Annotated in this window: 42 protein-coding genes and 1 tRNA gene (1 of these 43 cut by a window edge); 25 read left to right on the top strand and 18 right to left on the bottom strand. The window is 44.2% G+C overall.

The window, feature by feature from the left end:
- The 4 genes in view from U1F02_RS10015 to U1F02_RS10030 are tightly spaced (at most 42 nt apart) and all read left to right on the top strand, a layout consistent with a single transcriptional unit that may run on beyond the window.
- A protein-coding gene (locus U1F02_RS10015) for an Hpt domain-containing protein (protein WP_409990243.1) crosses the window boundary here: on the top strand, positions 1–5,062 show its 3' portion. Its footprint begins 2,102 nt before the window's first position; the window shows 5,062 of its 7,164 coding nt (coding positions 2,103–7,164); its start codon lies beyond the left edge, outside the window; it ends in the stop codon at positions 5,060–5,062.
- A 13-nt stretch (positions 5,063–5,075) separates the two neighbouring features.
- Positions 5,076–6,038 (top strand): chemotaxis protein CheB, encoded by a 963-nt coding sequence (locus tag U1F02_RS10020; protein ID WP_409990244.1) that lies wholly within the window; start codon positions 5,076–5,078, stop codon positions 6,036–6,038.
- Positions 6,039–6,080: 42 nt separating this feature from the next.
- The gene (locus U1F02_RS10025; protein ID WP_409990245.1) at positions 6,081–6,569 is read left to right on the top strand and encodes a chemotaxis protein CheW; all 489 of its coding nucleotides are present in this window, start codon (positions 6,081–6,083) and stop codon (positions 6,567–6,569) included.
- Positions 6,562–7,248: a hypothetical protein gene (locus U1F02_RS10030; protein WP_409990246.1), complete on the top strand. Its 687-nt coding sequence runs from the start codon at positions 6,562–6,564 to the stop codon at positions 7,246–7,248. The genes U1F02_RS10025 and U1F02_RS10030 overlap by 8 nt, the downstream gene beginning before the upstream one ends.
- Positions 7,249–7,349: 101 nt before the next feature.
- On the opposite strand, the gene U1F02_RS10035 is transcribed toward U1F02_RS10030, so the two are convergent.
- The 6 genes from U1F02_RS10035 to U1F02_RS10060 all read right to left on the bottom strand — a co-directional run bounded on the left by U1F02_RS10035 (position 7,350) and on the right by U1F02_RS10060 (position 13,244).
- Entirely contained in the window at positions 7,350–8,075 is a 726-nt protein-coding gene (locus U1F02_RS10035; RefSeq protein ID WP_409990247.1) for a 16S rRNA (uracil(1498)-N(3))-methyltransferase, read from the bottom strand.
- A gap of 231 nt (positions 8,076–8,306) precedes the next feature.
- The gene (gene ispA / locus U1F02_RS10040) at positions 8,307–9,212 is read right to left on the bottom strand and encodes a (2E,6E)-farnesyl diphosphate synthase (protein ID WP_409990248.1); all 906 of its coding nucleotides are present in this window, start codon (positions 9,210–9,212) and stop codon (positions 8,307–8,309) included.
- Positions 9,209–9,451, bottom strand: a complete 243-nt coding sequence (locus tag U1F02_RS10045) for an exodeoxyribonuclease VII small subunit (RefSeq protein ID WP_409990249.1) — start codon at positions 9,449–9,451, stop codon at positions 9,209–9,211. Before U1F02_RS10045 ends, ispA begins: the two co-directional genes overlap by 4 nt.
- A 702-nt stretch (positions 9,452–10,153) precedes the next feature.
- Positions 10,154–10,414, bottom strand: a complete 261-nt coding sequence (locus U1F02_RS10050; protein ID WP_409990250.1) for a hypothetical protein — start codon at positions 10,412–10,414, stop codon at positions 10,154–10,156.
- 118 nt (positions 10,415–10,532) lie between these two features.
- Complete coding sequence (locus U1F02_RS10055) at positions 10,533–11,594, bottom strand: hypothetical protein (protein ID WP_409990251.1); 1,062 nt, start codon at positions 11,592–11,594, stop codon at positions 10,533–10,535.
- Positions 11,595–11,723: 129 nt separating this feature from the next.
- On the bottom strand, positions 11,724–13,244 hold the full coding sequence (locus U1F02_RS10060; protein WP_409990252.1) for a Fic family protein: 1,521 nt from the start codon (positions 13,242–13,244) through the stop codon (positions 11,724–11,726).
- Positions 13,245–13,269: 25 nt separating this feature from the next.
- On the opposite strand from U1F02_RS10060, the gene U1F02_RS10065 reads away from it, so the two are divergent.
- Together U1F02_RS10065 and U1F02_RS10070 are read left to right on the top strand one after the other, a co-directional pair.
- Positions 13,270–13,401, top strand: a complete 132-nt coding sequence (locus U1F02_RS10065; protein ID WP_409990253.1) for a hypothetical protein — start codon at positions 13,270–13,272, stop codon at positions 13,399–13,401.
- Positions 13,398–14,036: an HAD family hydrolase gene (locus U1F02_RS10070; protein ID WP_409990254.1), complete on the top strand. Its 639-nt coding sequence runs from the start codon at positions 13,398–13,400 to the stop codon at positions 14,034–14,036. Before U1F02_RS10065 ends, U1F02_RS10070 begins: the two co-directional genes overlap by 4 nt.
- Before the next feature lie 7 nt (positions 14,037–14,043).
- On the opposite strand, the gene U1F02_RS10075 is transcribed toward U1F02_RS10070, so the two are convergent.
- Positions 14,044–14,601, bottom strand: a complete 558-nt coding sequence (locus tag U1F02_RS10075; RefSeq protein ID WP_409990255.1) for a cyclin-dependent kinase inhibitor 3 family protein — start codon at positions 14,599–14,601, stop codon at positions 14,044–14,046.
- 116 nt (positions 14,602–14,717) lie between these two features.
- The gene (locus tag U1F02_RS10080; protein WP_409990256.1) at positions 14,718–15,455 is read right to left on the bottom strand and encodes an NUDIX hydrolase; all 738 of its coding nucleotides are present in this window, start codon (positions 15,453–15,455) and stop codon (positions 14,718–14,720) included.
- A 177-nt stretch (positions 15,456–15,632) separates the two neighbouring features.
- Here U1F02_RS10080 and U1F02_RS10085 point away from each other — a divergent pair, with 177 nt between their 5' ends.
- From U1F02_RS10085 to U1F02_RS10100, 4 genes are all read left to right on the top strand, one after another.
- Positions 15,633–16,691, top strand: a complete 1,059-nt coding sequence (locus U1F02_RS10085) for a bifunctional nicotinamide-nucleotide adenylyltransferase/Nudix hydroxylase (protein ID WP_409990257.1) — start codon at positions 15,633–15,635, stop codon at positions 16,689–16,691.
- Between the two features lie 3 nt (positions 16,692–16,694).
- Positions 16,695–16,901: a hypothetical protein gene (locus tag U1F02_RS10090; RefSeq protein ID WP_409990258.1), complete on the top strand. Its 207-nt coding sequence runs from the start codon at positions 16,695–16,697 to the stop codon at positions 16,899–16,901.
- 299 nt (positions 16,902–17,200) lie between these two features.
- On the top strand, positions 17,201–20,260 hold the full coding sequence (locus U1F02_RS10095; protein ID WP_409990259.1) for a UvrD-helicase domain-containing protein: 3,060 nt from the start codon (positions 17,201–17,203) through the stop codon (positions 20,258–20,260).
- A 161-nt stretch (positions 20,261–20,421) separates the two neighbouring features.
- Positions 20,422–20,868 (top strand): hypothetical protein, encoded by a 447-nt coding sequence (locus tag U1F02_RS10100; protein WP_409990260.1) that lies wholly within the window; start codon positions 20,422–20,424, stop codon positions 20,866–20,868.
- Positions 20,869–21,340: 472 nt separating this feature from the next.
- Here the strand turns inward: U1F02_RS10100 and U1F02_RS10105 are convergent, their stop codons facing one another.
- Together U1F02_RS10105 and U1F02_RS10110 are read right to left on the bottom strand one after the other, a co-directional pair.
- Entirely contained in the window at positions 21,341–21,640 is a 300-nt protein-coding gene (locus U1F02_RS10105; protein WP_409990261.1) for a hypothetical protein, read from the bottom strand.
- A 9-nt stretch (positions 21,641–21,649) separates the two neighbouring features.
- Entirely contained in the window at positions 21,650–21,838 is a 189-nt protein-coding gene (locus U1F02_RS10110) for an antitoxin Xre/MbcA/ParS toxin-binding domain-containing protein (protein ID WP_409990291.1), read from the bottom strand.
- Positions 21,839–22,604: 766 nt separating this feature from the next.
- On the opposite strand from U1F02_RS10110, the gene U1F02_RS10115 reads away from it, so the two are divergent.
- The 6 genes from U1F02_RS10115 (at position 22,605) to U1F02_RS10140 (ending at position 32,223) form a co-directional block, all read left to right on the top strand.
- Positions 22,605–23,981: a nicotinate phosphoribosyltransferase gene (locus U1F02_RS10115; RefSeq protein WP_409990262.1), complete on the top strand. Its 1,377-nt coding sequence runs from the start codon at positions 22,605–22,607 to the stop codon at positions 23,979–23,981.
- A gap of 20 nt (positions 23,982–24,001) precedes the next feature.
- A complete protein-coding gene (locus U1F02_RS10120) occupies positions 24,002–25,015 on the top strand; it encodes an SPFH domain-containing protein (RefSeq protein ID WP_409990263.1) in 1,014 nt (337 codons plus the stop codon).
- Between the two features lie 2 nt (positions 25,016–25,017).
- On the top strand, positions 25,018–25,941 hold the full coding sequence (locus U1F02_RS10125) for a sugar kinase (RefSeq protein ID WP_409990264.1): 924 nt from the start codon (positions 25,018–25,020) through the stop codon (positions 25,939–25,941).
- A 460-nt stretch (positions 25,942–26,401) separates the two neighbouring features.
- Entirely contained in the window at positions 26,402–26,941 is a 540-nt protein-coding gene (locus U1F02_RS10130) for a hypothetical protein (protein ID WP_409990265.1), read from the top strand.
- Entirely contained in the window at positions 26,928–29,147 is a 2,220-nt protein-coding gene (locus tag U1F02_RS10135; protein WP_409990266.1) for a hypothetical protein, read from the top strand. The genes U1F02_RS10130 and U1F02_RS10135 overlap by 14 nt, the downstream gene beginning before the upstream one ends.
- Before the next feature lies 1 nt (position 29,148).
- On the top strand, positions 29,149–32,223 hold the full coding sequence (locus U1F02_RS10140) for a tyrosine-type recombinase/integrase (RefSeq protein ID WP_409990267.1): 3,075 nt from the start codon (positions 29,149–29,151) through the stop codon (positions 32,221–32,223).
- Here the strand turns inward: U1F02_RS10140 and U1F02_RS10145 are convergent.
- The 4 genes from U1F02_RS10145 to U1F02_RS10160 form a co-directional block, all read right to left on the bottom strand.
- Positions 32,191–32,553 (bottom strand): helix-turn-helix transcriptional regulator, encoded by a 363-nt coding sequence (locus tag U1F02_RS10145; RefSeq protein WP_409990268.1) that lies wholly within the window; start codon positions 32,551–32,553, stop codon positions 32,191–32,193. The two genes, U1F02_RS10140 and U1F02_RS10145, sit on opposite strands and share 33 nt — an antisense overlap.
- A gap of 97 nt (positions 32,554–32,650) precedes the next feature.
- On the bottom strand, positions 32,651–32,932 hold the full coding sequence (locus U1F02_RS10150) for a hypothetical protein (protein WP_409990269.1): 282 nt from the start codon (positions 32,930–32,932) through the stop codon (positions 32,651–32,653).
- Positions 32,933–32,935: 3 nt separating this feature from the next.
- Positions 32,936–34,117, bottom strand: coding sequence for an Arm DNA-binding domain-containing protein (locus tag U1F02_RS10155; RefSeq protein WP_409990270.1), 1,182 nt, complete (start codon positions 34,115–34,117; stop codon positions 32,936–32,938).
- An 8-nt stretch (positions 34,118–34,125) separates the two neighbouring features.
- Complete coding sequence (locus U1F02_RS10160) at positions 34,126–34,341, bottom strand: hypothetical protein (protein ID WP_409990271.1); 216 nt, start codon at positions 34,339–34,341, stop codon at positions 34,126–34,128.
- A gap of 130 nt (positions 34,342–34,471) precedes the next feature.
- On the opposite strand from U1F02_RS10160, the gene U1F02_RS10165 reads away from it, so the two are divergent.
- Positions 34,472–34,690, top strand: a complete 219-nt coding sequence (locus U1F02_RS10165) for a helix-turn-helix domain-containing protein (protein ID WP_409990272.1) — start codon at positions 34,472–34,474, stop codon at positions 34,688–34,690.
- A 313-nt stretch (positions 34,691–35,003) separates the two neighbouring features.
- On the opposite strand, the gene U1F02_RS10170 is transcribed toward U1F02_RS10165, so the two are convergent.
- The 4 genes from U1F02_RS10170 to tviB all read right to left on the bottom strand — a co-directional run bounded on the left by U1F02_RS10170 (position 35,004) and on the right by tviB (position 38,362).
- Positions 35,004–35,080: transfer RNA gene (locus tag U1F02_RS10170), tRNA-Arg, on the bottom strand.
- Between the two features lie 63 nt (positions 35,081–35,143).
- Entirely contained in the window at positions 35,144–36,040 is an 897-nt protein-coding gene (locus U1F02_RS10175) for an XrtA system polysaccharide deacetylase (RefSeq protein WP_409990273.1), read from the bottom strand.
- A 24-nt stretch (positions 36,041–36,064) separates the two neighbouring features.
- Positions 36,065–37,072 carry an NAD-dependent epimerase gene (locus U1F02_RS10180; RefSeq protein WP_409990274.1) on the bottom strand — a complete coding sequence of 336 codons (1,008 nt, stop codon included), beginning with the start codon at positions 37,070–37,072 and terminating at the stop codon, positions 36,065–36,067.
- Between the two features lie 15 nt (positions 37,073–37,087).
- Entirely contained in the window at positions 37,088–38,362 is a 1,275-nt protein-coding gene (tviB, locus tag U1F02_RS10185) for a Vi polysaccharide biosynthesis UDP-N-acetylglucosamine C-6 dehydrogenase TviB (RefSeq protein ID WP_409990275.1), read from the bottom strand.
- Positions 38,363–38,598: 236 nt separating this feature from the next.
- On the opposite strand from tviB, the gene U1F02_RS10190 reads away from it, so the two are divergent.
- From U1F02_RS10190 to U1F02_RS10225, 8 genes are all read left to right on the top strand, one after another.
- Positions 38,599–40,032, top strand: a complete 1,434-nt coding sequence (locus U1F02_RS10190; protein WP_409990276.1) for a TIGR03013 family XrtA/PEP-CTERM system glycosyltransferase — start codon at positions 38,599–38,601, stop codon at positions 40,030–40,032.
- A 24-nt stretch (positions 40,033–40,056) separates the two neighbouring features.
- The gene (locus tag U1F02_RS10195) at positions 40,057–40,671 is read left to right on the top strand and encodes an XrtA/PEP-CTERM system exopolysaccharide export protein (RefSeq protein WP_409990277.1); all 615 of its coding nucleotides are present in this window, start codon (positions 40,057–40,059) and stop codon (positions 40,669–40,671) included.
- A 14-nt stretch (positions 40,672–40,685) separates the two neighbouring features.
- Positions 40,686–42,200: an XrtA system polysaccharide chain length determinant gene (locus tag U1F02_RS10200; RefSeq protein ID WP_409990278.1), complete on the top strand. Its 1,515-nt coding sequence runs from the start codon at positions 40,686–40,688 to the stop codon at positions 42,198–42,200.
- Between the two features lie 9 nt (positions 42,201–42,209).
- Positions 42,210–42,995: a CpsD/CapB family tyrosine-protein kinase gene (locus U1F02_RS10205; RefSeq protein ID WP_409990279.1), complete on the top strand. Its 786-nt coding sequence runs from the start codon at positions 42,210–42,212 to the stop codon at positions 42,993–42,995.
- A gap of 30 nt (positions 42,996–43,025) precedes the next feature.
- The gene (locus U1F02_RS10210; RefSeq protein WP_409990280.1) at positions 43,026–44,339 is read left to right on the top strand and encodes a hypothetical protein; all 1,314 of its coding nucleotides are present in this window, start codon (positions 43,026–43,028) and stop codon (positions 44,337–44,339) included.
- Positions 44,340–44,362: 23 nt separating this feature from the next.
- Complete coding sequence (locus tag U1F02_RS10215; RefSeq protein WP_409990281.1) at positions 44,363–47,047, top strand: tetratricopeptide repeat protein; 2,685 nt, start codon at positions 44,363–44,365, stop codon at positions 47,045–47,047.
- Positions 47,048–47,060: 13 nt separating this feature from the next.
- Positions 47,061–48,140 (top strand): GNAT family N-acetyltransferase, encoded by a 1,080-nt coding sequence (locus U1F02_RS10220; protein ID WP_409990282.1) that lies wholly within the window; start codon positions 47,061–47,063, stop codon positions 48,138–48,140.
- 48 nt (positions 48,141–48,188) lie between these two features.
- The coding region (locus U1F02_RS10225) for an oligosaccharide flippase family protein (protein ID WP_409990283.1) at positions 48,189–48,878 on the top strand (690 nt) is incomplete at its 3' end.

Genomic DNA, 48,878 nt, shown 5'->3' on the forward strand with positions numbered 1-48,878 from the left:
TGCTTCTGCTGTTGAAATCAACGAACCACAAGAAATCGTTGCGGATCTTGATTTCGTTTCGGCCGCAGATGCCTCTAGCGAGAAAGCCGTTGAAGAGCCGCAGCAAGAACGGGTAGATAGTTCTGTATCTGCAGAAAACGTCTCGGATACTGTTGCAGAAGATGCAACGGAAAGTATCGAGGAATCGTCTGAAACTACAGCAGAAGATGACGACGACAACTATATCGATGACGAAATTATTGAAATTTTTGTTGAAGAAGCAGGCGAAGTTTTAGAAGCAATTGCTGAGTATTTCCCGCGCTGGGCAAAAAATTTCGAAGACGAAAATTCATTAACCGAGTTCCGTCGCGCATTCCACACCTTGAAAGGAAGCGGTCGTATGGTCGGCGCCAACGAAGTTGGCGAGCTCTCTTGGTCGATCGAAAACATGCTTAATCGTGTGATCGACAAGACGATTGAAGCGGGTGAGCCGCACGTTACCATCATTGAAAAAGTGCGCGCTATTTTGCCGGCAATGGTCGAAGCCTTTAGCCAAAAACTACCTAATCCTCATCCGCAATTGAGTGAACATTACCGCGGCCTTGCAGAGTCTTTGGCAAAAGGCATAGTGCCGGATGAATTAGCGTCCGACGCGCAACCCCTTCAAATCGAATCCACCGCAACAGTTGACGATCAACCGGCTGCTATGGCTGCAGATTTTGCTGTGCCGGCAGCGGAATTCGCAGAAGAAATTACTGAAGCTCCGGATGTTGCAGAGCAAATTCTCGATGAACAGTTTACCACCGAGCCCTCTGAGCAGCATTCGGTTGAATTGGCTACAGATTATCTCACCGAAGATGGTTCAGATGATCAAGATGCACAGCTGTGGGATATTTTTGGTGCGGAAGCAGTTACTCATTTGCAAACCTTGCGCGAATTTATCACGCGTATGGAAGAAGAAGCGCCTTGCTATGAACCGCCAAGCGACAGCATTCAGCGCGCATTGCATACGCTGAAAGGTAGTGCGCACATGGCGGAGATTACGCCTATTGCTGAACTCGCGGCACCGCTGGAGAAATTTGTAAAAGAGTTGCGTTCCTATCACGTTGTTCTCAACGACGACATTTTGCAATTGTTGCGTGACGCGGTGACTTATACCGAAACTGGCTTAGCGCAAATTGAAAATGGCGAAGCTGTTGATATTCCGCGCCTGCATCAATTCACCGCGCGCGTTGCTGAGCTGCGTGAAATTCATGTGGCACCTTTGGTGCGTCAACAAGAGTTGGATGAAAACGGTAAGCGTCCGGTAGATCCGGAATTGTTGTCCATCTTTATGGCAGAGGAAATGAATCTGCTGCTAGACGCTGACAAAATCATTGCACAGTGGCAATCGGCGCCCGAAGATGTATCTGTATTGCAGCCCGTATTAGGTGAGCTGCGTAATTTAAATCGCGGTGCCCATCACGCCTATTTGCCTGCTATGGCAAACCTTGGCGAAAAACTTGCGCAAGTTTACACGCAGATTATTGATAAGCGTTTGACCTGCTCTGAACCGCTGTGTCGCGATATTAATTCCGCGCACCTTGCGCTTTTGGACATGGTTGATGCAATTGCTGCAGGTCAAAATTTAACAAATGCGCCAGAATCTATTTTGCAATCCTTGGATGATTTGATCGCAGAAGCGCAATCCTACCCTGATGCCTCGACAGAGGAACCTATTGCTGAACAACTTGCAACGGCAGGTTTTGAAGCGGTTGCGAGCTTGGATGAGCAAGTGGCAGTAGATGCGGAACCTGCCTTGCCGCTAATTGAAGAAGTTGATTACGAAGCGATTGCGGATGATCAGATTGCAACGCTCGAGCTTGCGGAAGACGAGGCGCTCGACGCTGCGGAAAATGCCTTAGCTGATACCCTTGTGGTAGAGCGCATCGCCGCAGATGTTGCAGAGAATGAAGAAGATGCTTCGCTAGATTTGGGCGATCTTGTTGAATTGGATATTGAAGATGTATCCATTTCAGATGACGAGATCATTGCGGCTCTCCCTGTAGCAGAACTCGACGAAGACCAACAACTGCACTCTGAAGCACTCGATTTACAAGAAGCTGATGACGACAGCGAAGAAATAACGCTTGAGTTACCGGCCGCAGAAGCTCACGCAGATGAGACTGACGATTTGGAATTTATTGCGGACGAATCCGCAATGGAATTGCCAATTGAAGAAACCTCTGAAATGGCATCTTCTGGTGACCGGGAAGATCTTGTTGAACCGGAAGAAGTTGCGAAACTTGGCGGTAACGCAGAAGACGATGAAACTTTCGAATACGAAAGTGCGCTGGATAAAATTGTTGAAGAAGAGTCTTTGGCGGACGTTGCCTCTGAGAGTGATATTTCTGAAAGCACTTCTTTGGAAGAAGCATTAGAGCGTGAAGATGCGTTAGAAAATGAAGGTACGTTAGAAAGTTCAGGCGAGCTTGAAGATATTCAGCGTGACGCTATTGCCCCGGTATCTGTACCGCCAGTTGTTACGGCGCAAAAACCACAGGTACCTCAAGCAACAAGAACACCTATATCCAGTTTTGAAGACGATGAAGATTTCGATCCGGAAATCATCGAAATCTTTATTGAAGAAGCGGCTGAATTGTTGGAAGACATAGAGCGCGCCCTCCACGATTGGCAAGAAGATTGGAACAATACTGATTGTGTTGAAGAACTGAAACGTTGCTTGCACACCTTCAAAGGTGGTGCCCGTTTGGCGGGACTGACAGATCTCGGCGATTTGTCGCACGATTTCGAAACCACCTTGATTGAGATGGATGCGGACGCCGAAGTTGATCAAAACTTCTTCAAAACACTCAATAGCTATCAAGACCAGCTCCACAGCGGCGTTAACGATGTTCGTGCGCGCTTGAATGGTGAAATTCCTGACGGCGCTGTTGAGGATTACCTTGAAACAGCGGTTCAATCTGAAGAGGTTCTCGATCAAATTGCCGATGAGCCTGTCTTTGAACCAGTTTCTGAAGATAACCCGCCAGAACCACAGATTGAGTACACCAGACCAAGCTTGGTGGTAGATAACGATCGCCCGAATCTCGGGCTCGGTTCAGAGAAGCCCAATGTACTTACCTTTGCGCCTAAACCAAAACCACCTGCAGCGCCTTTGCCCAAAATTCCCGGTGCGGAATTTGGTGGCGCTCGCCAAGGTTCGGGTGGCCCTGCGCAAGTGCAGCACTTGGCAGCTCGTCGTGCAGGCCCGCAAGAGGTTGTAAAAGTCTCCGCAGAATTGCTTGAAGAATTGGTAAACCTTGCGGGTGAAACTTCCATCAGCCGTGGTCGTATGGAACAGCAGGTCAGTGACTTGGGCGCGTCCATCGAAGAGATGGATGCCACCATCCACCGCTTGCAAGAACAGCTGCGCCGCTTGGATATCGAAACCGAAGCGCAGGTGTTGTTCCGCCAGGAGCAAATGGCTCAGCATGAGCAATTTGACCCGCTGGAAATGGACCGTTATTCGCAATTGCAGCAGCTCTCGCGCTCGCTCATCGAATCCGCGTCTGACTTGATGGACTTGAAATACACTCTCGCGGATAAAACCCGCGATACCGAAACCTTGTTGCTGCAACAATCGCGTATTAACACCGACTTGCAGGAAGGCCTGATGCGTTCGCGCATGGTGCCCTTCTCACGTTTGGTACCGCGCTTGCGCCGTATCGTTCGCCAAGCGGCCGACGAGCTGGGTAAAGAAGTTAATTTCGAATTGGACAATGTGGAAGGTGAACTTGACCGTACTGTGTTGGAACGTATGGTGGCTCCGCTTGAGCACATGCTGCGTAACGCGGTAGACCACGGTATTGAGTCACCCGAGGATCGCTTGGCTTCGGGTAAAGATTCGGTAGGGCGGATCACCTTGAGCTTGGGGCGCGAGGGTGGCGACGTAATGCTCCGCCTCGCGGACGATGGTCGCGGTATTAATCTACAACGCGTGCGCGAAAAAGCGATCGAGCGCGGCTTGATGGCAGCCGATGCACCGCTGAGCGAGCAGGACTTGATGCAATTCATCCTGCACGCCGGTTTCTCTACCGCCGACAAAGTGACTCAAATTTCCGGCCGTGGTGTGGGCATGGACGTGGTGCACTCCGAGATCAAGCAACTCGGCGGCGCCATGTTTATTGACTCCCGTTGGGGCGAGGGCACCGAGTTCACTATTCGCTTGCCATTTACCGTATCGGTAAACCGCGCTTTGATGGTTCAGATTGGCGACGATTTTTACGCCGTTCCGCTCAACACCATCGAAGGTATTGTGCGCGTCAGCCCATTCGAGCTTGAGCACTATTATCAAGATCCAGATGCGCGTTTTGACTACGCCGGTGAAAACTATTTAGTGCGTTACTTGGGTGCCATGTTGGACAGCACTGCGTCGCCCAAGCTGGATGGTCAGTCCTTGCCCTTGCCCGTTATTCTTGTGCGCAGTACAGAAAACACTGTAGCGCTGCAAGTAGATCGCCTGCTGGGCTCGCGCGAGATCGTGGTAAAAACCTTGGGTGCGCAATTCGCATCTGTGCGCGGCGTGTCCGGTGCAACCGTAACGGGTGATGGTAGCGTGGTGGTGATTCTGGATTTGCACGCACTTATCCGCGAACAACTGGCACTTGGCCTCGGTCACGCCATCCTTCTCGACCCAAGTGCGGTCAGCGCTCCAGCGCCTGTGGTTGAAGAAGCCGAGAAGACCATCATGGTGGTGGACGATTCTGTAACCGTACGTAAGGTAACCGGTCGCTTCCTGGAGCGCGAAGGTTTCCGCGTGATCACCGCCAAAGACGGTGTGGAAGCCTTGCAACTCTTGCAAGACCACATCCCGGATGTAATGTTGCTCGATATCGAAATGCCTCGTATGGACGGCTTTGAGGTGGCGAAGAATATTCGTACCAGTTCCCGTTTACGCAATATTCCGATCATTATGATTACGTCGCGCACCGGTGAAAAACACCGTGAGCACGCGTTTGAATTGGGCGTGAACAAGTACATGGGCAAGCCTTATCAGGAAGATTTGTTGTTATCCAACATCAAAGAGCTAATTAAGCTGTAAGCCAGGAGCGGCCGTGACAGGACTTCGCATCGGGATATTGGTGGATAGCCCACTCAAGCAACAGTATCTCGGCAACATGGTCGTGCAGGCGGGTCACTCGATTGGGTTTAGCTATTCACTGGCGTCTGGCGCAACCATGCCAAACGCCGAGCAAGATGTTGATGCCTGGGTTGTGGATGTAGCGGCAGAGGCAGATGATTCGGCTAGCCCAGAGAAAACGCCGCTCCGCATTTTTACGGATGAGCTGCTGGAACAAACGCGTGTCCCTGTGATTGTGAACGACACGGGTGAACCCACGCAGACCAGCGCGGATTACAACAACTGGGTGCGCCGTATGCTTCAGCGCCTTGAGCGCTTGAGTGGCGATGTGAATTTACAAGCCGAAGCCGTAGCGAGTGAAGTCTGGGTTTTGGCGGCATCCACCGGCGGGCCTGCAGCGGTAAAAGATTTTTTGAAGCAACTGCCACCCGCGTTGAACATCGCGTTTGTCTACGTTCAACACATAGACTCCGGCCAAGCCGAAACGCTGGTTAAAATGATGGGCAGTGTGGGGCATTACGCGGTGAGTATTGCCAAACAAGGTTCTGTGTTAAGTGAAAACACGGTCACGCTAGTCACCGCTGATCGTAGCCTTAGCATTCACGATAACGGCACTTTGGTGGTGGGTAAAAATCCTTGGGTAGGCTTTTATTCGCCATCCATTGACCAGGTCACCGCGAATGTTGCGAGGGTGTATCGGCAGCGCAGCGGCATTATTGTATTTTCAGGCATGGGTGATGACGGCGCTGCCAGCTGTCGTTTGATCAAGCAGCAGGGCGGTAAAGTGTGGGTGCAATCGCCCGCGCAATGCACTATTTCCTCCATGCCCGATGCCGCGATTGCGACGGGAACAGTAGGTTTTACCGGCTCGCCAACTGAGTTGGCAGATGCCTTGGGCCGTTTAAAAAGCCCGCAATACAAAAAACATTATTCGTAAAATCTAATAGATTGAGCAATAAAAATAACAGGAGCGCCTCGCATGCGAGCACCCAAACGACTTGAGCAAACCAAAATCCAGGAAGTCGCAAGCCTTTTAATTCCTTTACAAGGCCAAACCATTTTGTTGCCCAACGTGACTGTAGCGGAAATTATTCCCGCAGCGCCCATCCAACATGTTGAAAATGCGCCCTTATGGTACCTAGGTAACTTTCACTGGCGTGAATTAACGGTACCCTTGTTATCCTTGGAAGCTTTGAACGGTGAAGCTACCCCCAACATTCACAACCGCGCGCGCTTTGCGGTCTTAAACACCACAGGTTTACATAGCGATTTACCTTTTATCTCCATTCTCACCCAAGGCTTGCCGCGTTTGGCGCGTGTGAGTGAAGATGAAATTAGTGCGCGTGAAGATGCAGAAAACCGTCGTTATGATTTGATGCATGTGTCATGGGCGGGCGAATACACGCTCATTCCAGACATCACGGCTATGGAACAAACCTTTTTGGATTATTTGCATTCGAATGATTAATTTTCCCCGCCCCAAGTTGCAAATGCTCAATTCGGTTTTGTGTTGTCTATTTGCGATTGTGTTATTGCAAGCTTGTGGCGGTGAGCGCAGTACCCCGTTCAATCCGCAAACCTCTTCCTCCTCCTGTTCTAGCAGTTCCAGTTCGAGTTCCAGCAGCTCGAGCAGTAGCGATATTTTGGAATCGAGTTCAAGCTCCAGTTCATCCAGCGCTAGCAGTTGCTCGAGCTCATCAAGCAGTTCAAGTTCGGTGAGTTCCAGTTCATCGAACAGTTCAAGTTCAGCGAGTGGATCTTCTATCGGCTACACCTTGGTTTGGTCAGGCAGCCAAACCAATAGTTCGATCGAGAAAAAAGAAAAAAATGTTCAATACATTCGCAACAGCGCTGATTTTCATAGCATTGCCAATATCTACGTCGACCGAAATTTGGAAGAACAAAATTTTGAAACCGGGCAAGTCATTTTAGTGGATGACGGCGAGGTAGATAGCTGTGCCGCTCATTTACAGTTCAACGGAACCTTGAACCTAACAGATGTTTCAGATACGAGCGTAAAGATCACGCTAAATTATTTGGAAAAACCCAGCGTGGAAAAATGCACTTCCAGTTTCTCGCGCCCGTTTTCCTTTTATTATGTGAACACGCGAAAGCTGCCGGTATTTGAAGAGAAGATACTTCAATAAGAAAGCTTTTGCGTCTGAATGGGGTCAGAGCAACATTAAATTGAAACCTGATTTAGTTTGATATGCCTTCGCCTTTAATGTTGCTCTGACCCCGTACTACGCTAAAAATCACCCCACAAATACTGCACCAAACTAATCGCCGCTACGGGCGCAGTCTCTGTGCGCAACACGCGCGGCCCAAGTGTCAGGGGGGAAAATCCATTGGTAATTGCTTGCGCAATTTCATCTTCATCCAAACCACCTTCGGGACCAATTAAAAGCGCGACACTTTTCGGGGTTTGTTCCTGCGGTAATTTTTTGCTGTCACGGTGATGCAGCACGAACTTCAGCTCTGCATCGCATTGCTTAATCCATTCAGAATACTCTTGCGGCTCCGCTAATTCAGGCAATAGATTTCGTTGGGATTGTTCGCAGGCGCTAATAATAATTTGCTGCCAGTGCTCCATTTTTTTGTCAGCACGTTCGCCGCCGAGTTTTACTTCGGTGCGCTCTGTCATAAGCGGTGTAATTTTGGTGACGCCAAGTTCTGTGGCTTTTTGCAACACCCAATCCATACGCTCGCCGCGCGATACGCCAATTGCCAACTCAAGTTGCAAATGGGACTGGCGGTTTTCAGGAGTAAATTTTTTTACGCTAACATCCACATGCTTTTTATGCACTGCAGAAATTTCTGCCGTGTATTCGCCACCTTCGCCATTAAATAAAATTAACTCGCGCCCGGCTTGCATGCGCAAAACTTTGCTCAAGTAATGAGACTGTGGTTCGGCCAAGGAGAGAGTGCTGTTTGAAACGAGGGCTTGGCGAGTGAAAATTCTAGGGATGCGCATGATAATTTTATTTTTTGGTGATTAAAGTTGTTTAGGGCGTAATTTTTCACTGCGTCTAACCCCCTCCCAACCTCCCCCTTGAAAAGGTGGAGGGGCTGCACTCCCTGCTTATAGACTTATGCGAATGCGAATCGCGCTTTTTCTGCTGGTGAGAGGTTAAGTGTCAACATTTTAATGTGTTCGAAGCTATGTCAGCTCCTCACCCTTTTCAAGGGGGAGGTTGGGAGGGGGTTAATTCCCGCGCTCAATAATATAAGCCGATAACGCCCGTAAATAATCTGCACTTTCACCAAAGCCCTCTAATGCAGTAACCGCTTGTTGATGCAATTCCCGTGCTTTCGCACGCGCACCATCCAAACCTAAGAGTGCAACATACGTTGGTTTGTTGCGTGCAATATCGGCACCTTGTTGTTTGCCTAAAGTTTGTGTGTCAGCAACCACATCTAAAATATCGTCTTGCACTTGAAAGGCTAAACCAATGGCCGCCGCGTAAGTATCCAGCGCTGTTAATTGCTCCGTAGTTGCGTTTAATGCGGTTGCGCCCATGCTCACACTTGCGCGAATCAATGCACCGGTTTTGTGGCGGTGCATATTTTCTAATTGTGCAAGATTGATGGTTTTATCTACAGCGGCTAAATCAATTGCTTGCCCCAAGACCATTCCTTGCGCGCCGGATGCATTTGCCAATTGGCGAATTAAAGCCACTTGAGTTTTCGCATCTAGGGCGCTGGCTTCACTCAGTAATTCAAACGCAAAGGTTTGCAAAGCATCGCCAGCAAGAATCGCGGTGGCTTCGTTGAAAGCGATATGACAAGTCGGCTTGCCGCGACGCAAATCATCGTCATCCATCGCGGGTAAATCGTCGTGTACCAAACTGTAGGAATGCAAACTTTCCAGCGCGCAAGCAACTCGATTGAGTGTTTCACTTTGCTGCGTAAGCGCGTCGCTATTGATGGCGAGGGCGCTGGCGTAAGCGAGGGTAGGGCGCACGCGCTTGCCGCCGTTGAACAAGCTGTAGCGCATGGCTTCGCGCAATTGCGTGTGGTCATCGCCGAGTGGTAGATAGTGATCCAGCGCTTGATCGACACGCGCGTGGCAACTTGCTAAAAATTCTTTAAATAAACGAGCTTGCGTCATTCATCATCGCTCGCATCAAACTCGGTCAGCACAATTTCGCCTTGCTGTTCCAACAGCAGATTAACTTGCTGCTCGGCTTCGGCCAAACGCGTTTGGCATTCGCGCGTTAATTGGATGCCTGTGGAGAATGCTTGCAGCGATTCTTCCAAGGACAAATCCCCTTGCTCCATTTTATTAACGAGGGCTTCCAGCGCATTGAGCGACTGTTCAAAGTCAGCGGCTTTCTTTTTGGCGGCCATGATAAATCCGTAGCAATTGAAAATGGATGCCGATTATAAACGCCGCCTCCGTTGCTGGCGAACGATTTGATTTGGTCAAAATTTGACCTCGCTTGTGAGATATTTCCTACAAACAATAGCGACATTCGCCACTAGTGGCTGGCATACCAATCCACAATAATGGCGACTTAAGGACGAGCGCATTTCGGAGTAGATGTGACTTAGGAATGAAAGGGAAAATTCATCGTATTTGCTGAAAGGGCGCTGCCCGATTGGTACATCCTGTACAAAAAGCCCCAACGTATCCCCCTGCGTTGGGGCTTTTTCTTTGATATGACTTTTTTGAACGAGTTCGAGCGAAATGCTGCTTATACAATCGGACTTCGAGTCTAGTGTGTAAAACAATCGGGATATGAATGTGGCGCACCTGACTGGATTCGAACCAGCGACCAACGGCTTCGGAAGCCTATCCGGTACTCAGATGCACTTTTGTTTAAGTTGGTATTAATAGTAACTAATTGATTAGCTTTGGAAAAGTAAAAATTGTTTTTCATGTCAATTAACGCCAGTCTAGATCCTTTATGTATTTTTGGTCACCAAATCAAATGGAAAAATGGGGTGCATGCACCCCACCTTTTGACCCGCGGCCTCCTTTAGTTTTCAAGTCTATCTAAAACTTTGTTCATTTTTACTGGCTTTGTGATCAATAAAATACAGCCCACTTTACTTCGCATTGTGTATGTAAGCGGGCGGCTCATCATTTGATTGGTCGGGTGAAATTGGTTTCAATACACCATTCTTAACAAAGAGGTCGTCAAGAGTGTCCCCAGGTATGATCGGCTTGTTGCTAGGAGCTGGCCGCATACCATCGCAGATAAAACGCTTAATGAGCTGTTCAACACTAATACCGCGCTCGTCGGCCATGACCTTCATTTTATCTACGATGGTTTCTCTGTCGGAAAATTCGATGTGATAGACCGTCATCTCTAACCCTCCTATGGTGTTCATTGTTGCTTGACCCTAAACATGTCTCGTCAAACTCTAAAGGCTACATGTAGTTGAGCCAAATGTTCCTTCAGTGATGTGTTGTGCATTTTATGCCTTAACTTTTATTGAGGTCATCCAGCGCCTGAGGCGACAGAATAATTTTCCTCTTCTTTTGCAGCTTTACCACCGTAGGGTCAAAGTTTTGCATGATGTCTTGATGATTTTCAGTCAGCCAAGATGTTGCGTGTGCGATCTCCTGTTGCAGATGTTCATTAAGGGTGGTGTATTCGCTCATCAAGGGTTGGCAGTCAGATAAGAAATGCCGCCATCGGATTTGCTTAAGCGTTTCAGCATTGCTAAAAATGAAAAACCGATGCGGGTCGTTGTCCCAATTCTTGTCTTGCGTATAAACAGCGGGTGGTGATTGGTTAAAGGTTTCGCTCAGTTCAAGCCAGCGTTGTTGTTGGTATCCATGCCAGCGTTTTCTCAGTTCATCGAGTTGGCCTTCTTGGCCGTTGGCATCCAGTTTCATATCCCATAAAAAACCACCTTTTTCTGCTTTGCCGTTGTCGGCGCCGTCAATGTATTCATGGGGAATCAGTTGATCAATCAAATCGTTTCCGGCTGATTCAATTTCATCGACAAAATGCGTAGCGAGTGAGGTTAGGGTTGCGTAATAAAACTGGTCGTTGATCAGCAATCTTGCCCAGGATGGATGCCGCCAAGCATAGTAATTGATGCCTTCGTAATGCGGGAATTCGCGGCGATTAGCATCCTCCTGAAACAGGTAGTCATCGTAGTTGTAATCATAAAGCGTTGAAAAATCTAATAGGCTTTTGCCATCAGCCATGGATTCATTCAGGTAGATAAAGTCTTCACCAATGCCGGTGGTGATCAGGCTGGCCCAATTGAGTGGGTTGAGTTGCGTCAGAGGGAGATCGCGCCAAATGGCATCGACTTGATCAAGCGAGCATTGAATGCCAAGTAGGCCATCTAGCAATGTTCGCTGTACTCGATTGCGAGCATCATCATTCATGGTGGCGCGGAAGTATTCTTGTTGTTCGGCTGGCCACGAAAAATACAGTGAGTCGGCGGCTATGAGTGCTCTTTGGGCGATAGCAATAATCTTTGCTTTATCAATCGAGATTAGCGGGTAGGGGGTGTCGGTAGTATCCATAAATCTATTGTAAGTACAGTCAGTAAAAAAGCAATTTCGTGTTGTGTCGATAATGATCCCTGCCGCCAACTTCAGAGGGCCAGCTAACATACAGAAATGGCGGAATTGTAAGCGCCTGACGATTGTTATTTACGTCTTTTGTCGCTTCTTCCAATTTTCAAATTCAGAGGGCCGTAAACCGTAACGAGATAAAACACCTTCATGTAGGCGACGCAACTCTTCAATGATAAGTGCTTGTACATTGGCGCAGTCCGCCTCCGGCACACTCTTTTCAACTGTATCTTTAATGCACGCTAAGGCATCACTATCGGGGTGGGTGACGATAGTGTGGACGGTACTTTTGATTAGCTCTCGCCATAGTAAGCGCGCAGGGTCAGGCTCCGCTAAATCTTGTTTGATGGCAATGTACTCTTGCGTTGAGCGTTCGTATGCCCACACGTAAAGATCGCGTAATAACTCCACGCGCGTTAATTCATAGACCCCCAGTATGGCGCGACTATAGGCTTGTTCGGGAACATCCAAAAAGGTGAGCGGACAAAGATTCGCGCGAAATAATGGGAGATTGGCGGCTAAGCGCGAGGTGCGTTTATTAATATCGGCAAATGGCTGTAAATAGGGTAGATGAACCATCATGAAAAATGATTGCTCAAAGGGATCTGTTATTTGATTGGCTTTGTTAAGCAAAACGTCGAGAGTATTTTGCAGCTGCTGCGATGTTGATAATGGGCGGTAGACGCTTTTGCCAATATCCACCGCGTGCATTCTGATGCGACCTTCATCGGCGGGGTTGGGTAAAAGGTTTTCGGAGAGTGCGCTGTGTAAGTTCATTAAGCTGAAATGATTGAGCTCAACAGTATCAATATTCTCTACCAGCAATTCAATCGCTGTTTTATGATTCAGGATCATTTGTGTTTCAAGGGTTGCTTTGCCCTTTGCGGTTTTTCCATGCTCAATGAGTTCAAGGGTGTCCAGCCGTGAATAGGTGTTCCCTTCCAAATGGCTTGATGCCCAGGATAAATCAATCAATAGTCTATTTAATATGGCGCGGCTGTGGGTGCCGGCTGGCGCAGTTTCTTGTGTCGTTCGACCCATCTTATGAAGTTGGCTACGTAGAGATGGGGATAAGTAGTAGGTCTTATTGGGTTTGTAGGAGTCTAGAAATTCGACTTGGTAGCCAACGGGTTTTCTGGCGGCAAGCGGCTGATTGATATAATCAACTATATCCTTGCTATCCGTAGAGAGTGGAATGTAGCTAGGGAATTCATCCGAGCCGGTGGCGACCTCACCCACGGAGTTTATGGCGTAATAACGACGCGCACGCCCTTCTCCAGTCGCGATAATCGTGCCTTCGGCAATTAATTGGCTGATCAGGCGTTGGGCGGTTCGGCGGGCAATACTAGGGTGCGCTGCAAGTAGTTCGAGTAACGAAACACCATTCGATGTTTCAATACTACTGAGTAGCTGCGATGTTGTTGTCATGGGTGTAGGCGCCATTATGGATGCATGGCGCAATTGTGGCGCAGTTTCATAAACTGCGCCACTGATTTGGCGCAGTTTTAAGGGCTGATCTTGTGAATGTTTTAATAAAGCGAATATGTTTTTGAAAAGACGGTGGTATTGATTGACCATCATATGGTTTAAATTAACCAAGAGTTGGTCTTTGAGGGTGGGAGTTATGTTTGTACTAAACGGTGTGGTGCGAGTAGAACGCCAACAATTGGATTTTAGCTCCACGACTATTGCAGAGCTGGCCGCTAAAGTTACGCAATATTTGCAGCGGTGTGGAGTTGATGTGGCCTTTTTATGAATAGCAAAGATAAAATTAGCCACGTTGCTTTCGACCTCTTCGGCACCCTGATTAAATTTGGTGTGCAACACCATCCTTTTAGGCAGCTTCTTAAATGGGCTCGCGAAAATGGCCGGCAAGTTCTGCCTGATGATGCTCGAACAGTAATGACAATTAACGGTAGCGTTGATGCCATTAGCTACGGGCTAGGCATCAACCCTCCGCGTGAATTGGTACAAAAAATCGAATCGCAAATCGAAGATGAACTGTCGAGCCTTTCTCTATTTGATGATGTCATTCCAACGCTTAACGCCTTGCAATTTCGCGGCATAAGAATCGGGCTTTGCTCGAACTTAGCTCAACCCTATGGTGCGGTCATTGGCAGGCTGCTAGCTGACTTCGATCTAGAGCAATTTCTTAGTTATGAGTTGGGTGCGATCAAACCCGAAGCTCAAATATACGCATCGATATTAGATCGCTTTAATTGTGAGCCTAAGCAGTGTCTATTTATCGGCGATACATTTGAAGCTGATTATGCTGGCCCAACAGCGGTGGGCATGAAGGCGCTCCACCTAACGCGAAGTGGTGTGGCCCAACCACATCAAATTAGCTCACTGGGTGATGTGTTAGCGTATTTGGATGGAGACAACCGATAAGAGAAAATTACGATAGTTTTAAACGTTCGTAAGCCATCACAAATTTTTCTTGTACTTCAGTTTCAACCGCAAACTCTCTGGCTTGGCGGCACGCAGTAATAGCATCAGCAGCCGTGTAACCATGATCCATCAAGATTAGTGCAGCAACAGTGCCCGTTCGCCCAAAGCCACCTTTGCAATGAATAAGTATTTTCCCTTTGCTGGCCAGCAAGGTTTTGAATTCATGTCTTAGCGTTAGCCAATGGTTCAGCCAAGCATCGTCTGGTGCGCACTTGTCGGGAATGGGTAAATTGAACCACTTAAAATGTTCTTGGTATACCGCAGGTAAATTGCGTACTTCCAGCTCGTCATACTCAAAACCTTCAAGCAATGATATAACAGCAGTAGCGCCCCAAGCTTGTACTGATTCAATATCAAGAGTCACATCTCTATCCCAGGACCCGGTCAAGGCATTTGGTTGCTTTTTACCGGGGCAAAAAGTTAGCCCAAGTTCACCATTTGATACTGAGATGGTATTAATAATTAAAGGGTGGCTTATGCTCGTTCTTGCCATTGTTTGTTTCATTGCGCTTCCGATACAAATAGTGAGTCAATTAGGTCTAAAGCCTTTATACATCTATGTTTCCACCCTAATTTGCGAAAATCTTTAATTTCGGTTGGAAAGTCAGCATTGGCGCAGGTTTAGGCCTCTTCTCCCGCTCCAAATGACCGTAAAAAGGTATAACGGTCTCCGCCTTTCTTGGGTCGATAAAGTGCGGCAATACGACCTCTTCCACTCTCAGGCAGGCCTTCACCCACCTCTTCAAGCAGTTCATCAACGGGGAACTTGCGACGGAAGGATTTCTTTTCCAATTGGGTTCCCAGGAGTTCTTCATAGGTTTGTTGCAGTTGAGTTAGGGTAAAGGGAGCATTTAACACATACATGGGTAGTGCTGTATAACCCGCCTTTGCGCGCAAACGCTCTCTTGCGTGTGCAATAAGATCTGCGTGATCAAAAGCCAATGTTTGTTTGAGTGCTGTATCAACTGGCCACCAACGGGCATCAACAACGGCATGGATAAACTCTGCCGTAGGTGCATAGGGAATCAGTGCCATGTATAACGACGTAACAGACCAACCTCTTGGGTCACGGTTAGGATTACCAACTGTTGTGACCTGTTCCAAATGTGGTGCTTTAACACCGGTCTTCTCGACTAGCTTTCGTAAAGCAGTAGCGTGAAGATCCTTATCTTGCTTTTGATTGATAAAACCACCCGGCAAAGACCATCGCCCCTTTTGTGGATATTCACCACGTTCGACCATCAATACATGTAGCTTGCCATCCAATAGCGTAAAAATGGCCACATCTACCGATACCAAGGGCACGTCGTAGTCATGGATGTTGTAGTGCTTTAGATACTCTTTTTCGGAGCTATACATGGCAATGGTTGTTCTCGAAAGGAAGATTAAAAAGAGATTAAAAAATAGCTTGCCAATTAAGTGGCATTTAGCCAATAATAATTCCAGTCAGCACACATAGCAAGTTAATTGCAGTGCTGGCAATTAATAGTGGCGAGATAGACTTGCCACTTTCACCATCAGCAAGGGTCTTGCGATATGAACAAACCATTCGACTTTACCGTTTTTATCGGTCGCTTCCAGCCATTCCATGCTGGCCACTTAAAAGTGGTGCAGGAAGGCCTTAAACAAGCCGACAAACTTATTCTCTTAATAGGTTCTGCGTGGCAGCCACGTAATACCCGCAACCCATGGACGCATCAAGAGCGCGAAGAAATGGTTCGTGCCTGTTTAAGCGAAGCTGATAATGCGCGCCTGCTTTGCCTGCCTTTAATGGACGTGCCATACAACGATGAAATTTGGGTTCGCAATGTGCAATCTACCGTAAACGGTCTGGTAACCGCCCATTACACAACCCCTCATCGTGCCGCAAAAATTGCCTTGATTGGTCATAAAAAAGATCAAACAGGTTTTTACCTAAATCTGTTTCCACAATGGCACAGCATCAGTATTGAAAATCACAGAGCGATCAGCGCCACGCCGGTGAGAGAAGGTTATTTCATTGATAATGCCGAGCAAGTCATTACGAGCATGGTAGATACTGAAGTACTCCCAAAAGCTGTAGCAAATTATTTGTTGAGCTTTGCAAAAGAAAATAACGGTTACGCGCAAGTGCGTGACGAAATCCTGTTTATTAAGAAATATCAGGAAGCGTGGAAGGTGGCACCTTATGCGCCAACCTTTGTCACAGTGGATTCAATAGTTATTCAATCTGGCCACGTACTTTTAATAGAGCGCAAAGCAAATCCGGGTAAAGGTCTGTGGGCATTGCCCGGTGGGTTTTTAGATCAGGGTGAGCGAGTGCTTGATGCCTGTTTACGAGAACTGCGTGAAGAAACAAAGTTGAAAGTTCCAACCCCTGTGTTGAAAGGTTCTATAAAGCGTCAGGCGGTTTACGATGATCCACATCGTTCAGCACGTGGTCGTACTGTTACTCATGCGTTTTATATTGAGTTGGAACCCAATGCGGAATTACCAAAAGTAAAAGGTGGTGATGATGCAAAACATGCGCGTTGGGTACCACTAAGTGAATTAGATCCCCAACTTATGTTTGAAGACCATTATTTTATTATTCAGGATATGTTAGGAGCGGTTTAACGTATGAAACTAAGATTTGAAAATATTTTTGAGGCGGTTATTGATGATCCTGTCCGTGCAAAAGAAGTTCAGAACAGGGCAAATCTGATCTCTGCTGTACGGGATATAGTGACTGCCTGTCAGTGGAATCAAGAAGAAAAGATCAGCGTCACTATTGATGAAAGTACCATTGTGATCAGTCGTGCGGGGCTGAAACCAAAGTACACCTGAGCAGAGCTGCTTGGAGCGGGTGATGAAAAATGATCGTGCTTTATTGCTTAATGATATTTAGTTCGGAAAGCTGCGGCGAACAGCTGCTTTGTGCCCAAAGCGGACCTTGAAATGGATGCGTATCGTTGGTTGGCTTACATACGCTGATTTGCAAAGTTGAACGTGCGTGTTAAGTACCCTTAATTGAATTAGTCCCTCGGCTTATGTTTGAAGATCATTATTGTATTCTTCCGGAAATATTTGGAGCGGTTTAATGTTCTCGGTTAGTCATTGCAAGAAAGTGCATTTTGGTAATCGTTATGAGTAGTCTATTAAGAGTTGGTGATCAAGTAATTCATTTTAAGCATGGGGATGGTTTAATAGTACGCCTATTGACTGAGGGTATAGTCGAGGTGCAATTTGGTAAATCATTCAAATATGTGCAGGAAAGCAGTCTAACTTCAAAAAATTGGTTAGAACGAGAGCAAAGGAAAAATAATGAGCGCAAGCAAAAAGAATCTGAAAGACAGAAAAAAATTGCTGCCGAAGATAAAAAACGACACCAAAGAAATCACGTCATCGCTCTGTTAGAAAGATTCAGTTTTTCGACTGCATTTTCTTTCTATCAAGGGCATTGCAGCGAATGGTGGTCGACTGAAGAATACGTGGCTCTTGAATCAAGCTTCAAGGAAAAACAAAGGAAAATATTGCAAAGAGACGCAATCTTGATCGAGATTCGTAGCCGATTTGTAAATGACTTTCTGGGGGCGGTCCCTTTTTTTAAATCCGTATCGTCAGACTTGATCAGTGAACAAGAATTCGAGTCAGAAAAACTATCTTTTGTAAAAAATTGGATTTCAGCCAATACGCCAAGTAGAGGCGGTATGAAGCAATTGCCTGATGACGAGCAGATCAAGGCCATAGCTTCCGTAAATGGGCACATACAAGTAATTGCTCGTGCGGGTAGTGGTAAGACCACTACACTTGTCAATCGCACTTTTTTCTTGCTTAAGCATTGCCGAGTTAAACCTTCCGAAATTCTAATACTCGCATTCAATAAGAAAGCCGCTCTCGAAGTACGTAAAAGATTATTGGTGCTAATTGATGCAAGTGCTGAAGCAGCCGTTAATGATGAAGTTATTAGCCGCGTCAAAACCTCTCATAGAAGAAAGCCTATAGAGAAGGATGAGATTGAGGCCGGTGCAATCGAAAGTGTTGCCGCAAATTTAAATGTAACTTTACCGCATATTATGACATTTCATGCGCTGGCCTATGCAATTGTGCACCCAGATGAAAGTATTTTGTACGATGGAGCCGAAAGTGACTCGCAATCTTTAAGTGGAACATTTCAAAAAGTGATTGATGATCGCTTGAGAGATCCCCTCTCACGAGAAGAAATTCGAGAGCTGATGCTTGCCCATTTTCGAGAAGATTGGGATCGAATTGTCGAGGGGCGGCATGACTTCAGCAGAGATGAGTTTTTAAAATTTCGAAGATCTCTACAGGATGAAAGTATTGGTGGTGATTATGTGAAGTCTTCTGGCGAAAAGCTTATCGCCGATTTTTTGTTTGAGCACGACATTGCATACAAATATGAGAATAATCATTCTTGGGGTGGCATTAACTATCGGCCTGATTTTACAATTTTCCTCACTGCCAAAAGCGGCATTATTATTGAATATTTCGGGCTTAAAGGGGAATTGGATTATGATGAAGAATCAGACAGGAAGCGTGAGTATTGGAGGACTAAACCACATTGGACTCTGATGGAATTCACACCTAAGGATATCGCATCCGTGGGCCCCGCTGCATTTTTAGAAAAATTGAAGTTCAACCTAGAGCAGAAAGGTATTAAATGTACGCGATTATCTGAAGACGAAATTTGGAGTCGCGTTAAAGACAGAGCAATCGACAGGTTCACGAAAGCGTCTGTTCGTTTTGTAGGCCGATGCCGCATGGATTCGCTAACTCCTGGCGAGTTAAAAATTCGCATTGCGAGCTACAAGCCTATTTCTCAAGGTGAGGGTATGTTTCTTAACATATTGCAGAGTCTTTACACTGCTTACCTTAATCGATTGTCGGCTACCGGCGAATTGGACTTTAATGGTCTTATGCAGCGAGCAGGAGAGCTTGTTAGTAGTGGTGTAACCAACTTCATGCGAAAATCGGGAGGAGGAGATTTGGCTTCGCTAAGGTATATATGTGTAGATGAATTCCAAGATTTTTCTGATCTGTTTTATAGACTACTTGTCTCTATCAGGAAGTTTAATTCACGGGTCGAGCTGTTTTGTGTTGGTGATGATTGGCAGGCAATCAATGGGTTTGCTGGCTCTGACTTAAGATTCTTTAATCATTTTGAAAAACACATTGGAAGCTCGAGGCAGCTGTATATTTCTACCAATTATCGATCATCGCGCTCTATTGTTGATATTGGCAATAATCTGATGACAGGCTTGGGGATTCCCGCACGCGCGCATAAACAAGTTCCTGGAATGGTGATAATTTCAGATTTAGATCAGTTTGAACCCTCGAATGTCGAGAAAGAGCGTCATTCTGGGGACATTGTTACTCCCGCTGTGTTGAGGCTAATTGGCAAAGCTCTAGCAGATGACATGGATGTAGTTTTGCTTTGTCGTACAAATGAATTGTATTGGTCTGTAAATTATTCAAACCAAGAAGCAGCCAATAATCGTGGCATTCAAAGATACCTCGAATTAGTAAGGTCATTTTTCCCAGATGGTCTGAAAGAACGAATTACTATTTCTACCGCACACAAATATAAAGGGCTAGAAAAGCCAATGGTGATCCTGCTCGACTTGGTAGCTAGAAGGTACCCCCTTAGGCATCCTGACTGGGTTTTTTCTAGAATTCTAGGTGACAGTCCAGAAAAAAAAGTTGAAGAAGAGCGGCGTCTACTCTACGTGGCGCTGACACGTGCAATAGATAAATTGGTAATCATTACTGAAGGCAGAAGTAAATCTCCATTTCTTGCAGAGCTGGAGTCTAAGGTGTCTTTATCTGCAATCAATTGGGATGAGTACCCCGCTAGAAAGGGAGCTACGTCCCGCTTAGTTGTTAAAGTTGGTAATCTCAAGGGGCGTGGCGGTGCGCCTACATTTGCAATAAAAGATCTTTTGAAGGCGTCGGGGTATAAGTATCAGTCACAGAGCTGGGCAAAGGGCTTTCCTGAAGAGGGGTTTCACATAGAAAAAGTTAAATCAGAACTTTGGTGTGCCTCAGCGGATGGTGTGGATGTGCAGGTGCTTGATGAGATGGACGTATTGGTTGCAAGGTTTGTAATTCATGACAGGCAATGGGGCACTGTTTTTAATAAATTAGTGTGTAGTAAAGGTTCGGATTCAAGCGAGGCAAATGGTTAAAGGTTTATTCGATATTCTATGCCACGCTAAAAAAGTTTGAGAGAACACTTAGCTAAAGTTTTAAATTTTGATCGGGAATTTCGGATCCGTTCCATGACTTTTGCGACATTCAAGTGTATTAAAGCGTTAATAATTGTATTTAGAAAAATCAAGGGTTTTAAATGACTACACAGGTAATGGAAAAAATTTTGTACCAAGGGGAGACGCTTGAGATGTACACGACCCCTCTTGAGGACTACTTTGCTCAGATGGAAAACAGACCACAATTCATGCCGCCAGCTTCGTGCCTGTGGCGTGGTTATGTTGGTAAATGGGAGATTTCAAATGACCAACTTTTTCTATTAGATTTTGGATCGACCCTGGAAGACGGAACTGAAGTCTCTATGAGAACTTACTTCCTAGAATCAACTGATAGAGTTTTCGCTCAATGGTATTCGGGTCAGCTTCACGTCGTATCTGGCAAGTTGCTTGGGCATATCCATATTTTTCGCCCCATATTTGAACGCGATATTTTCATCGATGTAAAGCAAGGATTAGTGGTAGCAACAAAAGTTGTTCATAACAAAAAAGAAGATTGGAGTGAAAAGCAATGGAATCCTTTTGGGTGATCTTTTAATTCGCCACCAAAGTGAGCTAAAGGAAAAGCAAAATCAATTGGATGTCCGCTTTGGAGTAAAAACCAGGGCTGATAATACAATCCTGACTTTCTGGTTATGGCCGAAGTAGCCGGGCTACGTTTCCCAGAGCATTATCGAATTTAATGAGCGGTTGAAAATTTACTCAAGGTTGTTATCCTAGCTTAACTTTTGATTTCGGGCATTGCCCAGCAAGAAAGATGGTCGCCCGCCTGGTTTGGAGCAGAGTCCCACAGGCGGCCCCGACCAACCCTCCTATCCGTCAGCTTTTGGCCGATGCTGTTGAAAAACTCGATAATTCTATCAAGCCAATTGACACACGCCCAATACGATAAAGTTGATGTGCAAACTATTTAATGAACTCTTGAGGGAGAGTCATGGACAGTTGAAATTTTAATGGTGGCAACTGTACAAAACTTAAGGCGATTAACAAGTTTATGGACTTTCAGTTACTGCGGTCGAGGGCGACGCCGAAATTCTCGTTAGGCGGAGTTAGCGTTTTGTCAGTCATCATTAGCAGTTTTCTTTGATCTATCAATGCAAGCAAAGCCACAGTGAAACATTGCTCGCAAAGATCCAAATGATAAGCTTTCCCATCTTGTTTCGAGCCATAGCCCCACCTAGCGCTGAGCTCTCCGCCTTCTTCATATGATTGACCTGCGATATCCAATGTTAATGTCTGTTCGCAAACGTCGCAGACACGACCTACTACAACCTCAACTAGCTTTTTTCTTCTCACCTTCATTACGAATCCTCAAGTTAGTACAGCGAAGTCAAAGGAATTAGCTCCGCAGACGTTTGACAGATAATTCCTTATTTCTACAAGCCCACTTAAACCATTCAATGCGACGAAGGCCGCAGGCGTTCCGTTAAATGCTTTGTTTTGTTGGCTTATCCACTGATAGGCAAGGTTTTGTTGTTCAGGAAATATATGCGTAGGTATTAGTGTATCCCTAGAAGATGTCCTTCATACTCAGCTACCCCCAATGAAGCTGAAATAGGTAAGCCCAACTGGTAATCATTAAAATCATTTGGTAAGCCGGACTTTGATAACTCATGAGCGAAGCTCCACTGCCGCATAAAAATATCGTGTATCTTCGGAGAGGATTATTGACCTCTGCAGGTAATAATATAATCCTTCATGCGTTGTCTGCCAAACGAAACGTTTCCCCTGCGCTTCTAATCTCCTTAATTCAAGCAGTTTTCAAAAAGTGGTTCCTGACAATTCATATTTATAGAAAATTTATTGTCCCAATTTAGCCATCGATGGTTTTGGGGCGCTGGACATCTATATAATTGATGCTCCGATTTGCTTAATGAAGCATCCGCTTTTTGCAATACGTTATTGCAAGCTTATCAAATTCCTCTGGATCTATTCCTGAAATCACTTCCCTTTACCCGGTGCTTGAGCTTTCTGCCGCGAAACAAACTAAATTCTTGGTTGACATCGTCAAACAATCTCTCTTGATGCCCGCAGATCTAATTTTGGTAGAAGTATGTTATTGCTGCTCATTGTGACCCATTGATTTATGGGCGCGGGCTTTTGACAAAATATAGTGGCATTTTGACAACATACCTATTGACATTAAGGTGGCTATTTGCCACTATATATCCATGGAAGCAAAAACTGCTTCCAAAAAGTTAATACAAACCCTAAAACAACACTGGATAGACCGGTGTTTAACCCTGATGATTGGAGGATTTCCATCATGCAAAACTTGATTCTTAATACTGACTCTTACAAAACCTCTCACTTTGTTCAGTACCCAGAAGGCGCTGAATACGTCTCTAGCTATATTGAATCTCGCGGTGGCGTTTACCCTACAACCGTATTCTTTGGCTTGCAGATGTTTATCAAACAATACCTGACCAAACCTATTACCTTGGCGGATATTGATGAGGCAGACGAAATCTGTGCATTGCATGGTGTTCCCTTCAATCGTAAGGGTTGGTTGCACATTCTGAATGCTCACAATGGTTTTTTGCCTTTACACATTGAAGCTGTACCAGAGGGTACTGTAGTACCAACAGGTAATGTATTGGTTCAAGTTATTAACACTGATCCAACTTGCGCTTGGTTAACCAGCTATATAGAAACAGCTTTGTTGCGCGCGATTTGGTATCCAACAACTGTCGCGACTGTATCTAAAACTTGTCACACCATCATTGCCCGTTACTTGGAAGAAACTGCTGATAACCTAAATGGTTTGCCATTCAAACTTCATGACTTTGGTGCTCGCGGCGCAAGCTCTGAAGAAACTACAGCTATCGGTTCTTTAGCGCACTTGGTTAACTTTCTGGGTACCGACAGCTTCTCTGGTCTGTTGGCAGCGCGCCGCTACTACGGTGCAAACATGGCTGGGTTCTCTATCCCAGCAGCTGAGCACAGCACCATCACTAGCTGGGGTCGTGATGGAGAAACTGCTGCTTACGCCAATATGCTGAAGCAATTTGGTGGCAAAGATAAATTAGTTGCCGTAGTCAGCGATTCTTACGATATCTGGAATGCTATCGACAACCTGTGGGGTGGTGAATTAAAAACCCAGGTTGAAAACACTGGCGGTACTTTGGTTATTCGCCCTGATTCTGGCGAACCCGTTGAAATTGTCCCTGAAGCCATTGAACGCTTGATGGCTAAATTTGGTTACACCACTAACACCAAGGGCTACAAAGTATTACCTGCTTGTGTGCGTTTGATTCAAGGTGATGGTGTTTGTGCCGCTGCTATAGAAGCCATTTTGGCTGAGATGAAAAAACGCGGCTTGAGCGCCGATAACGTGGCTTTTGGTATGGGCGGCGAGCTGCTGCAAAAAGTGAATCGTGATACGCAAAGGTTTGCGATGAAAGCATCTGCCATTTGCATTAAGGGTGAATGGAGAGATGTGTACAAAGACCCTATCACTGACCAAGGCAAGCGTTCTAAAAAAGGTCGTTTGGCATTAACTAAAGAAGACGGTCAATTCAAAACGGTACAACGTAATACAATCACCGCCGAAGATAATCAATTAGTGACGGTATTTAATAACGGCCAAGTGGTCACTGAATACACATTAGATCAAGTTCGCCAACAGGCCCTTAAGGCTTAATTATCAACAAGGAGAAAACCATGTTTAACATTGGCTATTACAAAGCAGAACCTACCACCTATGTGGTTCGCTATCACAAAGGATCCATTAAGCAGCAAGGCGTTGGCTTATCATTTTTCTACTTTGCTCCAAGTACATCTTTAGTGGCGATTCCTATCGCCAGCCAAGATGCGCCTTTCATGCTGAAGGAAACCACAGCTGACTTTCAGGAGGTGACCATTCAGGGTCAGTTGGTGTATCGCGTTGCCGATGCGCCTCGCTTGGCGGGCATGATGAACTTTTCATTGGCCGACAATGCAAAAGATTACGCATCGAAGGATCCTGATAAGCTTTCAAACCGTATTTTAAATTTGGTTCAAGTGTTAATGCGTGCAGAGATTCAACAGATGCCTCTGCGCAATGCACTGACCGCATCACGTAGTCTCGTGGAAAAAGTGAGAGAGCAATTAAAACACTCGGATGTTCTTGTGTCATTAGGTGTAGAAGTGGTGGATCTCGCCATTCAAGCGCTTCGTCCTGCGCCAGAAACGTCTCGTGCGTTAGAGGCCTCTGTACGTGAATCATTATTACGTGAAGCAGACGAAGCAACCTATGCACGCCGTAATGCTGCTATTGAGCAAGAGCGTGCGATCAAAGAAAACGAATTGCGTACCGAGCTGGCAATAGAAGCTAAAACCCGCGAACTACGGGAAAGCAAAATGGAAGCTGAGCGTTCTGTTAAAGAAAAAGAGCGCTTAATTCGTAAAGAAGAAATGGACGCCCAAGTGAGTCTGGAAACCAAACGCCAAGAGTTGGTGGATCTTGCTACCGGCAATGAGCGGAAGCAAGGTGAAGCTAAGGCTTACACTGTCGAAAAAATGATGGAAGCCTTAAACAAAATAGATCCTAAATTGTTTGAAGCTATTGCAGCAGGTGGTATGGAGCCAGACGTGATTATTGCACAAGCGTTCAAAAGCTTGGCGACTAATGCGGGCAACATAGGGCAACTGAATATTACACCTGACTTCCTCGGTGGCTTGCTGCAAAGGGATTAGTCATGGAGCGCTTATCTGAACGAAAAATTATTCTCATCCACCGCGAAACGCGGTTGGATGGTTTGATACGCAGGCATAATACCCGTGATCAAGCGGGTTTCTATATCAAAAGCCGTGGCGATAATTTTGCGGATTATCTAGATGAAGATCGCGAGCTAAAACTCGCCCTCTCTGAAATTGAAAGTGTCCTAAAAATTTATGGACGCGTGCAAGTATTAGAGCGCAGCTTTTTACCTAACTTTTTGTTTGGTCCAGATGATCTTGTCGTAGTTGCTGGTCAGGATGGATTAGTGGCAAATACGCTGAAATATCTAAAAGGCCAGCCGTTAATCGCTATCAATCCTGCACCGCAGAGGTTTGATGGTAAGCTGTTACCATTTAAGTTGGCTGATATAAATACCATATTGAATGCCGTGCTAAATAACCGCTTCTCGGCAAAAGCTGTGACCATGGCGCAAGCAGAATTGAACGATGGCCAAACTTTGCTGGCTGTGAATGATTTATATATCGGCCCCAAACTACCAATATCCGCGCGCTACGAATTGGAATACAACGGGCAACGTGAAGTGCAATCTTCATCGGGTGTGTTGATATCGACCGGCCTTGGTTCTACAGGTTGGTTGCGCAGCTTGGTGACCGGCGCAACAGCTATCTCTAAGTCGCAATCACATCAACAATACGAAATGCCATGGGATTCTCGTCAGCTATGTTATTGCGTGCGTGAACCGTTCCCATCACAGACCACTGGTACATCGTTGGTGTTTGGCAAGATTGAACCATCACAACATTTTTCACTTACATCGCGTATGGCTGAAGGCGGAATCATTTTCTCGGACGGAATTGTGGACGATGCAATTGAGTTTAACTCAGGCACTATCGCGAATATTGCTATAGCAAAGATACAAGGGAAGCTTGTTTCAAGCTAACCGATATATAGTTGAGTGCTTGTATCAATATCGGGGGTTGAACAAGTTGAAAATTTGATGTAGATTTCAGTGGCCTCGAAAAGCTGGGGTGCGGTAGCTAGCCGTGCAGTTGAATTAGCATTCAAATAGTTTATGCGTCGCGCGTAAACACATCTGGTGAAAGCCAAAAAAGCAAAGCAGTTTTTATTGTTTTGCATGCGAGCTTAGCTCGTAACATCTAAGCGTTACCTACGCTATAAATCCGTCAAAAATTCACCGGCTATTTTAGCATTGCTTTTTTTGCCCTGAATTGTCATTCCTTCATTCTTATGGCGTCAATTAAGCTACGTGCTCGGATGCATGCCTATCTATTTATGAATTAAAACTGAGCCGTGTTTGAGCCACAAAAAATATGCTTTTGCTTTTGAAAATATATAAGCGTGGTTGTGAAAATTGAATTTAGTTATTTAGTGGTAACGTTGTGGAAATTAATGAATTAAAAATCAGAGTAAAACTGGTGGATGCGAATCGATTCAGCGCAGCCGCTAGCTACCATAATGAAAAATTATACGAATCCTATTGTCAGCTGAAATTTCAAGTGGGTTTAGAGGGCCTATCGGCTTGGCCAAAAGAATTGCTATCAGTCATTGCCATTAAGAATCCGGTGCTTACGGTGAAGCGGGAGGGTGGTTGGGACGTTTTGGGTGGTCTCTTTAGTTTGTTTTTGGCAAATGAAAATCTGATTGAGTCTGTTCCAATTTATGAAATTGAATCGCCGAGTGAGGAGCTAATTGAATTAATCGAGGCTTCTGAGTTGTGGCAACCACTTTGCTTTCAGCTTGACTCAAAAATCGGTTTGGCTAGCGTATTAAGCGCAGAAAAAATAATAGGTGATAACTGGTTGGATAAAAAATATGCAGAAGAAATTTCGCATATACGGTCAATAGCAAAAATTTCGGGGAAAACAAGAGATGCAGTTCGTCATCAGATGAGGAATTTTAAAAAACATGAAAGCAAATAATTTCGAAGAGCTATATGGATTTTCATTGTTGCCAGAAAATATGAGATTTACCCTCATAAACTATGGCGAGTACATTGTATCAGCGGATTCCCTTATAAATGACATGCACAAGCAGTTTTCAGATATCGATTTGGCTTGCGCTGAGCTTGATAGCTCTACTGGTTCTCATGTTAATAGAGATGGGATGCTGGCGCATATGCAAGACCGAGAAATCATCGAAAAAACATTGGTCCCAGCAATGTTAGCAACAAAAATACAGCGGATTAGTATTGAGCATTTAGATTTTCAGCAGTTACAGGCGTTTGTGTATTGGGCCTCTAAAATTATAAATGACAAAAATGGCGCAAACATTGTAGGTGAGGCTGCTAGGGAGGTGCGCCTGATGGCTGTTAGTCCGCATCGTGCGAAATTTTGGAAATATTTTAGTAGGGAAGAAACTGGGTTTTCAGGATTTAAAAATAAGCTTAATGAATTTCAAGATCTTGAAAAATTTAGAGGGATTCGCATTAACCGTATAATGCGGTTAATTCAACTTGTAGATGAGCTAATTAACCCAAAGGAAAAAAGTGAGGGTAAAAGAAAAAAATCATCTGTTTCAAAAATGTTAAAGATTATTAAATCAGCTAATAGGATCATGGATGATGATTTTCGGGTAAGTAATATCTGTGAAGTAGCCAGAGATAATCAACAAGAAAGAACCGGTATACAGATTGATCAAGTCAGGAAATTGATAAACATCGAACCAATTAAAAGCTCTCAGATTGATCGCGATAGAGCACTAAAGAGTACTCAAGCAAAAGCAATAGCTAACGATTTTTCGATGCGAGAAATTCTTCCTCCTGCACGCTACGGTGGTTTAACAAAGGATGAAGTAAAATTCTTGGTTGAAAAAATTTATCAGGAGGTCGAGCGAAAAAATATTGCCTATGTTGTTATCGCAATAATGTTGTTTTTTGGTAGAGATGCTAAAACGGCTATAAACATATTATTTCGCAAAAAAGATGAGCTAATGAATGATGTGCTTTGGCAGCCAAAAAAATTGTGTGCAATAAAATATACAATGCGCTTCCCTATTATAAAGTCATCGTTGTATGAGGATCTGAATCTGTCAGATATAGGTGATAGTTTGCTATTGCCTCTGCCGATGTGGCTAAATGATATCGTAAGTTTAAAGGAATATAAGATGGCGTATAAAAATACTGACCTCATGGCTGCTGTTGAGTCAGCAATTAAGGCATTAAATATTCATGAAAATATTCGCTTTACAAAAACTGCGATATCGAATGTTGCGTTTGAATGGTTGCGTCGCACAGGCGTATCGGAAAGCAATATTTTATGGATTATAGGTGGAACGCCTCAAGAATACGCGAGCTTGTATTACTATTCCACGTCAGAATTTATTCTTCGAGAGATTCATAAAAATTATTTAGATACATTGGGGCGCCTATCTGGCGTTGAGATGGCACCTATTCAAATAGTCGATAGTAATAAAATTTTGGGGAGTCGCATTACGCTCTCTCTTGAAAAGGTTAGATCTATTGCAACTAAAGTCTTAGGGGAAGAGGTTGTACTTGAAAATCGCACCAAAGAAAGCATAGTGGAATTCCATAATAAATTTCTGTGGCGGTGCTATTTTATATTTTCTATTTTTTCAGCGCATAGAGCGGTTAATAATCCATTTCAGAGTATTTTAGATTTTGATTGTTATAGCAAATCCTTGTGGATAAGTGACAAAGATAATCGTAGTGCTCAATCTTCGAGGGTAATCCCTCTTGCTGATGTTGTCGTTGAACAATATCAGAATTTAATTGCGCATTATGAAAAGCTTGCCAGGTGGCTTAGGCCGATCGACAAATTACTATCTCAGCAGGTTGAGGCAATACTGGAAGGTGAGAAAGGGGTATTCTTTTTAAGTTGGATTTATTTGGATCGTTTGGAGGGGGTGAGTACGGGTAAGATCCAAGCTCATTTTGAAAAAATGTATTGCCTTCCCGCCAATTGGCAGCGCCATTTTTTGAGGCAGTATTTAAGTGTTAAAAATCACTCGCAGGATCAGATTAATGCATTTATGGGGCACGCAAACTTTGGGCGAGAGTCACATGGGCGATGGAGCTCCTATAGCTCTGAGTCATCGGGGCATATAAGGGCGTCGTTAAACTGGCTTGCAAAAGAACTACAAATTAACAGCATAAAAGGACTTGGTTAATATGAGTCGGGAAAATCGAAATAAGGCGAAAATTGAAAAAGAACGACAAGTAACAGAGCTTATAGATGAATTGTATTTTAACCACTTCAATTTTCTAAAGGCAGGAAATATTGACGAAACTAAGTATGAGTTTGCCGTACTAGGTTTTAAAAAAGATCTTGAAAATACAGATTTAACCGCGACGGACTACCGGCGTGCTATGCAGCGCTTAGAGAAAACCATACATGCAGGCAATATAAACAACGGATGGAATTTGCCCTTGCCTGCAGTTCCTATTGCAGTACGTCGTCATAATCAAACACGCCAACAAAATTGGTTTTTAGCTGCGCGTGAAGCGGGTGAGCTAGCTAATAGTTTCCAGAATTTTCTTGAGGCCAGATCATTGGATTCGTTGCCGGAAGACGATCTTTTGGTTTGTTTGGTTTTGGCTAGCTTATTTAATTCTGGAATTTGGCAGTCCAAGGTATTAATTAGTTTTTTAAGATCCGTGGGGGAAAAGCCACATTTTACAGCCCAATTGGTAATGGGTGAGGCTGTCGTTCTGAGAGATGTATTAGTTGATGCCGTTAATATTCATACCGTTGGTGATGATAACGGCAGCTATTTAGTACATCGCTGTTTCCCCGATGCATTTACATTGTGTGTTTTAAGATGCTTAAGCACTTCTAAGCACAAACTAAGTATTTGCAAGCTCTTAAAGAACGCCACTGAAAAAGCAATATTAAAAAATATCACGTATTTCTGTAAAAAATATGGATTTATAACATTCAAAAAAATCACCACGTTAAAGAAGTTGTGTTCGGCTGGTCTTGTTTATGCTGAAAAAGTATCAGATATATCATCAGCAATTTATGAAGCTGCCGCCGGAAATACCATGACAGCAGAATTACCGTCTTCATACTGGGGTGAATTTGTTGGGGACGGTGCAGTGCAGGAAAATTTGGAGATCTTGCGTGAAAATATCGAAAATGATTTCACGAAAAATTCATCTAAAAAATCTCTACATACATCAAGTGTCAGTATTGTTCAGTCATTAAATCAATTGCGTTCTGCGTTTGTTGTTAAAAACACCAAGAAAAAACTTACTTCGATGGCGGTAATTGAGGCGCTTTCTCAAATCAACACCCAATATTGGTGCGAGGCGCTACACTGCTTACATGCGTGGCTTTTGAAGATGCTACATCCCACACGAGGGCTTAAAGTCAGTTCAGTTCGACGCTACTTTTCAGAAGTGACGAGTGAATGGGTATTCCATACCGAAAGTGCAGATTTAGCATCATTGGATGAAAACGATTTCGCTCAAATATACCGCACGATTTTAGAGGCTGTTACCAATGACCAGCGGCGTAATTACAAGGCGCGGTGCTTGCAGGAGCTGCATGATTTTGGGGTGAAACACTATAATTGGCCGGTGCTCACAGAAGAGTTGTGTCATCACACGAGATCTTCGCAGTATGTGAATGCGGGGTATATAAGTAATCAATTGTACATGCGCATACTTGCGGCCATCGCTAATGATCAGCAATTGGACGCAAGTCAAAAGGCCTCGATTAAATTAATGGTCATATTGGCCTATCGCACAGGGCTTAGAGTAGGTGAGCTAGTAAAATTACGATTATGTGATGTTGAAGACTCAAGTGTGCGAACAATATTTATTGTTAATAATAAAATAGGCAATAATAAATCCATATCTGCTCGGCGTAAGCTCCCCCTCCTTTATCTGTTGCATCCCGATGAGTTTAAACTATTTAATAACTGGTGCGGGGAGCGATCTGCATTAGCGATTTATGTGGACGAACCACTTTTTCCCGCCAAGGAAATTACACGGGAGCCATTTAATCAACAAAAACTTTCAAGATACGTCAATAGTGTTATGCGTTCACTGTGCCCGCACTTGAATCATACCTTCCATCATTTTAGGCACTCATGCCTATCAAATTTTCAGTTTTTAGTTGAGCGTGAGTATGAAATTCTTTCGCGGTTGGCAAATCTAGATGTTAGGCAGTTAACGGCATTGTCACAAAAAGTTATTGCACATCCTAGTTGCGCAATTGAGCGGTATTGGGCATTGGCGCAATTTGCTGGGCATGCCTGCCCAAGTACATCTTTTAGAAACTACTTGCATTTTAACCAATGGATTTTATCCTTAAAAATTGCAACTCAAACGACATCTTTGTCTAAAGAGCTGTGCAAAAATATCTTGAACTATAGTTCTAAAAAAGTAACTAGGAGATTTATAGATAATGGGAGCAAGGTTGTTTTCTACTCAGCGCTCAATCAACATGTCACTTCGCTTTTCCCTCTAAATGACATAAAGCAGATGCCTGAAACAATTGATAATAATAGTTTGGGTATTGGTGTTAGGCGAACCACTAACATTATGACTACTTATAAAGTGCTTGAGCAGTATCAACAGGATATTTCAATAGAGACATTATCAATCCGGTTCAATTGGCCTACTGAAAAAATACAAAGATGGGTAGATGTTGCACGAGCAATCGCGAATTTAAAAACTAGGGAGGGTGGTCTCAGAATGGTTAAAGAAAAGACCGAAAGGATATCTGGCGGTTTGTTATTACCGGCTACACTTGCAGATCATGAAGAGGAAAAATATTTAGAGGAAACGGTATGCAATTTAAGAGATCGCGTCAAAAATGATAAAGGTGCATTGAAAAATATTCACTGGGCTTTGCTGTATTATTTAAGACATAGTCTTATTACAAATACAGGTATTGGTTTTACGGAAAGGACTGCTTTTTGTCGATTCGTGGATAGCTTCATGCCTGCAATAAAGCCAGAGTATTGGCGGGTGATTTCAAATGGACGTACAAGCAATTCAATTTTGACGGATAAAAACTATGCCGCAATTCGCGAAGCTGTAGACGTTTTCATGTCTTGTACGCTCTATTTACGTCATCCTAAAGAGGCATCACTGATTGCAAAAGATAACGGCTTCGAAAAATATACATCACAGATATTGCGTTTTTTTATGCACATGACAGCGATTAGAATGTTGTCAGTCGATGATGTCAGCCCGAACTATTCAATACTGTCTGAGGCTGTCAGCGATACATGATATTTGATCCAGCCAATATGTCTTTAATGAAATATCTTTGACTTCATGAGGCTTCAAAAACACTATCAAGTCGCGCAGTATTTCCAGTTGTTGGAGTTGTAGGGCGGCGAGCAGGGTATCAAAATTTACATTGACGTTATTTGTTGTTACGTGTTGGCAGTTGGCGGATAGATTTTTCACACACTTCGCACTGATATAGCGTCGGTTATTTTCTCCTAGCTTATAATCTAAGTAGTTTTTCGCCATTCTGCGGTAGAGTGTTTTTTTACTGCATTTTAATAGCGTTGCTGCTTGGCTCATGGTGAGCCAAGTGTTGTCCCAATGTGTCATGATTTTGTCTCACTTTTCGAGTTTGGCTCGCTTCTTTAAATGCTTTAATTAAAGGGTCCCAACGCGTCCCACATTCTGTCCCGGATAATTCGCTGAATCATTCGTTAATAAGTTTTCCAAGCGCTTTTTCAAGTTGATCCAAAATTGATTTATTAGTCCCATTCTCTAAGTCAGTTTTTTGAAGCTGCACCAAGGTCCAGTTAGTTAATGCATCATTGTTATTGTTTTCCATGCCTGTCCCAACTAAAAAGACGAAATTTGATTCAAGCGGGTTGATGTACATCTTGCGCATGAGTGCCGTTACAATATTTTTACAAAGCCTTATCTGTGTTCTTTTTTGCTTTTCTGTCTTAAGAAGTTGCATTACGTCGATATTCATTTTTTACTCCTGTGTATAAGTTTTTGGCACTTTGCTTTGCTCTTCCAGCAAGCGTTCAAAAGCTGAACCATCTTGCCGTGTCAGGTTGGGTACGTATCGTGAATACACGCGAAATAGCATTTCTGTTGTGCTGTGTCCCATTTGATTTGCGATCCATTCTGGGCTTTCGCCTGCGGCCAGCCATAAAGTTGCAGCTGTATGGCGGGTTTGATACGGGCGACGTTTTTCAAGATTTAAATGGCGCAGAAGTGGATACCAAACGCGCGCTGAAATGTTTTTGTTGTCGACTGGGCCGCCTGTGTTGTTGCAAAAGACATAGACTGAATGTTTTTTGCTAGTTTCTTCTTGTTTTTTTAGTGCCTCATAAACCATTTGACTCATTGCGATGCTGCGGTAGGAGCCATCTGTTTTTGTTGGAACAATTTTCCCAAGTACCAGTGCTTGATGTACTTGAATTTGACGGCGTTCAAAGTCAATATTGCGCCAAACCAGTCCATCAATTTCGCCCGTGCGCATACCGCTAAAAAATCTTACCGTGTAATAATTTTTAAAGTCAGTACGAACCTTCTCTAGAATTAAAAGCACTTCTTCTAGAGTAAAAGGTTCAATATCTGACCGTGCGACACGCAACTGTTTCATCTGAGGCCACTGTAAAGAAAAACTAAAACGCGTTGCTGCCTCGGTAAGAATCATCCGTAAGACCATTAAAATTTTATTGATGCGAGTGTTAGATATCTTTCCATTTTTTCCGGGCAATTTAGCTAAATCGGAACGAAACTCCAAAATCATGGATGGTGTTAATTCATTGATGGGAGTTCTGCCAAAGCGTGGAATTAGATGAACATTCACAATGCAACGTTGGGTGCGTTTGTGGCTTTCACGCCACTCAATTTCTTTTTCTAGGAGCCATTTTTCCGCAAATGACTCGACTAGCGGCACTCCAGCTTTGCGTTCAGCTATTGCCAACGTCTGTTCGCGTAACTCAATGACCTTTCTTGATGTTGGAAAATATTGCTCATAATTAAATGTGCCTAGGGTAATTTCGGCTTCTATCCGATCTAAAATTTGCTTCAGCCGTTTACGATTTGCTGGTGTATCGTCTAATTTTGTTTGCTCGCGGCAACGTTGCCCGAGATAACGAAAATCAATCGTTAAACGATTATTTCTAGTGTTTATGCTTCCCATATAGCCTCCTACATCACACCGAGCATGAGCGTGTTGATAGCGGGTGCATGGAACATATCGTTTTCGATTTTTTCCCAAATATAAAGAATCTTACGGCCACCGAATGGGCGAATGTAATGAACCCCTTCCAGCAACACTGAGTCCTTCAAGCAATCGCGAATCGTGCGAGCGTCATACTTAATTCGAGCAGACAGTTCTTGAGTGGTAAGGTAGGTGTGTGACATATCTTCAAGCCTCTTGTAGAATAAAAGATGCGTCCATGAATCAAAATGATCTCCTGAAGATCATAATAACCCACAAAAGATCTATTGCAAGCTATTTTGCTCTGCTAAAGATCAAAAAGGTCTTTTAGAGATGATTAAATGCCATTTGTCGCGTATTTTGGGAGAGAAGAAACTCAAGATTGCGGATGTCGCTAGGGATACAGGAATAAATAGAGGAACGATTACGCGGCTTTATCAAGAAACTGCGGTGCGCGTTGAGTTTGATGTTCTGGAGCAGCTTTGCCTTTATTTAGGTTGCGAGGTAGGGGAGTTGCTAGAGTTGCCGGACACGTCAGACAAAGGTATTTAACGCTAAATTGCCCTCAAAGCTTCTACCGCTTTTAAGTCTCTCATTTGAGTGGTGAAACTGATGAATGATCAACGGTGTATTTGTGTGTTTTTAATTCTCATGAGTTTCGCCATTAAAATAACGGTCTGGCACTGAATAGATGCCTTAATAGTCATTAATCGGTGAATTTGGGCACTTAGGCCGTTGGTCATTTTTTGATGTTTTTTGAACGCGTGTTGCTCATGCCAAAAAAATCGTGGTCACCAAATGGTCACCGTTTGGTCACCGAGCAAAAATCAGTGCGAGGAAAAGAGAGCTAAGTCATTGAAAAATATGGCGCACCTGACTGGATTCGAACCAGCGACCAACGGCTTCGGAAACCGCTACTCTATCCAACTGAGCTACAGGTGCGTAAAAATGAGAGGCCGCGATTCTACTGATCCGCGGCCTTTGCGTCTATTTATTGTGGCTGATTTATGCTGCTTTCTGGTCTTCTGCCAAATCTGTGATGTTAAGGGTTTTGGTGATGTTTACCGATCCCAAGCTTTGGCTGATGGTGCCGAATTGGAAATCTTCAATCATGCGTTCCAAACGAGGCAGGCAGCGCTTTAGGTTGGTGTAGTGACGGAAGTTGCTAAACCAGCTGGCGTTAGGCACGCGTGGTTGGTCTGGGTCGATTTCCCAAGGATGCAGGTAAAAAATTTGCGGTTTGGTTTGATTGAGGCTCGCGCGCTCAAATAGCCAGCGCGATAGCGCATAGGGATATTGGCGGAAGTAGCCACCGCCTGCCGCCGGAACCGATTGGCCAAATACTTTTGCGGTAGTGAGTGGGAATTCAGTCAGTACGGCGCCATTGGTAGTGATGATTTTGTAGGGCTCTTCAGGGCTGCCGGGAATACCATAGTTATCGTGGCGCGTCGGAAATATGCTTGAATCCCACGTAAAGCCAAGTTCGGCCAAGGTATCCAGCGCCCACAATGATTTGCGGGTGATTGAGTAACTGGCAGCGCGGTAGCCGACCACCGGCGCTTGGCCTAAATCTTCCAGAATTTGTTTGGATTTGCCGGTTTCCTCGCGGAATACCTTCTGGTCTTGCTTGTAAATTAGCTGATGGCTGTAACCGTGCGAAGCAATTTCATGGCCTTGCGCGCGAATGGTTTTGACCAGTTCGGGGTATCGCTCGGCCACCCAACCCAAAATAAAGAAGGTGATTTTGATATCGGCATCTGCAAAAAGCTGAAGAAGTCTGTGGGTATTCGCTTCCACACGGCAAGGCCATTGATCCCATTCTTCTTGCTTGATGACTTTATTAAATGCCGCGACGTGGAAGTAGTCTTCCACATCGACGGTCATGGCATGGGTTAGGCTCATGCGAAACTCCTTGTGTCGTGAGAGTTAAACCTTGTAGTAATCTCTGTACCACTTCACGAAGTTTTCTACGCCCACTTCAATAGGGGTGCTTGGCTGGTAGTCTACGTCTTCAATCAATGCATCGACATTGGCGTAGGTATCGGGGACATCGCCCGGTTGGAGCGGCAATAAATTCTTAATTGCCTTCTTGCCCAAACAGTTTTCAAGAACCTCGATGTAACGGAGTAGTTCTACCGGGTTGTTACTGCCGATGTTGTAGATACGGTAAGGACCTTTTGAAGTGGCTGGATCAGGCTTATCGCCGGACCAATTTGAATTGGGCTGAGCGACTTTGTCCAGCGTGCGTGTTACTCCTTCCACGATATCATCTATGTATGTGAAGTCTCTGCGGTGGTTACCGTAGTTAAATACGTCAATAGGTTCGCCAGCCAGAATCTTCTTGGTAAAAATGAACAGCGCCATATCGGGGCGACCCCAAGGGCCGTACACCGTAAAGAAACGAAGACCTGTGGTGGGTATGTTGAAGAGATGGCTGTAAGTGTGAGCCATCAGCTCATTCGCTTTCTTGCTTGCTGCGTAAAGGCTTACAGGGTGATCCACATTATTGTGAACAGAGAAGGGCATTGCGGTGTTCGCGCCGTACACAGAACTGCTGGACGCGTAAACCAAATTCTCTGTACCGAAATGACGGCAGCCTTCCAGAATGTTTAAGAATCCAGTGATGTTTGCGTCTATATAAGCATGCGGATTAATCAATGAATAACGCACACCTGCTTGCGCTGCAAGGTTGACGACGCGGTCTGGCTTGTGGGTTTTAAACACATTGTCGATAGCGGCCTTGTCTTCGAGGTTGCAACGAATATCAGTAAAACCGCTATTGGCAGTCAGGTAAGATAAGCGGTCTTTCTTAATTTGCACATCGTAATAATCGTTTAAGTTGTCGATACCGACTACTTCATCGCCACGAGCAAGCAGGCGTTTGGCAAGGGTTGATCCTATAAAACCGGCAGTTCCTGTGATTAAAACTTTCATTGATAAATCCTGTAATTACAAGCGCGCGTCTACGGCGTCTTTGGGAAGAATATGTTTTACATCGAAAAGTACATGGTTGGATTTACCCAGCGCACGTATGGCTTCTGAGCCCATTTCACGAAATGCGTTGTGGCCAACGCATAGGATGATTGCATCGTAGCTGCCCGCTTGCGGCTCTTTGATGAGATCCAAGCCGTATTCGTGCTGAGCTTCCGCGGCATCTGCCCATGGGTCGTAAACACTGACGTTGGCGTTGTAGTTGCGCAGCTCGTTAATGATGTCGATAACGCGGGTATTGCGTAGGTCAGGGCAGTTCTCTTTGAAGGTCAGCCCCATAATTAAAATATTGGAATCAACCACGTGGCACTTGCGTTGAGTCATCATTTTGACGACTGACTCGGCGATGAAAATGCCCATATTGTCGTTAATACGACGGCCAGCCAGTATCACCTCAGGGTTATAACCGACTTGTTGCGCCTTGTGTGTGAGGTAGTAAGGGTCGACGCTAATACAGTGTCCACCGACTAATCCCGGGCGGAAAGGCAAAAAGTTCCATTTAGTGCCCGCCGCTTCAAGTACTTCCAGTGTGTCGATATTTAAGCGCTTGAATATGAGAGAGAGTTCATTAATGAGGGCGATATTAATGTCGCGTTGAGTGTTCTCGATAACCTTTGCTGCTTCAGCAACTTTAATGCTGCTGGCTTTGTGTGTACCTACTACCACAATTTTTCGATAGAGCTGGTCAACGTACTCGGCCACTTCAGGGGTAGACCCCGAAGTAATTTTAGTGATGTTGTGAACTCTATGCTGTTTATCGCCGGGGTTAATACGCTCCGGGCTATAGCCCGCATAAAAATCCTTGTTAAACACCAAGCCTGAGATTTTCTCAATGATGGGGACGCACACTTCTTCGGTGCATCCCGGGTAAACGGTCGATTCGAAGACGACTATTGCGTTCTTGCCGATGACCCTGCCCAAGAGTGCTGAGGCCTTTTCAAGTGGGGTCAGGTCGGGTTGCTTGCTGTCGTTGATGGGGGTGGGGACTGTAACTATGTAGACATCCGCACCTTTAATATCTGCTTCTTGAGTGGTGTAACTCAATAGCGAGGCGGCGGCCAGTTCTTCGGCATTTAATTCGAGGGTGTGATCCACGCCCTGACCTAGGGCATCTACACGAGACTGATTGATGTCGAAACCGATGGTTCTAATTTGCTTACCAAATTCAACCGCGAGAGGCAGGCCCACATAGCCTAAGCCAATGATGCAAACCTTGGGATTGCTGGCGAACATAACTAATTCCTTAACATTGGAGGGTATCCAGAAGGGACGATAAACTACCACAAACCCCGAAAAAATTATAAAAAAAAAGCCAAGAACATGCCATTTGCTGCAAAAAAAACGAGTACTTCGGGGTTCCTTGCAGATTTAGATGATTGGAGGTCGAATGTTTGTAACAAAACTCGTTATAATGCCGAGCTTTGCCTCGTCTTAAATCTAATGACCCAATAAAGTCAACAACTTAGTACGTGAAGGATCCGGATTTGTCGTATATACGCCTCAACAAACACTATGTGCATCTTCCTTATTTATACCTTGGTATTGTGGAAGCTGTTTTGCTCGTGCTTGCGGCATGGATATCGCAGAGTTTTCTAAAGCCAGGCTCAGGTGATGCGAATGCCTTGGGATTAGCTCCATTTGAGTGGCCACCGCTATTGGTTTTCTCTCTCGTGCTGAGCTGCTGCACGCTTTCCATGGGGGTATACCTTGCGATGGTGCGTGAAGGCTTTCGTAGTATGGTTTTGCGCACCGTAGTCAGCTTTTTCTTTTTGGGAAGTCTAAGTCTCTATTTTCTAGAATTGATCCTGCCCCAGAACTTTTTACCTAAGGGCTTTATTTTTTTCGGCGTAATTTTAAGCACTCTTGCTGTCATAGTGGCTCGCACAATTTTCATGCTGTTTGTCGATACTGCCAAACTTAAGCGCAGAGTTGTCATTTATGGTGCTGGGGTGCGGGCCAAAAAATTGATGGATGAAATTGAGCCAGAAATCAATGTTTTGGGTGTTGAGGTTGTGGGGTGTGTGCCAAATGCAAATGAACAAGAGCATGTTAACGAGAACATTATTCTGCCGTACCCTAATGATTGGCTGGATTTTGTAAAAAAGTCTCATATATCGGAAATCGTTGTTTCTCCTGACGAACGTCGCCGCGCTCAGGGCGACTCTGCTTTTCCCCTAAATGATTTCCTTGATTGTAAGCTTGCCGGCATACCCGCTTGCGATGCTTTAAGTTTTTGTGAGCGCGAGTTGGGAAAAATTGACATCACCATCTTGCAACCTAGCTGGATGCTTTATTCGGACGGTTTTAAATACTCCAAAAGACGTCTTATGGCGAAGCGCCTTTTCGACTTAATTCTTGCCTCAGCGTTTTTCCTTGTGCTTTGGCCGTTTATGTTATTGACTGCTATAGCGGTAAAGTTAGAAAGCCCTGGGCCAATTCTGTATCATCAGGTTCGAGTGGGGTTGAACGGACGCCATTTTCGTATCTACAAGTTTCGCAGCATGCGTCAAGATGCTGAAAAAAATGGAGCCGTGTGGGCACAGAAAAATGATTCTCGTGTTACCAAAGTGGGGGCCTTTATCCGCAACACTAGATTAGATGAATTACCCCAGCTCTATAATGTGCTCGCCGGCAGCATGAGCTTCGTAGGGCCGCGCCCTGAGCGCCCCGAGTTTGTTACCGACCTCTCGCAACAAATCCCATTTTATGACACTCGGCATAAAGTAAAACCGGGTCTGATGGGCTGGGCGCAATTGAAGTATCCCTACGGAGCTTCTGTTGAGGACGCTAAGAATAAGCTGCAATACGATTTATATTACACCAAAAATCACAGCTTCCTGATGGATATGCTCATCATGATTCAGACTGTTGAAATTATTTTATTGGGCAAAGGTGTCCATTAACTGGATTTATCAAGGAGTCGCTTTATGAAAAAGTTTGCGTGGTTGAGTTTGGTATTTTTCAGTGTAGTGCTCGCTGCATGCAGTAGCTCTAAGAAAGTGGTCGCACCTGCTGTTGGTGATAGAGGAGTGCTTGAAGAATATCGAATAGGTGTTGGTGACGCGCTCCAAATTAATGTATGGCGAAACCCCGAATTATCAACGTCCGTTCCTGTGCGTCCAGATGGAAAGATATCCTTGCCTTTAATTGGCGACATTATGGCTGCAAATCTTACAGCAACACAGCTTTCCAATAACATAGTCGCAGGCCTTGAGAATTTTGTTAGAAATCCGCAAGTGACGGTTATTATTACCAACCCAAGCAGTTCAGATTTTCAGCGGCGGGTGAGAATTACTGGTGCGGTCAATAGTCCGCAGTCATTGCCGTATCGTGATGGAATGACCGTGCTTGATCTTGTATTGCTCGCTGGCGGTCCGAATCAATTTGCTGCGGCAAATAAAGCTAAGCTTTATCGTAAGGTTAACGGCGAAACAAAAGTCTATCCCATCTATTTGTCAGATTTGATTGAAAACGGAAAAGTTGAAACTAACTATCCGCTTCAGCCTTCAGATATTGTTACCGTTCCAGAACGTTCCTTTTAATCTAGAGATTTTTCATGGACAAGGTTTATTTAAGAGATTTGCTGTGGGCAATCAAAGCGGAACTTATTAAGTTTCGCTTTTGGGTGGTCACTTTATTTGTTGTCGTGAGTTTCTTGGTTCTTGCGATTGGAGCTTTCAAGCCTAAAACTTATGCAACAAGTGCAATGTTGGTAGTTGATGTAACTAATATTATTGAGCCTTTGATGAAAGGCCAAGCGGAAGTCACTAAGGTTGACCGTTCCGAGCAAGCGCGAGAGGTGATCTATACTCGCGGGATTATGGAAGCAGTTGGTAAGGAGTTGAAGCTAATTACCAAAGATACCTCGCCTGAAGATCAAGATAGGATTATCAAGACTATTCGATCTGGATTGGAAGTTAAGCCTGAAAAAAGTAATTATTTCAGAATTGCTTACAACGCAAATGACCCAGACGTTTCCTTTGAAACATTGAATGCGTTCGTAAATGTTTTTATTCGTGATACCCAAAGAAGAAAAAATGAAGAAAGCCAGGGAGCATACAAATTTATTGATGCACAGGTTCAAACATATAAGCATCAGTTGGAGACGGCTGAAGAAAAACTAAAAGAATTTAATTCAAAAAATGTCGATGGAAATAGCGACTCGGTGAATGCGAGAATCAATCAGCTCCGGTCGGATATTGAATCTCTTAAAATAACAATTGAAGAATCACAAGCAAGAGTTAATACCTTGCAGCAACAATTGGGTAGCGAGGGACAATATCAGCAGGCAAAAGGTCAGGTTGATGAGATCAAGCTACGTAGACAAAGTTTAACGGAGCAGTTGGAGCGTCTGCTTTCAACTTATCAAGAAGGTTATCCGGATATTGTCAATATACGTGCACAAATTGCTGAGCTTGATGCCATTATTGAAAAGCGTAAATCATCAGGCGAAGTATACGGCGGCTCAGAAAAATCGCTTAACCCTCTCTATGAAGAGCTTCGTAAGCAGCTGTCTGTTGCTGATGTTGATCTCAAAGCACAGCGTCGCAGGATGGAATCGCTGCTAGGGTTGCAAGCACTGGAGCGCAGCCGTGCTGAGCGTGTTGCAGCTAATCAAGCCGAATATTCCGAACTGACACGTGATTATCAAGTTACCCAAAAGGTGTATAACGACTTAGTGGCTCGTAAGGAAAATGCACGCATCTCTATGACCCTCGATCAAGAAGGGCAAGGCATCAGTTATCGCATCCAGGAGCCTGCCGTTTTTCCGCTCAAGCCCGTTGGAATCGGATTTATTATTTTTGCCATTTTGGGACCAATACTAGGTGTATTGGTGCCTGTTTTGCTCGTCATAGCCTATGTGATTTTAGATCCACATCTGCGTTCAGCAAGAGCCTTACAAAAGCAATTGCCACCTGAAATCGAAATGCTAGGAGTTATTCCACACTACAACTCGCCTATAGGTGAGCGACTATTGAAGCGCGATATGATTTCGATTTTCGCAATAGCAGGCGTTGGTATGATTCTATATGTAACGCTTGCCGTCTACTGGCAAGTCCTACACGGTTAAGGTGACGGTATGGATAACAAAGATCAAAATCTAAGACAATTGATTGAAAGCATTGATGACGAGTTGGTAGAAAACACCGCTAACCCAGTGCAGGCAGCTGTACAGGAACATCGCAAACGCGAGCAGATTAAAAATATGGCGATACCTGCTTTGTGGACTCAAGACGAACTATACGAGAAGAAGGTTGTTTTCACGGGTATGCGCCAGCGCGATTTGTTAAACGCATTTCGTGAAATACGTATAAAACTGTTACAAAAAAGCAAATCAGATAACATCGTAGTATTGGTTGCCTCGGTCAGCAATGAGGGTGGTTCGAGTTTTGTAGGTTTCAATTTAGCTGCCACGTTTGCGTTAGATCAACAAAAAACGGCGCTATATGTAGACTGTAATCCTTATTCTTCATCAGCGGAACGCTTTGTCGTAACGCCTGTGGAAATGGGGCTCACTCATTACCTCACTGACTTCTCCATTCCTCTAAAACGTATTATCTATCCAAGTGGCATTGAGCGTCTTAGAGTAATTCCTTCCGGCGGATCAAGTGAGTCTGCGGCGGAATTTTTTAACTCCAAGCGCATGGAAGTGTTAGTTCAGGAAATAAAAAATCGCTATCCAGATAGATTCATCGTTTTGGATGCTCCGGCAATTCAGCAATCGACAGAAGCGCGAATTCTTGCGCAATACTGTGATCATGCGGTGTTGGTTGTTCCCTTCGGGAAGGCCGTCACTGATGAAGTTCTTGCGGGTGTGGATGCTGTGGGCAAAGACAAATTTGCAGGCCTAGTCTTCAACAATTAAATGTTTGCTGATTCATGAAGGATGGTGAAAATGAGATCTGCTAAATTATTCGTGTGCTCTATAGCTTTGCTGCCCGCCGCATGCGCGCAGGCATTAGCTGAAAAGCAAGATTTCTTTAATCTCAAGATTTCAGCAGATTACGGTAATTCAGATAACGCCACGCTTGTCTCGGACCAAGAGCCACGGTTCAGCGAGAGGCAGGGATTGTATACAGCGTTAGCAGGCATTCGCTATAACAACGACTGGAGTAACCTTTCTTCAAACTACCGTCTACAACGAGAAACTTTTGAGCGTGATTCCCAGCCCAATCTTACAGAATTCGAAGGGCGCACTCAGTTAATATTCGGAAATGATTTTTATCCTTTAGGTTTGACCCTTAGCCATGATCGTAGAGCAATGCTAAATGCTCCCGATGCAATCGACCTTACCAGCAATCGAGACACTCGAGATATTGTAAGTGTTGCTCCATCTGTCAAGGCAAGAATAGGCGATGCTGATGCGCTTATGATTATGGGAAGTTACACGGATATATCTTACAAAGAGGATGAGTTCAGACAGTCTGAGCAACAAGGTGGCCAACTTGCTTGGATTCATGGGATTAGTAAAACTGATCAGTTCCAAGTAGATCTTCAACAAATTGAAACGACTTTTGATAAGGTTTCCTCTGCTAACTATAAATTGCAGACAGCAAGTGCCGGATACGGCGTAGCACTTAAACGGCTCAAATACTCATTGAGAGTCGGCTATAACAAGGCAATCTCTGAATCATCGAACAAGGATTTTGCAAGTCCAGTATATCAATTTGAATCTTCTTATGATTCCGGCTTCAATATATTTTCTTTATCTCTGTCTCAAACTATAACGGATTCTTCGTCAATCGGTGGAGCTGGTTCTTTGGATAATTTTAGCCCGGGGGCGAGTGTTCCATCTTCCAAGGGTGTTGGTTTGGATTTAATTAATTTGCGCAATGCAACCTTGGCTTGGACCACGGAAGCCATATGTGAGCGATGCAGCTTTGGTGTAAATGCTAGTCAAATGAAACAGGACTACAAAGATCTTAGGGAGGATGGTGACGAGTACAGCTTAAGTGCCCACTTGTCTTATAAGCTTTCGCGCGCATCCTCCGTCAAATTGTCTACAAGTCATCGTGAGCGAAAGTTCTCGGACACTGCAGTCCGAGCAGGTTTTGATGCCGATATCACAAGAATTAGTTTAGGTCACGATTTAATGGGCGGTTTTCAGCTAGAGCTTTATGCACAGCAGGAAAAAAGGTCATCGAAAATAAGTTCGCAGAATTACAAAGAAAACATCGCTGGCGTAAAAGTTACTTACGATTTCAAATAGAAAAAATTTGGTGCTGAGAGAAAATGAATAAAATATATGACTATGGTGTAAAGAAGAAAAACATGGAACTTAAAGATTATTTTAAAAGATTGCTCATCATTTTCAGTTTGGCGGTTGGCTTAAGTGCGGTCGGCTGCAGCGATAAAAAAGGCGTAGATAAAGAAGCCGCTGCGAGACACGTGACCTCAGCGGCTACATATTTTGGTCAGGGCCAATTTCACGCTGCCATGCTAGAGGCTAGAAATGCCGTACAGAATGATCCAAACAATGCAAACGGCTTTGTTATGTTAGGCAAAATCTATAATGCTTTAGGCTCTTTTGATTCAGCACAAAAAACACTTGAGCCTATACAGAAAAAATTACCTGAAGTTTCGCTGGATCTCGCAGAGAGCTACTTAAATAACAATAAATACCGTTCGGTCATAAATGTTTTAAGTTCCTATGTGCCTGAATCTAGTCAACCCGAGCAAATCATTCGGCGGTTAACCTATTTATGTCAAAGTTATGTACGTTTAGGCGATAAGCAGGCCTATGAAAAGTCGCTCGCGGAGCTCAAAAAGTTACCCAACAATGAAAATGACGTATTAGTAATCGAATCAGAATATTTGATTTCTCAAGGCCAAAAAGAGGCCGCTGCGGCAAAGCTCGATCTTCTGGCCAAAAGTAACAATTTGAACGCAAAAACATATCTTCTCTTAGGAAACTTCGCGCTTCAAAATAATGAGCAAGCTAAAGCTGAAGACTTTTTCACCAAAGCACTTGGCTTGTTACCGAATACAGATGTAATGACACTTGAGCGCCGTATTGTTTTGACACAGTTGACTGAAGTGTTGATTCTGCAAGGCAGAACCAGTGAGGCATATAGATACCAAAAAATATTGGCTGACGCGAATCCCGAAGGTAAAGCAGCTCAGCAAAAATATAGCGATGCTATGGAATTGTACCGTCAGGGAAAATTTTCCGATGCAGAAAAGCTCTTGGAAGAAATCAGAGATCAATTTCCGCAAGATAAGAATAGTGCAATGCTTCTCGGCCTAGTGCAGTTTCAACGAGGACAAGACGAACAAGCTATTGAATTGTTCGACAAATATATAGACACAGAAACGGCGTCATCGACTTTAATCCAAACGGCTGCCTTGGCAAAGTTTCGCGTCAAGAGAACCGATGAAGCAATTGATATGCTCAAAAAAGCTGTTGAAGGCCAACCTAATAATGCTGATATTTTGGCAACATACGGTCTTGCCTTGTTGGATGTGGACCCAACGAGTGATGAAGGCCAAAAAGCACTTGAAAAGAGTTTGGCAATTAGTCCGGAAAAACATAGATTGCGCCTTGCATTGGCAAAGCGGCATTACGCGATGAAGAATGATGAGCAAGGACTAGCGCAATTGCGGACTGCTTATCGTGCAGCTCCCATTGATTTTGTTGTTCAAGAGTCATATTTCAAGGCACTAATGCAAGCGGGCAAGAATGAAGAGTTGAAATCGGAAATTGCAAACTTCCAAAAAGACAATCCCGGCTCTGGTCGTTCGGCTTTCATTGAAGGGTGGTACAAATTAGTTATTAAAGATTATGTTGGTGCACAGGTTGCATTTGAAAAAGCTTTGTCTGTAAAAGATAACAATGAAAGAGTTATGGCGTTTACTGGCTTGGCTGAACTCTATCAAATGCAAAATCAACCGCAAAAAGCGATTAACACTTGGCAAACGCTATTAAAAGAAGACCCTACACAAATACCGGTCTACGCAAAATGGTATGCCTTAATGCGTGAATTAAAACGTACACCGGAAGCAGTATCTTTTTTAACAGATCTAGATGCAAAGGCTGACAAGTGGCAACCATCCGCGGTGCTCGCACAGATTCTTCAGGAGCAGCAGCAAACTTCTGAAGCTGTAAAATATATTGAGCATGCTCTTGAGCGTAGCGGAAGAGCAGAAAACGTTAAGCAATTGGCAGCAAATATGTACCATACTAATGGCCTGCAATTGCTAGCGCAAAATAAGCCGGCAGAAGCAAAGACCTCCATGCTGAAGGCGCTTAACTTTTTTCCCGAAAACCCTCAATATTTGTCCAGCCTTATACAACTGGAAATTAATCAGAAAAACATTCCCGAAGCACAAAAATTGTTAGATCAATTTGCACGCACTGCTGAAAACGAATATGTCCGACTCTATCTTCAGGGCGTAATACGTTTTGCGGAAGATAAAAAAGAAGAAGGTTTGGATTTGTATCGTAAATCCTGGGCATTGCAACCCTCAGAGCTTGTTGGTGAAATGCTGCTCAATTATTACGATAAAAACCAACAAAAAGCTGAAGCTATTGCTCATTTGAATGATTGGAGCAAGAAGTTACCTAAGAGCTATCGTGCTGCACTTCTGCAAGCGGTAAATGCCCAGAATGATAAAAAAGCAGATGAAGCTATGAAGTGGTATGAAAAAGCGATTGAAATTGAGCCAAACTCACCTATCGCATTAAACAATTTGGCGTGGATGTATTACGAAAGAAAAAATTCACGCGCAATCGAATTAGCAAAAAAGGCTGCACAGTTAGCCCCTAACTCAGGTGAAGTTTTGGACACCTATGGTTGGATTCTCGTTGAAAATGGTCAAATAGCTGAGGGTGTAGAAGTTCTTGAGCGAGCTGCAGCGCTGGCAAAAGACAACAAGGAAATTGCCGAGCATTTAAAGGCAGCTAAAGTTAAAAAGTAACACGTAAATTAATATGAGCAAAAATGGCTCCGCAATTGGAGCCATTTTTATTTCAGCTGGCTCGAAAAAATGGCACCTGAATGTGGATAACAACTCATTAAGCAGATCACCAAGTGTGTTTAGGACTGAGGCTTGGGTTCAGGCTTGGATAGATATTTGGGGCAGTAATCCGAATATTGAGCTGATAGATTTAGGCGGAAGGAAAAATCCGCTCGAGCATGTATATGTGGAAAAAACGTTCGTCAAAAAAATCCTTCCGGTCACTCGCCTTCATTTGGCGGGTGTGGGCTGTTCTAGCGTTTCAACACCAAGGTCTGAATATAATGATATTCAGGCGTTAGCTTCTTTGTATGGGGCTACAGATTCTTTGGGAAAAAATCTGGCATATATCAATTGGCAAGAATTTCTATTGCAAGATTATATCGACGACTCGTATAACAAAAGCTTGACGGAGGAGTTGGCCAAGAACCTAGGTGCAAGTGTTTATGTGCGGAAGACCGAACCGGCTTATCACGTATGTGCTGAAAACTTTGATCATTATTTAGCGTCTTTGGGGGGTAGCACTCGGCTCAAGTATTTTAACCGTCGCGAGCGTTTAATGTCTCACGGCGAAATTGAACAAAGACAGTACTCGTTACATGAGTGTGTCGCATTCTTCAGGTTATTAAACGAGTTTCATATTCGTCGATGGGGAAAGCCGTGTTATTCGCAAGATTCGCAAGATTTTATGCGGAATTTTCAAGAGCGACTATTGCTGCTTGGCGGGCAACCTATTATGGAAGCCCTTTTAGTGAACGGAGAAGTAGTATCAGTAATATTTGACATAGTATGGCTAGGGAAACGTTACAATTTCCAATCTGGGTTCGCAGAAAACCGCTACCCCAAAATAGCACTCGGTGCTTTGCATTTGGGTTATTCAATTGAATCTGCTGTGAAAAATAACCAAGTTTATGATTTTATGGCGGGCTGTGGAAAGAACGCTAATTACAAAGCGAATATTGCCAATAGCTTCACCCAAATTAAAACCATTTCATTGCAGCGTTCTTATATGAAAACTGCAAGAAATCTGTATGAGCTATTCAGTAATCAATAATTATCCTGCTGCTGAAAATTTTTAATCACGATTTTGAAAGAGAACCAAATGAGTTCCACTGGCAAGTTAATTCTTAGGGGTGCAAGCCTCAACGTAATCAAAACAATTGTTGGCATTCTCGCTGGTTTTTTCATGATGCCATTTCTTATTAATAACCTAGGTAATCATCTTTATGGTTTGTGGGTAAGTATTGGCAGCATTGCGGGTGCTTATTATTTATTGGATATGGGGTTTTCGCAGGCAGTGACACGCTACGTCGCTAAATGTATTCATCAACAAGATTATGTTGGTGCAAACAAAGTTATTAACACTTCGTTAGCAATATATAGTGCTTTAGCTGGCGTAATTGTGTTAATAGCATTTTTGATCGCAGGTTTCGCTGCACAATATTTCGTAAAAGATCAAGAAGACTTAAGACTTGTTCAAATTTTAATTATTATCACAGGAATGGCCTTAGCATTTGAGTTTCCATCGAAAGCTTTCCCAGGAATTTTAAATGCGTATATGCGTTATGACACAACCGCCATCGTGTCTATTTGTAAAACGCTGGTTGATGTTGCGCTCGTAGTGTTGCTATTGAAAGCCGGCTACAGTTTGATTGCAATGGTTAGCATTTATTTTTTAACAAGTATCGCGAGTACCATATTCTATATTTACTATTGTAATAGTTTGTTTCGACAAATTGAATATAGTCGTGAAAATGTCAACCTGACCACAACGAAGGAAATGTTCCATTTT

Origin of the sequence: Cellvibrio sp. (genome assembly GCF_046347455.1) — a bacterium.
Lineage (GTDB): Bacteria > Pseudomonadota > Gammaproteobacteria > Pseudomonadales > Cellvibrionaceae > Cellvibrio.

What these genes read in the sequence shown, in the direction of transcription:
- U1F02_RS10025 (WP_409990245.1), top strand. Translation starts at nt 6,081, where the DNA reads ATGCGAGCACCCAAACGACTTGAGCAAACCAAAATCCAGGAAGTCGCA.
- U1F02_RS10030 (WP_409990246.1), top strand. Translation starts at nt 6,562, where the DNA reads ATGATTAATTTTCCCCGCCCCAAGTTGCAAATGCTCAATTCGGTTTTG.
- U1F02_RS10035 (WP_409990247.1), bottom strand. Translation starts at nt 8,075, where the DNA reads ATGCGCATCCCTAGAATTTTCACTCGCCAAGCCCTCGTTTCAAACAGC.
- ispA (WP_409990248.1), bottom strand. Translation starts at nt 9,212, where the DNA reads ATGACGCAAGCTCGTTTATTTAAAGAATTTTTAGCAAGTTGCCACGCG.
- U1F02_RS10045 (WP_409990249.1), bottom strand. Translation starts at nt 9,451, where the DNA reads ATGGCCGCCAAAAAGAAAGCCGCTGACTTTGAACAGTCGCTCAATGCG.
- U1F02_RS10050 (WP_409990250.1), bottom strand. Translation starts at nt 10,414, where the DNA reads ATGACGGTCTATCACATCGAATTTTCCGACAGAGAAACCATCGTAGAT.
- U1F02_RS10055 (WP_409990251.1), bottom strand. Translation starts at nt 11,594, where the DNA reads ATGGATACTACCGACACCCCCTACCCGCTAATCTCGATTGATAAAGCA.
- U1F02_RS10065 (WP_409990253.1), top strand. Translation starts at nt 13,270, where the DNA reads ATGTTTGTACTAAACGGTGTGGTGCGAGTAGAACGCCAACAATTGGAT.
- U1F02_RS10070 (WP_409990254.1), top strand. Translation starts at nt 13,398, where the DNA reads ATGAATAGCAAAGATAAAATTAGCCACGTTGCTTTCGACCTCTTCGGC.
- U1F02_RS10075 (WP_409990255.1), bottom strand. Translation starts at nt 14,601, where the DNA reads ATGAAACAAACAATGGCAAGAACGAGCATAAGCCACCCTTTAATTATT.
- U1F02_RS10080 (WP_409990256.1), bottom strand. Translation starts at nt 15,455, where the DNA reads ATGTATAGCTCCGAAAAAGAGTATCTAAAGCACTACAACATCCATGAC.
- U1F02_RS10085 (WP_409990257.1), top strand. Translation starts at nt 15,633, where the DNA reads ATGAACAAACCATTCGACTTTACCGTTTTTATCGGTCGCTTCCAGCCA.
- U1F02_RS10090 (WP_409990258.1), top strand. Translation starts at nt 16,695, where the DNA reads ATGAAACTAAGATTTGAAAATATTTTTGAGGCGGTTATTGATGATCCT.
- U1F02_RS10095 (WP_409990259.1), top strand. Translation starts at nt 17,201, where the DNA reads ATGAGTAGTCTATTAAGAGTTGGTGATCAAGTAATTCATTTTAAGCAT.
- U1F02_RS10100 (WP_409990260.1), top strand. Translation starts at nt 20,422, where the DNA reads ATGACTACACAGGTAATGGAAAAAATTTTGTACCAAGGGGAGACGCTT.
- U1F02_RS10105 (WP_409990261.1), bottom strand. Translation starts at nt 21,640, where the DNA reads ATGAAGGTGAGAAGAAAAAAGCTAGTTGAGGTTGTAGTAGGTCGTGTC.
- U1F02_RS10115 (WP_409990262.1), top strand. Translation starts at nt 22,605, where the DNA reads ATGCAAAACTTGATTCTTAATACTGACTCTTACAAAACCTCTCACTTT.
- U1F02_RS10120 (WP_409990263.1), top strand. Translation starts at nt 24,002, where the DNA reads ATGTTTAACATTGGCTATTACAAAGCAGAACCTACCACCTATGTGGTT.
- U1F02_RS10125 (WP_409990264.1), top strand. Translation starts at nt 25,018, where the DNA reads ATGGAGCGCTTATCTGAACGAAAAATTATTCTCATCCACCGCGAAACG.
- U1F02_RS10135 (WP_409990266.1), top strand. Translation starts at nt 26,928, where the DNA reads ATGAAAGCAAATAATTTCGAAGAGCTATATGGATTTTCATTGTTGCCA.
- U1F02_RS10140 (WP_409990267.1), top strand. Translation starts at nt 29,149, where the DNA reads ATGAGTCGGGAAAATCGAAATAAGGCGAAAATTGAAAAAGAACGACAA.
- U1F02_RS10145 (WP_409990268.1), bottom strand. Translation starts at nt 32,553, where the DNA reads ATGACACATTGGGACAACACTTGGCTCACCATGAGCCAAGCAGCAACG.
- U1F02_RS10150 (WP_409990269.1), bottom strand. Translation starts at nt 32,932, where the DNA reads ATGAATATCGACGTAATGCAACTTCTTAAGACAGAAAAGCAAAAAAGA.
- U1F02_RS10155 (WP_409990270.1), bottom strand. Translation starts at nt 34,117, where the DNA reads ATGGGAAGCATAAACACTAGAAATAATCGTTTAACGATTGATTTTCGT.
- U1F02_RS10160 (WP_409990271.1), bottom strand. Translation starts at nt 34,341, where the DNA reads ATGTCACACACCTACCTTACCACTCAAGAACTGTCTGCTCGAATTAAG.
- U1F02_RS10165 (WP_409990272.1), top strand. Translation starts at nt 34,472, where the DNA reads ATGATTAAATGCCATTTGTCGCGTATTTTGGGAGAGAAGAAACTCAAG.
- U1F02_RS10175 (WP_409990273.1), bottom strand. Translation starts at nt 36,040, where the DNA reads ATGAGCCTAACCCATGCCATGACCGTCGATGTGGAAGACTACTTCCAC.
- U1F02_RS10180 (WP_409990274.1), bottom strand. Translation starts at nt 37,072, where the DNA reads ATGAAAGTTTTAATCACAGGAACTGCCGGTTTTATAGGATCAACCCTT.
- tviB (WP_409990275.1), bottom strand. Translation starts at nt 38,362, where the DNA reads ATGTTCGCCAGCAATCCCAAGGTTTGCATCATTGGCTTAGGCTATGTG.
- U1F02_RS10195 (WP_409990277.1), top strand. Translation starts at nt 40,057, where the DNA reads ATGAAAAAGTTTGCGTGGTTGAGTTTGGTATTTTTCAGTGTAGTGCTC.
- U1F02_RS10200 (WP_409990278.1), top strand. Translation starts at nt 40,686, where the DNA reads ATGGACAAGGTTTATTTAAGAGATTTGCTGTGGGCAATCAAAGCGGAA.
- U1F02_RS10205 (WP_409990279.1), top strand. Translation starts at nt 42,210, where the DNA reads ATGGATAACAAAGATCAAAATCTAAGACAATTGATTGAAAGCATTGAT.
- U1F02_RS10210 (WP_409990280.1), top strand. Translation starts at nt 43,026, where the DNA reads ATGAGATCTGCTAAATTATTCGTGTGCTCTATAGCTTTGCTGCCCGCC.
- U1F02_RS10215 (WP_409990281.1), top strand. Translation starts at nt 44,363, where the DNA reads ATGAATAAAATATATGACTATGGTGTAAAGAAGAAAAACATGGAACTT.
- U1F02_RS10220 (WP_409990282.1), top strand. Translation starts at nt 47,061, where the DNA reads ATGAGCAAAAATGGCTCCGCAATTGGAGCCATTTTTATTTCAGCTGGC.